Genomic DNA, 57,671 nt, shown 5'->3' with positions numbered 1-57,671 from the left:
AGCTGATGCAGCATGGCATTGCCACGCTCACAGACGGCCTGCTGGCATGCAAGCTGCAACTGGATGCCGCAGCCTCCTCTTCTTCCACCCCGCCACCTGCCAGTTGAACCACGACCTGCCGACGAGGAGAACGCCCATGAAGGCCCATTCACGACTCCAGCAAGCACAGAACATTCTGCACAGTGTGGTATCGGAGGCACAGCAAAAGGCCGCCGCACTGGCAGAGGACAGTGCCGACATCCTGCACGGCAGCGAGTTCCACGGTCATGGCATCCGCTTGTTGCCGCAACAGCGCACGGCCTTGCAAAACCGCATTCTGCATGGGCTGGAGCACATCGCCTGGTGCAATGGTGCCGGATTCGCCAGCTATGCCGCACCGACGGCACAGCACGATGGCTACTGGACGCTGGAGTGGTGGTTCAAGGAGGAAACCACGATTCGCCAGGCACAACTGGAGCGCAACCAGGAAACGCGCCAGCGTCTGGACTTCCGGGGGTTCGACTGGTTCGGGCAGCCCGCCAGGCTGCACCAGCCCTTTGTCGAGGGGCCGTATGTGGACTATGTCTGCAACGGTGCCTACACGATCACGGCAGCCCACCCGGTGCTGCTGGACGGAGCATTCGCCGGAGTGGCCGCCGTGGACATTCTCGTGGCCACACTGGAGCGGCTGCTGCACCCGGCACTGATTGCCATCGGCCAGCCTGCTCTGGTCGTCAATCGGGATTGCCGCGTCGTCATCTCTGCGGCACCACGCATCCGCGTGGGTTCCCTGTGGCGCGGGCCTGAATCTGGAGAGAACCCGCATGAGCAAGCCAGGCCGTTGCGCCTGCTGCTTCTGAATGCCTGAAGACGCCTTTCAGCTCCCGTGCACCAGCAGCCGCTGGCAGCCGGGCAGTTCAGCGGGCTGGTGATACATGCCTCCACACTGGCCCGCTTTCATCGCAATGGAGGCGGAGTCAGTCCAACATGAACGGATATTTACAGGCATTCAGGCAATACGCAGTATTCCGTGGCCGGGCCGATCGCGCAGCTTACTGGTGGTTCGCGCTTTTTCACCTGCTGGTCATTCTGGCCATCTCGTTTCTGGAGCGGCAGTTTGCCATTGCCAACCCGGAAATCTATTTCGGCAAGATCACCGGCCTGTACCTGCTGCTGAGCTTTCTGCCCGTGCAAGCCCTGAGCGTGCGCCGCCTGCACGACATAGGCCGCAGCGGCTGGTGGGTGCTGCTCAAACTCATCCCACTGCTGGGCTGGCTGCTGGTGCAGGTGCTGGCCCTGCTGCCCGGTCATGCCACAGCCAACCGCTACGGCCAAGCCCCCAGTCATTCGAGCGAAAGATAAAAACCATGTCCCTGAATCGCAGAAACTTCATTGGTGCCGGTGTGGCTGCGGCCCTGCCCGGCAGCCTGATCGCCCAGGTGGTGGGTGCAGATGCCCTGCCAGCAACTGCATTGCCACTGCCCGCCGTGCCGGGCCTGCCCAAACCCAGCCTGCTGACCGATGCCCGGCCAGTGGCATCCTCGCTGGGGCTGGACCCACGCATCTGGAACTGGCGCAGCGGTGCTGACCGCAACGGCCCGATGCCTGCCAACTATTACGAGGCTTCGCTGTCCGAATGGCCCGCCTTCGGCCCACTGCCGGGCGACCAGAGCTGTGACGTGGTGGTCATCGGCGGCGGTCTGCTGGGTGCGTCTGCGGCATTGCATCTGGCCGAAGCCGGGCTGGACGTGATCGTGCTGGAAAAAGACCACATCGGCTCCGGCGCGTCCGGACGCAACGGCGGCCAGCTCACCCCTGGCCTGGCGCGCTGGGAAGCAGGCACCATGGCCGCCAACCTGCCACCCGACGAAGCCCGACGCCTGTGGCGTTTTGCCTCGGTCGAAGCAATGGAGCTGATCGACTCCCTTTCAGCACGCTACGACTTCCAGTGCGACCGCAAGCGTGGCCACATCACCGCCGCGCTGCATCCGGGGCATATGGGCGCGCTGGTGGAGGGTGCCGATGCCCGCCGCCAACTGGGTGACCGTGCCGTGCGTGTGATCGGCCCGCACGAGGTGCAGGAATATGTGCGCTCACAGATCTACCACGGTGCCACGCTGGACTCCAGTGGCGGCCAGTTGCAACCACTGGCACTGCTGCGCGGCCTGGTGTATGGCTTCGTGCAACAGGGCGGACGGGTGTATGACGGCACGCCGGTTCAGGAAATCGAGGAAGGCGCGGGCGGCACCACCGTCATCACCGAGCGCGGCACCATCAAGGCGCGCCGTGGCGTGGTGCTGGCGGTGCACAGCTCGACCTTCAGGTTTCTGCCGGAAGGCTCGACCACCCTGCCCTTCGTCACCTATGTGGCGGTCACGCCCAAGCTGCCGATGCCAATCAGCGAGCTGCTGCCGGGCGACCTGCCGGTCTATGACACGCAGTTCCAGATCGACTACTACCGCGCCGTGCGCGACAACCGCCTGCTGTTCGGCGGCCAGGGCACCGGCAACTCCTGGTCGCCGCGCGATGTGAACAACTACCTGCTGGAGCGCATCCGCACCGTGTTCCCGCAATGGGAGCAGCCCGCGCTGGAATACTCCTGGGGCGGCATCAGCGATGTCACCATCAACGGAGCCACCGACAGCCGCAAAAGTGCAGGCAAGATACCCGTGTACATCGTGCATGGCTGGAGCGGCCACGGCGTGGCGCAGACGGTGCGCATCGGCAAGGCGATCAGCGACGACCTGACCGGTCGCAACGACGACTTCGCCATGCTCACACAGATCGAACACGGCCGGATTCCGCTGGGCAATTTCCTCGCACCACTGGTGATTCCCGTCGCCAAAGGCATGTTCGGCATCAAGGCCGCCTTGCAGCCCTCGGACATGGTGTCGTTCTGACAACCCGGCAGGGGCAGTGCTGCCCATGACGATGCCCCTGCACCCGACTCCATGACATGCCCTGTGCGCCAGCCTGGTGCCAAACAGCAGGCACTCCGGGTTTTCCCGTAATGGCATGTCCGCCTGCACAGTGCTGTGGCGGGCATGGGCCATTGTGCATGGACGCAATGGCACTGCCTTTCTATATTGGCAGCTTCCCAACCCGCACCGCTCCCTGGCCCATCTCCTATGAAAAGATACCTGGCATTCGTTTCCTGCGTCCTGCTGGCATTGCTGAGCTTTGTTCTCGCTCTGGCATGGCCGCTGTGGTGGGCGGTGTTTGTGCCGATGCTGGGTCTGTCCCTGCTGGGGCTGGCCGACATGCTGCAAACGCCCAGTACCTTGCGGCGCAACTACCCGGTGCTTGCGCACTTCCGCTATGGGCTGGAGTCCATCGGCCCGGAGATTCGCCAGTATTTCATCCAGTCCGACAAGGAGGAGGTGCCATTCTCGCGGCTGGAGCGCACGCTGGTCTATCAACGTGCCAAGAACCTCAACGACGTGGTGCCGTTTGGCACACAGATGAACGTGTACAGCACCGAATACGAGTGGATCAACCATTCGCTGGCTGCCGTGCACAACCCCTCGCACGATTTCCGGGTGCTGGTCGGCGGCACGCGCTGCACGCAGAAGTATTCGGCCAGCGTGTTCAACATCTCGGCCATGAGTTTTGGCGCACTGTCGGCCAACGCCATCCGTGCCCTCAATGCAGGCGCGAAGCTGGGCAACTTCTACCACGACACCGGCGAAGGCTCGATCTCCTCCTACCACCGCGAAGGCGGCGGCGATCTGGTGCTGCAAATCGGCTCCGGCTACTTTGGCTGCCGTGATGCACAGGGCCGCTTTGATGAAGCGCGCTTCGCCCACACCGCCGCGCTGGAACAAGTCAAGATGATCGAGGTCAAGCTCTCACAGGGAGCCAAACCAGGCCACGGTGGCATGTTGCCGGGCAGCAAGGTGAATGCGGAAATCGCCGCCACGCGCGGCATTCCCGAGGGCGTGGACTGCATTTCGCCACCCAACCACTCGGCCTTCAGCACCCCGGTCGGCCTGCTGGAGTTCATCGACAAACTGCGCACGCTTTCTGGTGGCAAGCCGGTCGGCTTCAAGCTGGCGGTGGGGCATCCGTGGGAATGGTTCGGCATTGCCAAGGCCATGCAGGAGACCGGGCTGCTGCCGGATTTCATCGTCGTCGATGGTGCCGAAGGCGGAACCGGGGCGGCACCACCCGAATTCAGCAACAGCATCGGCGTGCCGATGAACGAAGCCCTGCTGCTGGTACACAACACGCTGGTGGGCCTGAACCTGCGCGATCAGGTACGCATTGGCGCGGCCGGCAAGATCACCAGTGCCTTCGGCATTGCGCGCACCATCGCGCTGGGGGCCGACTGGGTGAATGCGGGGCGCGGCTTCATGTTCTCGCTGGGCTGCATCCAGGCCCTGTCCTGCCACACCGACAAATGCCCCACCGGCATCGCCACCCAGGATCACTCGCGCTGGAAGCACCTCGACCCGACGAACAAATCCCACCGTGTGTATTCCTACCACGAGAACACGCTGAAGGCATTGCGCGACCTGCTGGGCGCAGCGGGCCTGATGGACCCCAGCCAGCTCGGCCCCGAACACATCATCCGGCGCATCACACCTTACGAAGTGCGCTCATTCGCGGCACTCTATCCCTTCCTGAAGCCGGGCGATCTGGTCAATGGCCGGCATGTGCGCCATATTCTGTTTCGCACATTCTGGGACCTGGCCCGCAGCGACAGCTTCGCGCCCCCGCCCAATGTGGCAGAGTTGCAGAACCGCAAGTTCCTGCGCACAGCCCGCTTCGGACACGGCGAGAGCCTGTACCCCGCCCATCACTGAATCACGGCTTCGCCATGCCAGCGGCAATGCCGACACGCACCATCTCCGACAGCAGATTGGCCGCCCCCGACCAGAAAATCTGAATGCCCACACACAGCAGGATGAAGGCCGACAAGCGCAGGAACACGACTGTGCCGGTCTCCCCCAGCAGGCGCAGCAGGTACTGGGCATAGCGGTAGCACAGAAAGACCAGCGCGGCCAGCAATGCCAGCCCGGCAATCGCCCCGGCGGTGCGGGCCAGCGTCAGCGTCACTGCCTCCACGGGCGCGACCAGGCTGGCACCGATGGCAATGGTGGACGCAATGGTGCCGGGGCCACAGGTGATCGGGAACGACAGCGGAAAAAACGCCTTGGAGCGCAGCATCTCGGGCGTGAATGCCTCGGCAATCTTGGCGGCACGCTTGGACTCGCCGCTGTCGGCCGCCAGCAGCCGCCAGGCAATATTGACCACCAGCAGGCCACCGCCCACCCGCACGATGTCCAGCGAGATGCCAAAGAAGTCCAGCACCAGCGAACCCAGCAGAATCGCGCCCAGCAGCAGCATAAAGATATTGCGTGCAATGCGCCTGGCCAGTTCGCGCCGCGCAGCATCGGAAGCCCCTTCGGTCAGCGACAGAAAAATGGGGGCCACACTGGGCGGATTGACGATGGGCAGCAGCGTCGCCAGCACCACCAGCAAACTGCTGGCAAAAGCCGAAAAAAGAGAAGTGATCGACATGGTCAGAGAAAACAGAATGCAAAGATAGAGAGGTATCAACGCAGCAACCGTGCAAGCCGTTACAGCCAATCGGCACGATGAACCGCATGACCACGGCAGGCATCCTGCAAGGCCCGATGCACCATCTCAATATGGCGCAAGTCTGCCACGCCGGCATGGAGTGAGTACGGTAACAGACCGAATATACAGGGGTATTGCAAGATGGGGTTGCACACGAAAACACCACGATCTCCCGCAAACCCCACCAGCCTGATGACACGCCGTGCCGCATACGGCCTGCGGGACACATCTTCACGGTGTCCGGCAAATACCGCGTATCTGAAGGGGCAAAACCGCGCCACCGAATCAACCATACAATGGCCGCGATTGATCGCCTTTCCCAAAGCCAGCCAGACGACCCACCGGGATTTTCCGGATGAGAGCAGCCACGCTTGTCCTCGCCTCATCAACCCCAACGGAGCACTCCCATGGCCCCCATCCAAGGCCCACAAACTTCGGTCCGTCTCGTGTTGAACCTGAAGCCCCACACAGACTTCTACAGAGCGGTCCGGCTCAGCCACAAGGACACTGCTGCTCCGGGGCCGACCATTTTTTGGGCCACCAACAGCCAGATTGACCGCAGCCACACCGGCATCGGCATCGGCCGCACAGGTTCGGGGGATGGGGCACGAATATCTTCCATGCCAACCGCATGGCCCTGTGGCCATGCCTTCGCTCCATGAACAATTTCGACAAGATCGACCTCAATCAACTGCGCGTACTGGCCACACTGCTGGAGACACGCAACGTCACCCGCACCGCACTGCGACACAGCATCAGCCAGCCCACTGCCAGCCGCATCCTGGACGCACTGCGGCTTACCTTCAACGACCCGCTGCTTATCAAGACCAATGCGGGCATGACCTTGAGCCAGCGCGCCGAATCGCTGCGCCAGCCCTTGCAGCAATGGCTGGCAATGACCCGCGCATTTCTGCACCACCACGGCAGCGGCCCGGAACAGGCGATTGCCGGACACATCCGGGTCGCATCCACCGACTACGGCGTGCTGTCCGTGCTGGAGCCAGCCATGCCACAGATACTGCAAAAAGCCCCGGAACTCTATATAGACGTGCTCCCGCTGGAAGCCAATAACTTCAACCAACTGGCCATGGGCATGGTGGACCTGGTCATCAGCGGCTGGGAGCCAGAGCAAGGCAAGGGCTACGAGCAGCACCTCTTTGAGGAGCACTTCTGCGCAGCTTTTCACATGCAGCATCCGCTGGCACAGGCAGGCACCGACACCCCGCTGTCGGTACAGGAGCTGCTGGACTGGCCGCACCTGCTGCTGTCCGTACACTCCATCGACATCGACCCCATCCAGTCCTTTCTGAATGCCCATGGCTTGCAGCGCAAGGTTGCCGCCCGGCGGCCATACCTTCTGGCCACGCTGCGGCTGCTCACCCACACCGATGCGATTGGCGTGGTGCCCCGGCACTCGCTGCATGCACCGTTGCAGGAAATGGGCTTGACGGCCCGGCCGCTCCCGCCGGAAATCTCCGGATTCAACTATTGGCTGCACTGGCACGAACGCAGCCGGCGAGACCCCGTGGTGATGTGGTTTGTGGAAATGCTGGCGCAGTCACCGGCAGGCCAGCCACCTGCCAGCCCGGCACCATTCAAAAATGAATGAAGACCATTCACCCAGGCCAGAGCCTCCTCGGCATACTGCCAGTTCATTTTCAAACGCATCGCACCCACGCAACTGGTGAGTGTCGCAGCCTTCGGAAATGCTGACCAGCGTCCAGTAGCCACAGTCCACTTTTTCTGACTCAGCCAGCCATCCCTTGCCATGGCACCCTGCGCGGATACATCCCGGCATTTTTCGGCCGGGGCCAACTCCCGCAGGCTGGATTGAATATCGCGAACACGATCGATACCAGGAGTCCCCATGGCCAGACACCATCGGCTTGCCGAAGCCCGAATTTTCGTACCCTGCCTGATCGCAGCGGCCATCCAGGCCGCCCATGCGCAGGATTCATCCGCCACAGTCGAAGACATCCAGACCCTGCCCGAAGTCGAAGTGGTTGCCGCCAGTGAACAGGTCAAGCAGGCCCCCGGGGTCTCCACGGTCACGACCGAAGACATCGAGCGCACCCCCGTCACCAACGACATTTCCGAGATCGTGCGCCGCCAGCCCGGCGTGAACCTCACCGGCAACTCCTCTACCGGTGCGCGCGGCAACAACCGCCAGATCGACATCCGAGGCATGGGGCCGGAAAACACGCTGATCCTGATCGACGGCAAGCCGGTGCTCTCGCGCAACTCGGTGCGCATGAGCACGCAGGGCGAGCGCGATACGCGCGGCGATTCCAACTGGGTGCCGCCCGAGGCGATCGAGAGCATCGAGGTGCTGCGCGGCCCAGCAGCGGCACGCTATGGCTCCGGTGCAGCCGGTGGCGTGGTCAATATCCGCACCAAGGCCGCCACCCGCAAGGCTTTCACCGTCAGTGCCTATACCAATGTTCCCGAAAACTCGAAAGAAGGCGATACCCGTCGCATCAATGTGCTGGCCTCCGGCCCTGTCAATGAGGCACTGTCATACCGCCTGTACGGGAACTTCAACGTCACGGACCACGACAAGTTCGGGCTCAACCCTGTCGAAGTGACAACCGACCGCGGCACCAACTACAACTACAGCGGCGGCCGGGAAGGCGTGCAGAACCGCGACCTCAGCGCGCGCCTGAGCTACCGCCTCAACCCCGATCACCGCTTCGATCTGGATGCCGGCTGGAGCCGCCAGGGCAACAAGTTTGCAGGCGATACGCAGAACAACTTCTTCGATGGCGATACAGAAGGCAACCCCGATCCGAACTTCATGTCGCTGTTCGGCAAGGAGACCAACCGCGTCACCCGTACCACCGCCGCGCTGACGCATTTCGGCAACTACCGCTTCGGCACGTCCGAGAGCTACATCCAGTACGAGCGCAGCGACAACCGCCGCTATGCCGAATCGCTGGGCGGTGGCTACGAAGGTGCCATCGAGGCCGACGATCTGCGCTGGACCCGCATCCGCCTGAACAACATCAACGCCAAGTCGGAGTTCAACATTCCGCTGACGCTGGGCTACGAGCAAGTGCTGACGCTGGGTGCCGAGGTGCGGCGCGAATCGATGACCGATCCGGTCTCCATCACCAACAGCCTGACACCCGGCCTGGGCATCGGCACTACGCCGGAAGACGCTGCCAACCGTTCCAACAAGTCCGATGCCACGCTGATCGGCATTTATGTGGAAGACAACATCTATGTCGGTGATGCGGTGGTGCTCACGCCCGGCCTGCGCTTTGACCACCACAGCGAATTCGGCACCAACTGGAGCCCCAGCCTGAACGCCGCCTGGCAGCTCGACGGCCAGTTCTCCCTCAAGGGCGGCATCGCGCGTGCCTACAAGGCCCCCAACCTCTACCAGCTCAACCCGAACTACGTCTATCAAAGTGGCGGGCGCGGTTGCTGGAATCTGGTGGGCCCGTGCAGCATCATGGGCAACCCCGATCTGGACCCCGAGATCAGCCTGAACAAGGAAATCGGCCTGAGCTTCGAGAACGACACCGGCTGGGTGGCAGGCATCACCTATTTCCACAACCGTTTCAGGAACCGCATCGGCTCCGGGCGGCAGATACTGAATTCGGTAGATGTGGAAACACCCTGCTGGTGGGCCGGTTGCGCTGGATCGAGCATTTCGACGAACGTGCTCCAGCAGTGGGAAAACAGTGGCCCGGCCACGGTAGCCGGCGTTGAAGGCAACCTGACCGTGCCGGTGGCCCGCACACTGGAATGGTCGAGCAACTTCACCTATATGAGCAAGTCCGAGGATGACCGTGGCCAGCCGCTGTCACTGGTGCCCGAGTACACCATCAACAGTTGGCTGAACTGGCAAACCACATCCAGACTGGCCGTGAATCTGGGGCTGACCCACTACGGCAGGATCGATGCACGCGCCATCAATCTGACCACCAACGAACCGGAACTGGTGACCGACGCGCGCTCGGCATACACGCTGGTGAATCTGGGGCTGAACTACCAGATCAACAAAACCTTCCGCGTGAACGGTGGCGTGAAGAACCTGTTCGACAAACAGTTGCTGCGCACCTCACAGGGAGCCAACACCTTCAACGAACCAGGACGCAGCTACCACCTCAGTCTGACTGCGGCATTCTGACCCGCACACAGGGCGCATCCCCATGCACCTGTTTCAGCATCATCCACTCTCCGCATGTGCCCCCAGGAACAGGCACATGCCCTCACCCAGGAGCAAACCATGAGCAAAATCCTCATTCTTGGTGGCAACGGCTATGCCGGCAGCCACATTGCCCGCGAAGCGGCCAGCCGTGGCCATGCCACCGTTTCACTGAGCCGCTCGGCACCAGCCCAGGCCCTCGCAGGCGTGCAATACGAGCAAGGCTCGGCCGCCCACCTGGCCACACTGGAGCACCTGCTTGACGGTGTGGATGTGGTCGTCGGTGCCCTGTCGCCCTTTGGTGATCTGGCAGGCCAGTACGTGCCCATCTACCGCGCCGCACTGGCCCCCATTGCCAAGGCAGAAGCGCGTTTCGTGGTCATTGGTGGCTTCAGCGGGCTGCGCCCGGCTCCCGGTGCCGAGCGTTTCATTGACAGCGGCCAGGTGCCACCCGAGTATTACACCGGAGCACGCGAAACCGCTGATGCCCTCGAAATGCTGCTGGCCGATGCACCGCAGGAACTCGACTGGCTGTTCGTCAGTCCGGCCGCGCAGTTCGGGGCATTTGCACCTGGCGAACGCACCGGCCAGTACCGCAAAAGTGCAGACGTGGCATTGTTCGATGCAGCGGGCCATTCCGCGATTGGCGGCGCGGACTTCGCACTGGCGGTCGTCGATGAGATCGAACAGCCCAGCGTACACCGGGGGCAAATTTCGTTTGCCTATTGACCATGGGAAATCGCCTCTTGCACAGGCCATTGCAGGGATGCTGCGTAGGGCTGGGTGCCACAGAGTGGCCAGCCCTTCCCTAGTACATCTCTGTCCACAACCAACAGTAAAGGACGCCAGCCCATGAACCATGTGCCCAACCGACGGGACTTTCTGCGCTCCACCACACTGGGCGCAGGTATCCTGGTGCTCTCGCCCTGGGTGCGCGCGCAGACGCCCGAATCGCTGCTGCGCACACCCGCACCCGATCCCGACCGGCTGATCGCCGTGGCCCGCCAGGCACTGGATGCCGCACGCAGTGCCGGTGCGAGTGATGTAGACGTACGCATCCTGACCGGCGCGCGCATGCGCTGGGACCCGGTGCCCGACGCGACCGCTTCCGTGAACGAAGCAGAAAGAAACCATCTGGTCGGCCAGCCGGTACTACAGCACGGTGCACGCATCGGTTTGCGCGTCTGGGTCGATGGCCACATGGGCTTCGCCGGCAATATGCTGTCCTTCAATGCCGACCAGACCGCCGCACTGGCCAAGCTGGCGGTGCAGCGCGCCAAGGCCTGGAAGGTGGCAGGCCAGGCGGCGAGCCACTTGGCCGCTGCGCCGGTGGTGGAGAACGGCCAATGGCAAACGCCGATCCAGATCGACCCGTTCACCGTGCCCATCGGCGAGCAGGAAGGCACCCTGCTGGAGGCGATGCAAGCCGTGCGCCACACGCCCACCACAGCCGCCATCTCGCTGTCGCTCTACATTGAATGGAAGCGCATCGACGAGCTGTTTGCCTCCAGCACCGGCTCGCTGCTGCGCCAGCGGCTGTATTCGGCCAACCACACCGGCGGCTTCTGGGCACGCGAGAAGGCGGGCGAATGGGGCTTTGTCTCCATCCAGACCGGCGACCTGGGCGGCTCGCGCGGCTACGAGGGCCTGAAGAACCTGAAACAAAAGCTGGCGGCAGCCACGCAGACTGCCGAGGAAGTGCGCAGCCTGCCCTGGCGTCCCATCGAGGCGGGCAGCTACGACGTGGTGCTCAGTCCGCGCGCGGCAGCGCAACTGGTGGCCAGCACCATCGGCTACCCGCTGGAGCTGGATCGCGCACTGCTGCGCACGTCCAGCTTCAAGGAATACGCCACCTCGTACGCCGTGCCGCCCAACGAGGCCATCGGCCGCTTCGAGATCGGCAATGAGTTGCTGAATGTGCGCGCCGACCGCTCACGCCCCGGTCTGGCGGCCACCGTCGGCTGGGATGCCGAGGGTGTCAAAGCCAGCGAGTTCGCGCTGGTGCAGGGCGGCGTATTGCAAAACTACCTGAGCGACCGCAGCACCGCCGCCGCATTGAAACCCGGCTATGAGCGGCTGGCACAGCCGGTGCAATCGACCGGCTGTGCCAGCGATGGTGGCGGCCTGTTGCCCAAGATCAAGTTGCCCAATCTGGCACTGTTGCCGGGCAGTGAAGCCATCTCGCAGAACGACTTGATCAAGGATGTCAAAAACGGCTACCTCATCGACGACCTGTACCCCAGTGCCGATCACACCGGCCTGAATGTGCAGGCCCGCGCCCAGCACGCGCGCCACATCCGCGATGGTGCATTGGGCGACGTGATCCAGCACGCCACGCTGCAATTCAACACACCCCGCTTCTGGCAGGGACTGGATGCACTGGGCGGGGCCGCCACGGTCGCCACGCACCACCACCAGCTCGATGAGCGGCATCTGGAAAAGCTCAGCCACGTCAGCATCACCGCACCGGCCATGCGGGTGCGCAAAGTCAATATGGTCAATACCGGCAGAAGGGGCAGAAGAAGTGACTGATACCCACCACACCAGCGATCCCATCGTGCAAAGCCTGCCCTCGCAGGCCGACGCGCAGAAGCTGGCCGAGCGCGTGTTCACACGCATCAAGGCCAAGGAAGCCTTCGTCGAGATCGAGGCCGAACAGCCCCGCAAGGCCGAATTCGCCCGCAACCAGTTGCTGCAACTGGAAGGCGAAACCGTCGTGAAGGTTTCACTGCAAGTGAACATCGAGGGCAGGCGTGCCCGCGTGGAAACACACGACCTCTCCCATCAGGGTCTGGCCGCGCTGGTCGATGAGGCCGAGGGCATTGCCAGCCAACGTGTGAAGGTGGGGCCGACCGGCCTGCTCCCACCGCCCGCCACCATCCAGACTCCCAAACACCTGTATGCCGAAGCCACTGCCAAGGGCGGTCTGCCCGAGGAGCAGGCCCGCCTGGTGCAACACATCCTGCAACAAAGCCAGGATGCCGACGTGCTGGCCGCAGGCTCGCTGCAACACGAAACCAGCGCGCGGCTGATCCGCAGCACCACCGGCTACGGCGGCTACACGCGCAGCAGCTACAGCGAATTCAGCCTGTCGGCCCGCACCGCCAAGCAAGGCGCAGGCTGGGCCTGGGGTGGCACCGAGGATGCCAGCAAGGTCAAGCCACAGGAGGTGGCCAGGCGTGCCATCGATCTGGCCAGGCGCAGCGAGAACCCGGTGGCCGTGGAGCCAGGCCGCTACACCGTGATCCTGGAGCCGGAGGCACTGGCGCAACTGCTGGATCTGACGGTGCGCTGGACCACCTTCTACATGAGCCTGGTAGCAGCCGAATCACGCGGCAACGTCTTCACCAAGCCCGGCGGCGGCAGTCGCATCGGCGAACAGATGACGGACAGGCGCGTACAGTTCTACTACGACCCGAGCGATGCGCTGCTGCCGTTCTCGCCGCTCAGCGGCGCGACACGAATCCAGCGCACCCACTGGCTGGAAAATGGCGTGCTGAAGAACCTCGCCGTCGATGCCGGACTGGCCAAGGAGCGTGGCATTGCCGCCGTCGTCAATCCACTGCGGGCCAGGCTGGACGTAAGCGGCCATACGCAAACCATCGAGCAGATGATTGCCAGCACCAAGCGCGGCATCTGGGTGCACCACTTCAGCGGCATCAACATGGTCGATTGGGAAACCCTGTTGCTCAGCGGCGTGACACGCAACGGCACCTTCCTGATCGAGAACGGCAAGGTCAGCCGCCCGGTGCGCAACCTGCGGTTTACCGAATCGCCGTTCTTCCTCCTGAACAAGCTTGATGCCGCAGGCCCGGCCGTGCGCGCCCACCGCATGATCGCCTGCCCGCGCCTGAAGATCCACGACTTCGAGTTCACCGCGCTGAGCGATGCGATCTGATGTGCGACATGGCCGCTGACCGGCCTTCTTCCCTCTCTCCCAGCGAGAGAGGGGCTTGCTGCCTGGCAATGCCCTATCCCGGTAAACTCCCTATGACTCTTTGCGCCCCCACCCCCAACGCCTCCCCCAATGACCCAAGCAGCCACCTGCTGCACGCGCTGCAACAGGTGCGCCAGCAGGTGCACAAGCGCATCGTCGGCCAGGAAGACGTGCTCGACGAAGTGCTGATGGCACTGGCCGCTGGCGGCCACGCGCTGCTGGTCGGTGTGCCGGGGCTGGCCAAGACGCTTTTGGTGCGCTCGCTGGCCGAAGCCATGCACCTGGACTTCCGCCGCATCCAGTTCACGCCCGACCTGGTGCCCAGCGACATCACCGGCACCGAAGTCATGGAAGAAGACAACGCCACCGGCCAGCGGGTCTTTCGCTTCGTGCAGGGGCCGATCTTTGCCAGCGTGGTGCTGGCCGACGAGATTAACCGCGCCCCGCCGCGCACCCAGGCCGCGCTGCTCGAAGCCATGCAGGAACACCGCGTCACGGCTGCCGGGCAAACCATGAACCTGCCCGCGCCCTTCTTCGTGCTGGCCACGCAAAACCCCATCGAGCAGGAAGGCACCTACCCGCTGCCCGAGGCGCAGCTCGACCGCTTCCTGTTCGACATCCGCGTCGGTTACCCCAGCATAGAGGAGGAAATCGGCATCCTGCGCGCCACCACCGCCATCGACCACCAGCGCATCGAACCGGTGCTGGATGCCGCACAGGCACTGGCACTGCAACGCCTGGTGCGCGAGATTCCCGCCACTGAGGCCGCGCTGCGCTACGCCACCGAACTGGTGCGTGCCACCCGCGCCGCAGATTCGCCGGTGGAACTGGTGCGCCAGTACGTGCGCTGGGGTGCCGGGCCACGCGCCGGCCAGGCACTGATCCTCGGTGCCAAGGCCCATGCGCTGCTGGATGGCCGCTTCACCGTCGCACCCGAGGACATCCGCCGCGTCGCGCACCCGGTACTGCGCCATCGCGTGCTACTGAATTTCGCCGCCGATGCCGAAGGCATCTCGGTCGAGCAGATCATCGACGCGCTGCTGGCCCAGGTGGCCGCGCCCGCCAGCACCATCGTCTGACCGCATCAAAGCCATCCGCCCATGCCCACACTGCACGCAGACGACAGCCGCCTGCTCGATGCCCTGCGCGGTCTGCGCTGGCCCGCGCAGCGGCAGGTGCACCATGCCGCCAATAGCGCACACCTGGCACGCAAGCTCGGCCCCGCCGCCGAACTGAGCGAATACCGCGCCTACCGCCAGGGCGACGACCCCCGTCGCATCGACTGGAAGCTGCTGGCCCGTACCGACCGCGCCTACATCCGGCTGGCGCAGGAGCACAGCCAACTCAGCACCGTGCTGCTGCTCGATGCCTCGGCCTCGCTGGCCTGGCCGACCGACACGCAGGCCAAGTGGCAGCAGGCACGCCGACTGGCACTCGGGCTGGCCGCTGCGACCCATCAGGCAGGCGACCCGGTCGGCCTGCTGGTGGCGCAAGGTTTGGCCACCGAAGGCACGGAAGCAGATGCCACGCCATCCCAGCAACTGCACCAGTTGCCCGCCCGCACCCAGGCCGGCGTGGTGCAGCAAATCGCGCACCTGCTGCGCGGCATCCAGCCACAAGGCAGCGTCGCGCTGGCACCGGCCATGCAACCACTCAAGGCCCAGCGGCTGGTCGTCATCAGCGACTTCCTCGGCAGCGATGCCGATAACGAACACCTGCTGGCCGCCGCCGTGCAGTTCTGCGCACGCGGGCGCGAAGTCTTCGCACTGCACCTCATCGATGCCGCCGAACTGAACCCGCCGCGCCAACTCGACGTGCTGCACGACAGCGAAGCACCGCACCTGCGCCGCAACCTCAATGCAAGGGTTCGCCTGCAATACCAGCAAAACTTCACGCAATGGCGCGAGCAACTGGCCCTGCGCTGGCGGCAACGCGGTGCGCAGTTCAGCACCGTTCTGAGTGACGAAGCCAGCGTGCAGGCGGTGCGCCGCATCGTCAAGGGCATCACCCCATGAACCTGCTCTACCCCGCCTTTGCCTGGGCCGGTGGTGCGCTGGCCGCCGCCGTGTTCGCGCTGCACTGGCTGACCACGCGGCAACGCCAGCCCGTGGCCTTCCCGACGTTGCGCTTCATCCCCGCCGGGGCACTGCAAACCACCGCGCTGCAACTGCGCCTGAGCGACCGCCGCCTGCTGCTGCTGCGCCTGCTGATCGTGCTGCTGCTGGGGTTCGCTTTTGCCCAGCCGCAGTGGCAACCGCCCGGCAGCGTGGCCCGGCTGCTGCTGGTCGATGGCTCGGCCAGCGTGGCGCGCAGCGATGCATGGCGCGAACAGGTGCTGGCCGCCGCCAATGCTGCCGACCGCGTGCTGGTCTATGACGGCACGGTGCACACACTCGATGAGGCCGCAGACGTGCAAGCCTTCGTGCAGCAGCCCGCACCCGCGCAGGCCATCGGCCCATTGTCGCCCGCGCTGCTGGCCGCACTGCAACACGGTCAGGCTCTGCGCGAGCGGGCACGGCGCGTGGACGTGAGCATCATCTCGCCCTTCCTCGCCGCCTCGTTCGATGCCGCCACACCCGAAATCCGTGCCCTGTGGCCGGGTGAACTCGAGCTGCAAACCGTGGCCGCCGAAACCGATGCACAGACGCTGGCCAGTGCCTTCCTGCCCGTCGAAGTGCATTGGGCCGACCGCGCCGCCGCCCATCCCGACAACCCCTGGCAGGCACGCCCACAACCAGAGCCGCACAACGGCGTATACACCGAGGCCGCCACCCTGCTGGCACCCTTTCAGCGTCGCTGGCAACTGGCCGAGCCGCTGCCAACCGACAGCCGCGTGATCGCCTGGTGGATCGATGGCGAACCCGCCGCCATCGAGCGCACCCGCCACGGCGTGCGCCAACGCTGGCTGGCCTTCAGCCTGCCCGAACAGGGCGATGCCACGCTGCGCCCGGCCTTCGTGCGCTTCAATGAATGGCTGGAATCGCCCGCCGATCTGCCTTTCGGCCAGGTGCCGCTGACCGCCCAGGAACTGCAAGCGTTCGTGCAGGCTCCCGCCAATCCACCTGAACCCGATCCCTCCATGCAAACCCGCCCGCTGGCACTGTGGCTGCTGGGCCTGGCGTTGCTGCTGGTGCTGCTGGAGCCGCTGCTGCGTCGCTGGCTGGCCGAGGCACGCCAGAGTGCTGCCGTGACTGAAGCCGGGGAGACACGCCAATGAGGGAGCACCCCATTCCAGGCAACCCCGCACACGCGCTGCTGCAACGCACCCGCCGCAGCCTGTTGATACAGCTCCTGCTGCGTGCCCTGCTGTGGGCACTGGCCGCTGCCCTGCTGGTGCTGGCACTGGGCCGCATCGGCCAGCCCTGGCTGAGCTTCAACACCCAGGCCGGGTTCGCGCTGGCCGCATTGCTGGCCGCTGCCGTGGTGCTGTGGCACGGCCGCGCCATCCGCCAGCCCACGCAAGTCGCGCTGTGGCTGGAGCACCGCCTGCCCACGATGCGCTACGCGCTGCTGGCCCTGCTGGAGCCACAGGCACAGACCACGACCCTGCAACGCCAGTTGCACACCGCGCTGAGCACCCCCATCACCACGCCAGACGGCCAACTGCAAACCCCGCAGCAACACCTGCGTCGCCAGCTAGGGCAACGCCTGCGCCAGCAACTGGCCGTGCCGCTGCTGGTATTGCTGCTGGCCACCTTGCTGCACGCCATCGCCACAGCAGGCTGGCACCAGGCACTGGCCGCACGCTGGCAAGCCGCCACCACCTTGACAGGCAGCCATGCCGCCACCGACCGCTTTGCCCCACTGGAAGGCGAACTCACCCCGCCCGCCTACACCGGCTGGCCGATGCAGACGCTGGAGCAGGTGGACACCATCGGCGGCCTGACCGGCTCCCAGATCGTGCTGCGCGGTGCAGGACATGCCGAAGGCATCACCGCCACCATCGAGCAAGCAGGTGCAGCCTCAGAATACGATGCCGATGCGGATAACGACACCGCTGCCACCCCACCACCCGTAGAACTCACCACCGACGCCAACCACTGGCAGGCCCGCTTCAGCCTGCCCCAGCAGCCCGCCACGCTCACGCTGACCGACGGCCACAGCCGCCGCCTGATCGTGCTGGCCCCGCAGGCCGATGCCGTGCCGCAAGTGCGCCTGCACCTGCCCGCGCAAGACGCCACCGTCACCGACATCAGTGGCACGCTGGAGTTAGCCGCCAGCCTGAGCGACGACATCGCGCTGGCGCGCGGCTGGTTCGAGATCATCGTCGCCAACGGCGAGACCGAAGGCAACTTCACCTTCGAGACCCGCACGCTGCTGGAAACCGACTTCCACACCAACCGGGGCGAGCTGCGCACCCAGATGCCGCTCACCGACTTCGGCCTGAAGCCGGGCGGCCAGTTGTCGATCCGCGCCATCGGCACCGATGGCAACACCCTCACCGGCCCCGGCATCGGCTATTCGGAAACCCGCACCATCCGCTTGGCCCGTGCCGAGGCCGAAGACGAAGTGGACATCACCCCCGCACCGCCCGCGCTGGAGCAATCGATGATGTCGCTGCGCATGCTGATCCGCTCCACCGAGCGGCTCGACGCCCGGCAAGAGGAGCTGACGCGCGAAGCCTTCGTCGCCGAGGCCACGCCGCTGGCCCGCCATGCCGACGACATCCGCGACAAGGTACAGGGCTTCGTCGATGACGCCAGCCAGGGCGGTGCCTTCGAGGTGCCGCCACTGCTCAACGTCGCACTGGAGGCGATGTGGGAAGGCGCGCGCCACCTCTCCATTGCCGACACCGGCGCGGCCCTGCCCGAGTTGCGCCGCGCCTACGATGCCTTGCAGGTGCTGGCCAACCTGACGCGCTACTACTTCCGTGGCGAGGCCATGCCTGCGCATGCCGACGTCGAGGGCGTGCGCATGACCGGTGAGGAATACGTCGCTGCCACACCGCGCAGCCAGCGCGAACGTCAGGACACGCCACGCCAACGCCTGGCTGCCCGCCTGCCGCAGTTGCAACAACTGCTGGCCGAGCAGCCCGAGGCTGCGCAGGAGCCACTGGCACTGTTGCACGCCAGCACGCTGCACGAACTGCCCGAGGCCGCGCCGCTGCTGGCCCAGGCCCTGCAAGCCCTGCGCAGCCAGCAGGATGCCAGCGCGCCACTGCAACAGTTGCGCCAACAACTCGAAGGCACACCCCAGCCCGTGCCCGGCCTGCCGCTGTGGGCACCGCCATTGGAGGCCACGCCATGACCTTTACCTTTGCCACCGCCAAGTACGATTCGGGCGACTGGGAAAGCGCGCCCAACCTGCCCGCCGCGCTGATTGATGCGCTGGCCAAGTACACCACCATCCCGGTCGCGCCCAGCGGCGTGATCGTCGAGCTGGGCAGCGAGGAGCTGTTCGAATACCCGTTCGTCTGGATGGCCGGCCACCTGCCGGTGCGCCTGAGCGACCGCAAGCGCGCCAACCTCAAACACTACGTCGAGCGCGGCGGCTTCATCGTCATCGACGACCACAACCACGACATCGAAGGCGTGTTCCACCTCACCGCCACCGAGGAAATCACCCGCACCTTCGGCCCGCTGCAGGCACTGCCGAATGACCACGAAATCTACCGCTGCTTCTTCCGCTTCGAGGACGGCCCGCCGACCACCAGCCACGAACTCAACGGCTGGGGCGATCAGTTGATCCACGAGGAACTGCACGCCGTGCTGCGCAACGGCCGCATCGGCCTGCTCTACAGCAACAAGGACTATTCGTCGGAATGGGACATGCGGCCCGAAACCAAACGCTTCATGGCCGTCGATCCGACGCGCTTTGGCGTCAATCTGATCGTCTATGCGCTCACCCGATGATGTTCTTCCATCGCCCCATCAAAGGATGCCGTCATGCGTGCTGATGCCCTGACCGCCACCATCCCCGCACCAACCGCCAGCACCGCACGCCTGTGGCTGGAGCGCGGCCTGTACGCCATCGCCGTGCTCGCATTGGCCGCTGCCTTCTGGCTGATGGTGTGGCTGCTGCGCGGTACCGCACCCGAACCCAGCAGTGCCAGCAGCAGCCAACTTGCCCACCTGCTGCCACAGTGGAGCCAGCACCCACCCGCCGCAGCCCGGTTACAACTCGACGGGCAGCCCGATGCCACCCAGCGTGCCTGGCTGGCTGCACTGCGCCAGCACGGCACCGCCATCCACTGGCAGATCCACCAGAACTGGCAGTGGCAGCCGCTGGGCCTGCACGTCGAGCCCCTGGCCGACCCACACCAGCCAGTGCGCATCTGGGCCACCACGCCCGCCGATGCGACCCAAGCCACACTGCATGAACAAACCGGCACCGCACCCAATCCCATTGTCAGCCTGAGCGCAAATGCCGCAGGTGCGACCGTACTCAACCACGGCAGGCTGGCCGGTGCGGTGGTGCTGCAACACGGCGCACAGCAGGCCAGCGCAGTGCTGCAAGATGCACTGAAACTGCGCCCGGTGCTGCTGCTGGGTCAGGCTTCATGGGAAGCGCGCTTCGTCGCTAGCGCGCTGGAAGAACACGGCTGGCGGATCGATGCCCGCCTGCAACTCGCGCCCACGCAGATCGTCGGCCAGACCCCGCCACCGCGCCCCCAGCGCAATGCCGAGCACAGTGCACGCGGCGGACGCGGCGGACGCGGAGGGGGCGGCCCTGGTGGTGGCCGAAGTGGAAGTGGCCCGGGCGGCCCCACTGCGGCCAGCGGCCCTGACAGTGCAGCACCCGAGGCCGCAGCAGCAGAGCCTGTGATCGGCCCACCGGACATCAGCACCGCGCATTACGCTGCCGTCGTCGTGCTCGACGAAACCAGTGCCGCGCCACATGCCGCCGCGCTGCATGCCTATGTGCGTGCCGGGGGCGGCCTGCTGGTGCTGGGCCACGCCAACCGCAGCAGCGCGCTGCAAGGCCTGCTGCCCGCCACCGCGCTGGGTGAGGTGCAGGAGGCACGCAGCTTCCCCCCCGCATCCGATGCCCTGGCCGAAGCTGCCGAAACCGAAGCCCATGCAAGTGCCACCCCACGCGAGCACCTGGAACTGCTGCCACTGCAACCACTGCAAACCCAGGCCCATGTACTGGAGCAACGTGGCGATGCCATCGCCGTCGCCCTGCACCGGCTGGAACAAGGCCGCGTGCTGCAAATCGGCTACGCCGACACCTGGCGCTGGCCGATTGCCGTGCGCGACGAACACGCGCCGCAAGCCCATCGCCAATGGCTGGCCAGCCTGCTGACGCTGGTGGCGCACGCCCCCCGCAGCGACCAGCCACCTACGCTGGAGCAACTGGCCCGGCACGACCCGGCACCGCTGGCCGCCTGGCACGCTGCCTTGGGCCACAGTGCCCGCACTGCCATGCCCAGCACGCCCGTTGCCGCTGCCTCAGCAGCAAGCACACCATCGCCGCACTGGCTGGCCTGGCTGTTCGCACTGGCCGCGCTATCACTGCTGCTGCAATGGCTCTCGCGCCGCCTGCGCAGTGCGAGCTGACAAGACGAGAACAACAAGAAACATGAATGACACCCCATGAAAAAGCCATTCGCCTGCCTGTTTTTACAGATGTTTTTAACTTGAATGGAGTGCACCATCATGAAAAATAAAAATCCAACTCATCCACCTTCCGTGCCATTTCGCCGTCAGTTAATTGTGTTGGCCGCAGCATCCAGCATCGGCATGCTGGCAACCTGTCGTTTCGTCTCTATGGCAATGCTGCCAGAACTGGCAGCGACACGCCCTACATCAATGGCGAGCGGCTCAACTCAACAACCGGCGCAGTGGAGCCTGCCTGGGTGGCGGGCCACGAAGGCCGCCGCAACCGAGACATCAACGGCCTGTTGCGCTGGGATCTGACACCCGATCAAGTGATGGAACTGGAGGGCGGCTTCAGCCGCCAGGGCAATATGTATGCAGGCGAGCATAGAGGCGGCGCGCCATCGGCAGTGATGCAGGAATGGGCAGGCAGGGGTTCCGAGACGCGCCGCGTCTATCGCCAGAATCTGGCCCTGACGCACCGTGGCAACTGGGGCGATCTGGGCGACTCGCGCGTGGTATTCCAGTACGAAAATTCACGCACCCAAAACTGCCGACAATCTTCTGGCGGCAGGGGTGCTGGTGCCTGCAACGATGTTAATGAAACCCAGTTCTCCGAGTTGGAGAGCGTTTTTGTCAATGGTGAATTGAACACCCCCTTCACCCTCAGTGGCCTGAACCACATGATGACTTCAGGCATCGAGTACCGCAAACAGGACCTGCGCGATAACAACGAAGCACTGACTCGGCCGGAGGACAGGCTTCCCGATGTACGGGATCACGTGGACATGACAAATACCACCTGGGCCGCCTACCTGGAGGACAACATCGCCCTCACCGATACCTTGATCCTCACCCCTGGCATCCGCTTTGATCACCACAGCCAGTTCGGCAACAACTGGAGCCCCAGCCTCAACGCCATGTACGAACTGGCCGGCGGCTTCAGCCTCAAGGGCGGTATTGCACGCACCTTCAAGGCTCCCACGCCTTATCAGACCAGCGAGTTCTACCAGTCCCGACTGGGAAGGCCCTGCCCCTACCTGGACGCCTCGGGTGATGATCTTTGCACGGTGCGCGGCAACCCAAACCTCAAACCCGAGATCAGCATGAACAAGGAAATCGGCATTGCCTGGGACAGCCTCCGCGGCTGGGATTCCAGCCTGACCTACTTCCGCAACGACTACAAGAACCGCATCACGGCCGAGGCTACCGGAGCCGTGCTCAACCCTAATGGCACGATCAACCTCGCCAATCCCATCGACTACACCTGGGCCAACACCGGCAAGGCCGTCATCCACGGACTGGAAGGCAACCTGAACGTGCCCCTGCTGGGCACCAACGGCAACCAGCTCCGGCTGCTGAACAACTTCACCTGGATGTTCAGGAACGAGCGCAAGGACACGCGCCAGCCACTATCCATCGTGCCGCTCTACACCCTCAACACCACGCTGGACTGGCGGCCGATGCGGGAATTTTCGTTGCAATTGACCTCGACGCTCTACGGCCGCCGCAAGCCACGCTCGTTGAACTACGTCGGCTATCAAATGGTTGATGATGCCGCCCGCATTCGCGGCTCGTATGCCATCTTCGGCCTGAACGGCAGCTACCAGTTCAACAAGAACCACCGCCTAGGGAAGGTCTGCAAAACCCATTGCGCCGCCCGCATCCCGCCACTGGGCGCATCGCTGCGTTGGCTTTTGCGGTCAATAGCCCCGCTATTGACCGCAAAAGCCGCCTTGCGCTGCATCCCACTGGCGGGCGCAGGCTTACCGCAAGAGTTTTGCAGACCTTCCCTAGCCTTCGGCGTGAGCAACCTGTTCGATCGCCAGATCAGGCGCGCCGCAGCCAACGCAGCAGACGACCAGCTTGACCGTGGCGAGACCGAGTTCATCCGAAACGGTGCGGGCGCGCTGACCTACAACGAACGTGGCCGCACCTACTTCGTCACCTACACGGCCTCGTTCTGATTGTTGTGGCTTGAGTGACCTGAAATTTCCAGTTCCACCGGTCATCAAACCGGTAATTTGTTTGCGATACAAATCGCGTGAAAGGATTGAAACATGACCATTCTCCGTTTGAACCTCACCCCCTTGACCCGCGCGCTGTGCGCCGTTGGTATTGGCCTTGCCATGAACAGCCCTGCCTTGGCCACACCCACCATCCAGCAGACCGCCCGAGTCGCCAAGGAGCCCTATGAAATTGTCGTGAATCCGGTAACCGACCGGCTCTACGTCGCCGCCTACGGCGCGGGACGGGGCGAGCAGCCACAGGGCCAAGGCATCGTGGTGATTCACCCCGAGACGCTGGAAGTCGATCACACCATCGCCGTGCCGGAAGCCGCCTTCGGCCTGGGCATCAACACCGCCACGCAGCGGCTCTACAGCAGCAATGCGTTGTCGGGCAAAATCACCGTGTTCGACCTGAAGACCGGCTCGGCAATTGCCACCATCCAGGATGGAGACAAGAAAGCCCACCTGCGGCAGGTGGTGGTCGATGAGGCCAGCAATACCATCTACGTGACCACGGTTGGCGGCTTCACGCGCGATCCGAGTGCCACGCCGCCGGATAGCCAGGTCTGGGTAATCGACGGTGCCACGAACACGCTGGCGCACATCATCAATGCACCGGTCACGATGGCCACCGGCCTCGCACTGGATGCTGGCGCAGGCAGGCTGTATGTCACCGACATGCTCGACCAGCAGGTCGCGGTGATCGACACAAAGAGCCGTGAGGTGGTGCAACGCTTTGCCTCTGGCGGCGAAAAGACCAAGGACGGTGGCGACAGCACCAATGTGGACGTGGACCCGAGCGGTGGCCGCCTGTTCGTGACCCACCAGATGAGCGGCACGCTGACGGTGCTCGAGAGTGCCAGCGGCAAGTTGCTGAAGACCATTCCGACCGGCAAGGGTGCGCTGGCAGTCAGGTACATTGCACCGGCCCAACAGATCTACGTGACCAACCGCAACGCGCAAACCACCACGGTGATCGACAGCGAGAGTTACGAAGTCCTGGCGCAACTGGAAACCGGCTCGTTCCCCCAATCGCTGGCCTATGATGCCAAACGCGGCCTGGTGTACGTGACCAACAAGCCCAAATCGCTGCCACGCAATGCACCAGCAGATGCCCACCCCATCGACGACCCGCGCGGCGACAGCGTAAGCATCATCAAACCCTGAAAAATCGCATCATGGGGCACGATCGCCTCGCCTATTTCAACAGGCATCATGCCCATACAAGGGGGGAAATGTCAAAATCAGGCGGTAATCTCCGCCACTTTCCCCTTTCCATTGCCCATGCACACCATTCCCAGCAGTGCCGATACAGACAGAGACAATGACGGCCACGCCTCCGATCCCGGTAGGCACTGGCAGTTGCGCTACTGGAGTATCTTCAGCGGCCAGGCACTGTCACTGATAGGCTCGGCACTGACCCAGTTTGTGCTGCTGTGGTGGATTACCGACACCACTGGCAGCGTCGCTTCGCTGGCCACCGCCGGATTGGCCGCCCTGTTGCCGCAGGCCCTGCTGGGGCCGATAGGCGGCATCTGCGCCGATCGCTACAGCCGTCGCCTGTTGATGATTGGAGCCGATCTCATCAGCGCCCTGTGCATGCTGGTGCTCATCACCCTGTTCCTCACCGACAGCGTGCAACTCTGGCATCTCTACGTGATGATGGCCGTGCGCAGTGCCATGCAGGCATTTCAGACTCCGGCGGCATCGGCCAGCACGGTGATGCTGGTGCCGCGCAGTTTCCTGCCCCGTGCAGCAGGGCTGAACCAGACGCTGATGGGGCTGATGACGGTCGTGGCAGCACCATTGGGCGCACTGGCCATCGGCATCATGCCCATCGGCTGGGCACTGGGCATCGATGTGGCCACCGCCATCCTGGGCATCGTGCCACTGCTGCTGTTTCGCATTCCGCAACCCAAAGTGCCACAGGAACAGCGTGGCAGCTTTCTGATGGAATTGCGTGCAGGTGTTCGATTCATCTCGGACGACCGTGGCTTGTTGCGCCTGTATGGTCTGCTGGGGATGGTCATCCTGATTATCATGCCCAGCTTCACCCTGTTGCCCCTGCTGGTGAAAGCACATTTTGGTGGCGGCCCCACGCAAGTGGCCATCATCGAGGGACTGGGTGGCGCGGGCATGATTGCAGGTGGCATGCTGGTAGCCGCGCTCGCACCACGCCGCCAGATGCGCTGGGTGCTGTGGGGCTTTGCGCTGTCGTGCCTGACACTGGCATTCTCTGCATGGGCACCTGCCCACATGTTCTGGCTGGCGGTACTCTGGTGGAGCATCAGTTGCGTGGCCTTCATCATGGGCAACGCCCCACTGACCGCACTGCTGCAAACCATTGTGCCGCCCCATCTGCAAGGGCGGGTGCTGTCACTGCTCGGCACCATCATGGGCTTGGCAGCCCCGATTGGACTGGCACTGGCCACGCCACTGGGAGAATGGATAGGGATACGCTGGCTGTTCGTGCTGATGGGTGTGCTGGGCGGTATCGTCAGCCTGCTGGGTTTGTGGTCCCCCACCATGATGGGGCTGGACGAACGCGCCAGACATGCTGCGCCGCCTGTCCGATAACCAAGAAACAGCCAATAAAAAAGGACCATTGACTGGTCCTTTCTGGAAGCACTGCACAAATCTTTTGATGATATCTGCAATGCTTTTGTTTGGAGCGGGAAATCGGTCTCGAACCGACGACCTCAACCTTGGCAAGGTTGCGCTCTACCAACTGAGCTATTCCCGCGAAAGACGTTATTCTAGCATCATAAATTTTCAGTTTTCCGAAAAAATCCAGGAAAGTGAAAATTAGTTCCAATCAGTGGGGCAATCCTTCGTTGGACGGGGTGTCCGCCGCAGGAGAGGCACCTCCCAAAGTCAGGGTCGGTTGGGAAAAAGGCAAGACTTCTTCATCGCCCAAGGCCACAGGAGGCCGCTCCAGGGCGTGTTCCAGCACCTGCTCCAGCCATTGCACGGGAATGATTTCCAGGCCATCGCGTACATTGGCCGGGATTTCCTGCAAGTCCTTGACGTTTTCCTTGGGAATCAGCACCTTGCGGATGCCGCCGCGCAAGGCCGCCAGCAGTTTTTCCTTCAGGCCACCGATGGCGGTGACTTCACCACGCAAGGTGATTTCGCCCGTCATGGCGACATCGGCCCGCACGGGAATGCCCGTCAGGGTGGAGACAAACGCCGTGGCCATCGCCGCCCCTGCGCTGGGGCCATCCTTGGGGGTCGCGCCATCGGGAACGTGAATGTGAATGTCGCGCCGCTCGAAGACGTTGGGCTGGATGCCCAGCTTCTGCGCCCGGCTGCGCACCACGGTGCGGGCCGCTTCCACCGATTCCTTCATGACATCGCCCAGCGAACCGGTGCGGATGATATTGCCCTTGCCGGGCATGGTGGCCGCTTCGATGGTGAGCAGATCGCCCCCAACTTCCGTCCAGGCCAGTCCGACGACCTGGCCAATCTGGTTCTGCTCTTCTGCACGGCCATAGGTGAATTTGCGCACCCCCAGAAACTCGGCCAGATTCTCCGAGGTGACCTGCACCGGCGCGGTGGCCTGGCGCAACTGGATGGCCTTGACGGCCTTGCGGCAGATGCGCGAGATTTCACGCTCCAGCGAACGCACACCGGCCTCGCGGGTGTAGTAGCGCACGATGTCGCGGATGGCTTCTTCGGCCAGCACCAACTCGTCCGGTTTGACACCGTTGTTCTTGATCTGCTTGGGCAGCAGATACCGGAGAGCGATATGGGTTTTCTCGTCCTCGGTGTAGCCCGAGAGGCGGATGACTTCCATGCGGTCGAGCAGCGGCGATGGAATGTTCATGCTGTTGGAGGTGGCCACGAACATCACGTCGCTGAGGTCGAAATCGACTTCGGCATAGTGATCCGAGAAGGTACTGTTCTGCTCGGGGTCCAGCACTTCCAGCAACGCGCTGGAGGGGTCGCCCCGGAAGTCTGCGCCCAGTTTGTCGATTTCATCCAGCAGGAACAACGGATTGCGGGTTCCCACCTTGCTGAGGTTTTGCAGAATCTTGCCCGGCATGGCCCCGATGTAGGTGCGGCGATGCCCTCGGATTTCCGCCTCGTCGCGCATACCACCCAAGGCCATGCGCACATATTTGCGCCCGGTGGCCTTGGCGATGGACTGGCCCAGCGAGGTTTTGCCCACGCCCGGTGGGCCGACCAGACAGAGAATCGGCGACTTGACCTTGTCCACCCGCTGCTGCACCGCCAGGTATTCCAGAATGCGCTCCTTGACCTTGTCCAGACCGTAATGGTCTTCGTTGAGGATTTTCTCGGCGGCTTCGAGGTTTTTCTTGATCTTGGTTTTCTTGCTCCAGGGCAAGTCCGCCAGCACATCCAGGTAGTTGCGCACCACGGAAGCCTCTGCCGACATGGGCGACATGAGCTTGAGTTTTTTCAGTTCGGAATCGGCCTTCTTGCTGGCCTCCTCGGTCATGCGGGCATCCTTGAGGCGTTTTTCCAGCTCCTCGATGTCTGCACCGTCTTCACCCTCGCCCAGTTCCTTCTGGATGGCCTTGACCTGTTCGTTGAGGTAGAAGTCGCGCTGGTTTTTCTCCATCTGGCGTTTCACTCGGCCCCGGATGCGCTTGTCAATTTGCAGGATATCGACTTCTGCGGTGAGCTGTTCGAGCAGCATTTCCAGCCGCCGCCCTACATCCAGCACTTGCAGCAACTCCTGTTTGTCTTCGAGCTTGGTGGGCAGGTGGGCGGTGATGGTGTCGGCCAGCCGGCCTGCGTCTTCAATGCCGCCGATGGAGGTGGCAATGTCCTGCGGGATTTTCTTGTTGAGCTTGGCGTACTGGTCGAACTGCTGCATGACGGCACGGCGCAGTGCCTCGATCTCGCCCTGCTCCAGCTCGGACTCAGGGACGGCCAGCAGGGTGACGCTGGCCTCGAAGTGCGTGTCGGTTTCCACCACGCGCTCCAGCAGCACACGCTCCTGCCCTTCCACCAACACCTTGACGGTGTCATCGGGCAGCTTGAGCAATTGCACGATCTGCGCGACGCAACCGACTTCGAACAGGTCGTCAGTCTTGGGATCATCCTGTGTGGCGGTTTTCTGTGCCACCAGGGCAATGCGCCGGTCGCCCTGCATGGCCAGCTCCAGTGCCTTGATGCTCTTGGCGCGCCCGACGAACAGGGGAATCACCATGCTGGGAAAGACGACGACATCGCGCAAGGGCAACAGGGGCAAATCCTGTGGCTGGGCTTCGGGAATGGGATTTTTCAGGGTCATTGGCTTGTTCGGTTGGTTCAGTCGCAGATCGGGGCTGGCCGTATTTTTTCAAGCGGTCAGAAGCCGCACGGGTCAGCAAGAGGCACACAGGCCATGTGACCGTATGATGAAGCAACTCGCGGTATCCGGGGCGTTGTGTGGTTTTTGCGACCAGTGCCGCTGGCATCCTCTGTCGGCACGCGACTGAAACAGGTCGCGCCGGCAGGCGAGGATGCAGGTGCTCAGGCTTTCTTGGCCTCGTCGCGGTACACCAGCAGCGGCGGTTTGTCTTCGGTGATGGTGCTCTCTTCGATCACCACTTTCTGCACATTCGGGGTGGAAGGCAGATCGAACATGGTGCTCAGCAGCGATTGCTCCAGAATGGAGCGCAGGCCCCGCGCGCCGGTCTTGCGGGCAATGGCCTTGCGGGCAATGGCGGTGAGGGCTTCCGGGCGGATTTCCAGCTCCACGCCTTCCATGCCCAGCAGCTTGCTGTACTGCTTGGTCAGGGCGTTGCGCGGCTCGGTCAGGATTTGCACCAGCGCGGCTTCGTCCAGCTCCATCAGGGCGGTGACGACCGGCAGGCGTCCCACCAGTTCGGGAATGATGCCGAACTTGATGAGGTCTTCCGGCTCGATTTCGCTGAACAGCTCCGAGAGGTCGCGCTGTTTCTTGCTGCGCACCGCTGCCCCAAAGCCGATGCCTGAGGCCTCGGTGCGGTTTTCGATGACTTTTTCCAGACCGGCAAAAGCCCCGCCGCAAATGAACAGGATGTTGGTGGTATCGACTTGCAGGAAATCCTGATTCGGGTGCTTGCGCCCGCCCTGGGGGGGAACGCTGGCCATCGTGCCCTCGATCAGCTTGAGCAGGGCCTGCTGCACGCCTTCGCCCGATACGTCGCGGGTAATGGATGGGTTGTCGGATTTGCGGGAAATCTTGTCGATTTCGTCGATATAGACGATGCCACGCTGCGCTTCCTCGATCTTGTACTCACAGCTCTGCAACAGCTTCTGAATGATGTTTTCCACGTCCTCGCCGACATACCCGGCTTCGGTCAAGGTGGTGGCATCGGCCATCACGAAGGGGACGTTCAGCATGCGTGCCATGGTCTGCGCCAACAAGGTCTTGCCGGAGCCGGTGGGGCCGATGAGCAGGATGTTGCTCTTGGTCAGTTCCACCTCATCCTTGCCGGCATTGCCTTTGTGCCACAGGCGTTTGTAGTGGTTGTACACCGCGACCGACAGGGACTTCTTGGCATGCTCCTGGCCTATGACGTACTTGTCCAGATTGGCCTTGATTTCCACGGGCGTGGGCAGGTCGGGGCGGGCGGCCTTGTCATCTGCCTTGGCCGGTTCCTCGTCGCGCACGATCTCGTTGCACAGGTCAATGCACTCGTCGCAGATGAACACGGACGGGCCGGCGATCAGTTTCTTGACTTCGTGCTGGCTTTTTCCGCAAAACGAGCAATACAGGGTTTTTTCGCTTGAAGTGCCTTTTTTCTCGGCCATATATCCCACTACCTTATTCTGAACGTCGCGTTGTCAAACCCGCAGGCCACCTGCCGACGGGTGCAGGCTTGCCGGTGGCTTGCAGGAAGCCACCGGGCGGCATGGTGGGCGAGGAAACTCAACCGCCACGCTTTTCGACCACCTGATCGACCAGGCCGTATTCCTGGGCTTCCGTGGCCGTCATGAAGTAGTCACGCTCGGTGTCGTGCGCAATTTTTTCATAGCTCTGGCCCGTGCGTTCGGCCAGGATGCGGTTCATCTGTTCCTTGGTGCGCAGAATGTCGCGGGCGTGGATTTCGATGTCGGTCGCCTGTCCGCGCGCGCCGCCCAGCACCTGGTGGATCATGATCTTGGAATTGGGCAGCGAATAACGCTTGCCCTTTTCACCGGCTGCCAGCAGGAACGCGCCCATGCTGGCGGCAAAGCCCAAACACATGGTGGAGACCTGCGGGCGAATGAACTGCATGGTGTCGTAGATGGACATGCCGGCCGTCACACTGCCACCGGGCGAGTTGATGTAGAAGTGGATGTCCTTTTCCGGATTCTCGCTCTCCAGGAACAACATCTGCGCCACCACCAGATTGGCGGTCTGGTCATTGACTTCGCCGACGAGAAAAATGATGCGTTCCTTGAGCAGGCGCGAGTAAATGTCAAAGGCACGTTCACCACGTCCCGATTGTTCGATCACCGTGGGAATCAGTCCCAGGTTGCGGGTTTCCAGAATATTCATTGTCAGCTTCCTTCGCGTTGCGAAAAATCAGGCCCTGTCAAAACGTGCGCGTTGTGTGCCTTTGCCAGAAACAAATATGGGCTTGTACCGTCAGCACAAGCCCATGTTGGAGGTAAATGGCCATGTCAGCCGCTTGTTGCGCCGATCTTACCCATTTACTGCATCCCATGCGGTGAGGCCATGTCTTTTTCAGTCAGGGTTCCCTGTAACCGGTGACATGACCCAGCAGCGGCTTATGCGACCACGCCACCGCCCTGGCTGGACATCAGTTCCTCGAAGGAAATGGTCTTCTCCACGGTCTTGGCCTGGCCGAGCACGAATTCGGTGACATTGTTTTCGATCACCACGGCTTCCACATCCTGGAGGCGTTGGGGATCGCTGAAGTACCACTTCACCACATCCTCCGGTTGCTCGTAGCTGGATGCCAGTTCCTGCACATGGGTACGCACCTGTTCGGGCTTGGCCTGGAGTTCGTTGGCACGCACCAGTTCAGCTACAACCAGACCCAGACGCACACGACGCTCGGCCTGCGGACGGAAAATTTCGGCAGGAATTGGGCTGTTGCCCACGTCCTTGATGCCGCGCTGGCGCAGTTCCTCGCGCGCGCCCTCTTCCAAGCGGGCGATTTCACTCTGCACGCTGGCCTTGGGCAGGTCGAGTTCGGACTTGTCCAGCAGGCCATTGAGCACAGCCTGCTTGTTGCGGGCCTGCACACGGAACTTGACCTCGCGCTCCAGGTTGTTGCGGATGTCCTCGCGCAGACCTTCGACGGTAGCGGCATCCACGCCCAGCGACTTGGCAAACTCGTCGGTGATTTCCGGCAGGTTGGCGGCTTCGATTTTCTTGACGGTGACGAGGAAATCGGCGGTCTTGCCAGCCACTTCCTTGCCGTGGTAGTCCTCGGGGAAAGCCAGAGGGAAGGTCTTGCTCTCGTCCAGCTTCAGGCCGCGCACGGCATCCTCGAATTCCTTGAGCATCTGGCCTTCGCCCACCAGGAAGGCGAAGTCCTCGGCCTTGCCGCCTTCAAAGGGGTCGCCATCGATCTTGCCTTCAAAGTCCACGGTGACGCGGTCGCCATCCTGCACCGGCTCGTCCTTGCCACGCAGGGCAAAGGTGCGACGCTGCTTGCGCAGAATGTCCAGGGTGCGGTCGATGGCGGCATCGTCCACATCCACGCTGACGCGCTCGATTTCCAGATCGGACAGATCGGCGATCTGCACTTGCGGGAACACTTCGAAGACGGCTTCAAAGTCCAGGAAGCCTTCTGCCGCACCGTCTTTCTCGGAGATGCTGGGCTGGCCTGCCACGCGCAGTTCGGCTTCATTCACGGCCTGATTGAAGGCCTCGCCCACGCGCTCATTCAACACTTCGTACTGTACGGAGCTGCCATAACGCTGTGCCACCACCGAGAGCGGCACCTTGCCTGGGCGGAAGCCGTCCATCTTGACGCTCTTGGCCAGACGCTTGAGGCGTTTTTCGATTTCGCCCTGAATATCGCTGACCGCCACGTTCAGGGTGATCTTGCGTTCCAGCTTCTCCAGCACTTCTACATTGACTGCCATGAAAAATCCTACTGTCTATTCTTTTTGAATGGCCAGCCCGCCCGCAGGGGCTGGCACGAAAACGGTTCGGTGGTGCGCGGGGGGGGACTCGAACCCCCACACCATTGCTGGCGTCAGGACCTAAACCTGGTGCGTCTACCAATTTCGCCACCCGCGCAATGAATCTACAACCGAAGGCCGGAAATCCGGCGGCTCCTGCACCTCACACACAGAAAGCCGCTCCCGGCAACGGTAGAACCGGGTGATTCTACCGATATTTGATTACCCCCACAGAAAATCACACGGCGGTACCCGTCATTTCTGCGGCGGCCTGCCCTGCTCCAAGGGAAAACACCCAGAGAGCAACAACAGGCCATCAGGGCGTTGCCAGACGGTATTCAGACCGCAGGCTGGCTGTTGCGCAGGCGAATGTGCAGCTCGCGCAACTGTTTCTCGTCCACCGCCGACGGGGCCTGGGTGAGCAGGTCCTGGGCACGCTGGGTCTTGGGGAAGGCGATCACGTCGCGGATGGAGTCGGCCTTGGTCATCAATGTGATGAGGCGATCCAGCCCGAATGCCAGGCCGCCGTGCGGGGGTGCGCCGTATTGCAGTGCGTCCAGCAGATAGCCAAACTTGGCGCGGGCTTCTTCTTCATTGATGTTCAATGCGCCGAAAACCTTGCTTTGCACGTCGGCGCGGTGGATACGCACCGAGCCACCGCCCAGCTCCCAGCCGTTGAGCACCATGTCGTAGGCCTTGGCAATGCACTTCTCGGGGGCGGATTCCAACCATTCCTCGTGGCCGTCCTTGGGCGCGGTGAACGGGTGGTGTACGGCCACCCAGCGTTTGTCTTCGTCGTCGTACTCGAACACGGGGAAGTCCACCACCCACAGCGGTGCCCAGCGGTCTTCAAACAGGCCGTGACTCTTGCCGAATGCACTGTGGCCGATCTTGATGCGCAGGCCACCGATGGCATCATTGACGATTTTTTCCTTATCTGCGCCGAAGAAAAGCAGGTCGCCATCCTGTGCGCCAGTGCGTGCCAGGGTTTCGGCAATCGCCTTGTCGTGCAGGTTCTTGACGATGGGGCTTTGCAGGCCATCGCGGCCCTTGGCCACTTCATTGACCTTGATCCAGGCCAGACCCTTGGCTCCGTAGATTTTGACGAATTCGGTATAGGCATCGATTTCGCTGCGCGACAGGGCGGCACCACCGGGAACGCGCAGGGCCACGACACGGCCACCAGGGGCAGTGGCCGGGCCGGAGAAGACCTTGAAGTCCACGTCGGCCATCACGTCCTTCAAGTCGGTGAATTGCAGCTTGACGCGCAGATCGGGCTTGTCGGAACCGTACAGGCGTGCGGCTTCCTGATAGCTCATGACCGGGAACTCGCCCAGTTCGACGTTCATGGTGTTGCGGAACACCTCGGTAATCATCTGCTGGAACAGTGCGCGGATTTCTTCCTCGTTCAGGAACGAGGTTTCGATATCGATCTGGGTGAATTCCGGCTGGCGGTCGGCACGCAGGTCTTCGTCGCGGAAGCACTTGGTGATCTGGTAGTAGCGGTCGTAGCCGGCGACCATCAGCATCTGCTTGTAGAGCTGGGGGGACTGGGGCAGCGCGTAGAAATGGCCATCGTGCACGCGGCTGGGCACGAGGTAATCGCGCGCACCTTCGGGCGTGGACTTGCCCAGCATGGGCGTTTCGATGTCGATGAAGCCGTGGGAGTCCAGGAACTTGCGCACTTCCATGCTGACGCGGTAGCGCAGCATCAGGTTCTTTTGCATGTAAGGGCGACGCAGATCCATGACGCGGTGCGTCAGGCGTGTGGTCTCGCTGAGCGTATCGTCGTCCATCTGGAATGGCGGGGTGACGGAAGCGTTCAGGATGGTCAGTTCATGGCACAGCACTTCGATCTTGCCGCTGGTGAGGCTGTCGTTGCTGGTGCCTTCCGGGCGCAGGCGCACCAGCCCCTTGATCTGGATGCAGAATTCGTTGCGCAGGCTCTCGGCAGCGGAGAACATCTCGGGACGGTCGGGGTCGCAGACCACCTGCACATAGCCTTCGCGGTCGCGCAGGTCGATGAAAATCACACCGCCGTGGTCACGACGGCGGTTCACCCAGCCGACCAGTGTGACGGTTTGTCCGGCCAGTGCTTCTGTGACCAGGCCACAGTATTCAGTACGCATCACCATAAAAGGTTTCCATTTCTGCCTTGCGGCGGGTTGATTCGGAGGGGAATGGGGTGTTGTGGAGCGGGCAGGCTCACTGCGTGCCAGCCCCCTATCAGGCCGCCGTGGCAGGCGTATGGCTGGATGAGGGGGGGCTGCTTTGTGTCTTTTCGACAGCCGTGCCGCTGTTGCTGGACTGGGAGTCGGCATCGGGAGCCTCGGTGCTGGCGGCAGCCGGTGGTGCCTTGGCTGCGCCACCAGAGCCGTGCTTGAAGTCGGTGGCATACCAGCCCGTACCCTTGAGCTGAAAACCCGCTGCCGTCACTTGCTTGACCAGGGCTTCTGCGCCGCAGGCAGGGCAGGTTGTCAGGGGCGCGTCGGAGATTTTTTGCAGTGCATCCTTGGCATGGCCGCAGACGCTGCATCGATAGGCATAAATCGGCATAAAACCAGCAATCGTTCAAAAAGAAACGCAAACAGCCGCGCATTATAAATCCGGCTCATGCCTGCACCGCAGCATGTGATGGTGCGGATCATGCGCTTGAAATCCAGGCCACCGCTTCCCGGTTCAGGGGGAGGCGATGACCAGGCCGGATTTACGGCTGCTTCACGGCATTGTCTGGGGCCGTGGCTGGGTTTGCGTCTTTCTCTTTCTCGTTGCCAGCGTCATTGTCAGGGGTGGTGGTCTTGGCAGTGTCGCGGCTCTCGCGCTCGGCGGGTTCCTCACTGACCTTGACTGGCAGACCCTTGAGGTGATTGAGTGCCTGCTGAAGCTGGAAGTCCTCGGGCGAGCCGAATGTGGGCAGGCGGCGTGGCGACTGTCCGCCGTTGGCGTTGGATTCCTGCTCCAGCCGCTTGATGGCTTCCTCGCGCTCCTGCTCCTTGCGGGCGGCTTCCTCGGGGGTGTAGTCCGTGCCCAGGTGTTTGACGAGATCGGCTTCGCGGATGCGCAGCGAGGCGTAGAGGTTGCCTTCGGCGGTTTCATCCAGCGCAATGTCCGGCACGATGCCCTTGGCCTGAATGGAGCGGCCTGACGGCGTGTAGTACAGCGCGGTGGTCAGTTTGATGCCCGATTCCGGCCCCAACTGGCGCACGGTCTGCACCGACCCCTTGCCAAAGGTCTGGCTGCCCATGACGATGGCGCGCTGGTGATCCTGCAAGGCCCCGGCGACGATTTCGCTGGCCGATGCCGATCCTTCATTGACCAGCACCACCATCGGCACCTTCTTCAGGCCAGCGGGCAGGTTGCGCAGCGGGTTGGTGCTGCCCAGGCCAAAGCTTCTGCGCACATAGTCGCTTGGGTGGGTGGTGAACTTGGCCTTGCTTTCCGGCAACTGGCCATCGGTGGTGACCACGGTGACGTTTTCCGGCAGGAACGCAGCCGAGATGGCCACCGCCGCATCCAGCAGCCCACCGGGGTCGTTGCGCAAGTCCAGCACCAGCCCCTTGAGCTGGGGTTCCTTGGCATAGATTTCAGCGGCCTTGGTGACGAAGTCATCCACGGTGCGATCCTGGAACTGCGAAAGGCGAATCCAGGCGTAGCCAGGCTCCACCACTTCGCCCTTGACGGAGCGGGTCTTGATTTCCTCGCGCACGATGGTAACCGTGAAGGTGCGGTTCTCGTCCTTGCGGAACACCGTCAGCAGCACCTTGGTATTGGGTTCGCCGCGCATGCGCTTGACCGCATCGGTCAGGGTCAGGCCGCGCACGGCGGTATCGTCGATGCGGGTGATGAGGTCGTTGGTCTGCAAGCCGGCGCGGTCGGCGGGCGAGCCTTCAATGGGCGAGACCACGCGAATCAGGCCATCTTCCTGGGTGATTTCAATGCCCACGCCGACGAACCGCCCGGTCGTGCCTTCGCGGAATTCCTTGAAGCTGTTCTTGTCGAAATACTGCGAATGGGGGTCGAGGCTGGAGACCATGCCGGAGATGGCATCGACGATCAGCTTGCTGTCGTCCACCGGCTCCACATAGTCCGTCTTGATAAGGCTGTACACGGCGGCAAGCTGCTGGATTTCTTCCAGCGGCAGCGGGGCAATCGCATTGCGTGCCGTGGTTTGCAGGGAAAACGTGGCCAGTGCGCCGGTCAGTACACCGACACTGACCCATCCCACGATGGATAGTTTGGAACTCATAGATTCTTTGGCTCGTGCATTGCGTGCATGGGGCAGGCACAGTGGCATCCGATGGGCCACGCGCCTGTGGGTGAGTGCCCTTATACCACCCGCACACCGGAAAGAAAAGGCACGGGGGCAAACGACTTGTGCCGGGCAGGCGATTCGCGCCTTGCCCACCGTGCATCAGAGCAGCGCGACCGCATTCGGTTCCGGCCCCGTGCGCGCCCCCGGCCGGGAGATCAGTCTTCCAGGTAGCTGCGGCTGATGGGCTTGAGCTGCTCGTCGAGTTCATAGACCAGCGGCACCCCATTGGGGATGTTCAGGCCCACGATGTCGTCATCGGAGATGCCATCGAGGTATTTGACGAGGGCGCGCAGGGAATTGCCGTGCGCGGCAATCAGCAGACGCTTGCCCGCGCGGATGTCGGGTGCAATGTCGGATTCCCAGAAGGGCAGCACACGCGCCACGGTGTCCTTCAGGCATTCGGTCAGCGGCACCTGGGCAGAATCCAGCGCGGCATAGCGGCGGTCGCCACGTTCGCTGCGGGGATCGCTCTCTTCCAGTGCGGGCGGTGGCGTGGTGTAGCTGCGCCGCCAGACGAGCACCTGATCGTCGCCATACTTGGCGGCGGTGTCGGCCTTGTTCAGCCCTTGCAGTCCGCCATAGTGGCGTTCGTTGAGTTGCCAGGCATTCTGCACGGGCAGCCAGGTGCGATCCATCGCATCCAGGCTGTGCCAGAGAGTGTGAATGGCACGCTTGAGCACGCTGGTGTAGGCCTTGTCGAAGTCGAAGCCGCGTGCCTTGAGGATGCGCCCGGCATTCTGCGCCTGGGCCACGCCGGTGGCGGTCAGTTCCACATCGGTCCAGCCAGTGAAGCGGTTTTCGAGGTTCCAGGTGGATTCGCCGTGGCGAATCAGTACGAGCTTGTGCATTCAATCAACCTTATCGGGTGGGTCATCATCAGATCGGCGGGCACGGGCATGCAAGACACCGCGCGCCTGCCAGGCGCAGTGCGACATTTTAGGGCAAGGCCACGAGGCGAAATGCCTGCGGTACACGCTATAGACCGCACACGGGCCGGACAGCACCTGCCTTGCCGTAGAATCCGGGGCTTGTTCCTGCGGAGAGTAAAGCTGTGAATTTCATTCTGGACAACTGGTATCTTTTTCTGGCCGTCATCGGCTCTGGCGCGTTGCTGTTCGTTCCGGCACTGAGCAAGGGTACGCTGGCCGGGCTGAGTCCCAATGAAACCGTGCAACTCATCAACCGCGAAAAAGCCGTGGTGGTGGACGTGCGCAGCACCGACGACTTCATCCAGAGCCACATCAAAGGTGCCAAGAATGTGCCACTGGAGCAGTTCGAGCAGCACCTGGGAGCCAGCGTCAAGAACAAGGCCCTGCCACTGGTGATCGTCTGCGCCAGCGGTGGCCGCGCCCAGCGCGCCGTGCTGTCGGCCAAGAAGCTGGGTTACGAGAACACCCAGATTCTGGCAGGCGGCATGAAGGCCTGGAAGGATGCCAGCCTGCCCGTCGTGCAGGGAAAAGCCTGAAACGCCCCAAGAGGAGGAACACCCCATGCAGCCCGTGAAGATGTACACCACCGCCGTCTGCCCCTACTGCATTCGTGCCAAGCAGTTTCTGCACAGCAAGGGCGTGACCGAGATCGAGGAGATCCGGGTGGACAGCAACCCCGATGAACGCCAGAAAATGATGTCCGCCACCGGACGGCGCACCGTGCCGCAAATCTACATCGGCAGCACCCATGTGGGCGGACACGACGACCTGATCGCGCTGGATGCGCGTGGCGGGCTGGATGCGCTGCTGCACCAGTCCTGAGAACGTGTTCACGATCCCCATTCTTCAACCCGAGTTTCACACCAAAGGTAAATCACCATGACCGAGCAAGCCAATCCGGTATTCCAGATCCAGCGCATGTACCTCAAGGACCTGTCGCTGGAGCAGCCCAATTCCCCGGCCATCCTGCTGGAGCAACAGCAGCCCAACGTCGATATCCAGTTGGCCGTCACCGCCAACCCGGTGGCCGAAGGCATTTTTGAAGTAGCCGTGACCGCCACCGTGCACACCAAGGTGGAAGACAAGACCCTGTTCCTGGTCGAGGCCAAGCAAGCCGGCATCTTTGAAATCCGCCATATTCCCGAAGACCAGATGGGAGCCGTGGTTGGCGTGGCCTGCCCGCAGATCATCTACCCGTACCTGCGCGGCAACGTGGCCGACGTCATCAACCGCGCCGGCTTCCCGCCTGTGCATCTGGCCGAAATCAACTTCCAGGCCATGTACGAGCAGCAACAAGCCCAACAGGCCGCCAACGGCAGTGCCCCAACGGCTCCGTCCACCGAGACAGCACAGTAATTCCCGCCGTGCTTTTGCACAGAGCCGCCGCCAGGCGGCTTTTTTGCGCGCTATGCTATGGGCCATGAATGCCATAGCCCCATCCCCCACCCCTCCCTCTCCCATGCAGGTTCTCGTCCTCGGCGCAGGCGCGTGGGGCACTGCCGTGGCACTGGCGGCCTGTCGCCACCCAGCGGCTCACCAGGTCACGCTCTGGGCGCGCAACCCGGCGCAGGCCGATGCCATGCGCCAGCAGCGCAGCAACACCCAGTACCTGCCGGGCATTGCCCTGCCCGATACCCTGCATCTGGTCAGCGGTGCCATCGCCCCATTGCTGAGCACGGCCGATCTGGTCATCCTCGCCACCCCGGTCAGTGCACTGCGTGCCATGCTCACCACCTTGCGAACCGCCCCGACCCTGCCACCGCACTGCCCGGTGGTCTGGCTGTGCAAGGGCGTGGAGCCGCCTGCGGGCGATCATCCCGTCATCACCGGTCTGTTGCCGCACGAGGTGCAGGCACAGGTCGCACCCGGACTGCGCACCGGCGTGCTCAGCGGCCCCAGCTTCGCGCTGGAAGTGGCGCAGGACAAACCCACCGCGCTGGTGGCCGCCTCGCCACACCCTGCCGTGCAGCAGGCATTGCTGGCAGCCTTCCACAGCGGCACGGTGCGCATCTATGCGAACGAAGACAGCATCGGCGTGGAACTGGGCGGTGCGGTGAAGAATGTGCTGGCGATCGCCACCGGCTTCTGCGATGGGCTGGAACTGGGGCTGAACGCACGCGCCGCGCTGGTGACACGTGGTCTGGCCGAAATGACCCGGCTGGGCGTGGCCTTGGGTGCGAAGCCAGAGACCTTCATGGGCATGGCCGGTGTGGGCGATCTGGTGCTCACCGCCACCGGCAACCTCTCACGCAACCGCAAGGTGGGACTGCTGCTGGCGCAGGGGCTGACGCTGCCGCAAATCCTGTCCTCGCTGGGCCATGTGGCCGAAGGCGTGTACTGCGCCCGGGCCGTGCTGCAACGTGCCACCCAGGCGGGCGTGGAAATGCCCATCACCCAGGGCGTGGTGCAACTGCTGGACGGACAGGCCAGCCCCGCCCGCATCGTGCAGGAGCTGCTGGCACGCGAACCGGCGCAGGAGTGAGGACAGTGGAGCAGTAAAATGCCCAGCGGCCTTTTCGGGCCTGTTCCTGTTCAACCCAGCCTTTCAGACATCCAGACGGAGAACCCTTCATGCCTGCCATTCCTTCCTTTGCCGCCATGCCCGATGAAAACGGTTTCTTCGGGGCGTATGGCGGGCAGTTCGTGCCACCGCACCTGAAGCAGATCATGGATGGCATCAATGCGGCCTATGACGAAATCCGCCAGCGCGAGGACTTTCAGCAGGAGCTGGCCAGCCTGTTTGCCGATTATGTGGGGCGACCCAGCCCGATCTTCCATGCGCGGCGGCTGTCCGAGCAACTGGGCGGTGCGCAAATCCACCTCAAGCGCGAAGACCTGAATCACACCGGCGCGCACAAGATCAACCACTGCCTGGGCGAGGCATTGCTGGCACGCTTCATGGGCAAGAAGCGGGTGATTGCCGAAACCGGCGCGGGCCAGCACGGCGTGGCACTGGCCACGGCCTGCGCGCTGGTGGGCATTCCCTGCGAAATTCACATGGGGCAGGTGGACATCGAGAAAGAACACCCCAACGTCACGAAGATGAAAATCCTCGGCTGCAAGCTGGTGGCCGTCACGCGCGGCGCGGCCACGCTGAAGGAAGCCGTGGACAGCGCGTTCGAGGAATACCTGAAAGACCCCGAAGGCACCATCTACGCAATCGGCTCGGTGGTCGGGCCACACCCTTTCCCACGCATGGTGCGCGACTTCCAGTCCATCATCGGACGCGAGGCGCGGGCGCAGTTCCAGCAGAAGCACCAGCGTCTGCCCGACTATGTGACCGCCTGCGTGGGCGGTGGCTCCAATGCCATCGGCATGTTCACCGCCTTCCTGGAAGACGAAGCCGTGCATCTGGTCGGCGTGGAGCCTGCTGGCGAAGGGCTGGAGAAGCCTGGCCGCCACTCGGCAACCCTCAGCAAGGGCCATCCCGGCCAGTTGCACGGCATGGCTTGCTATGTGCTGGAAGATGCGCAGGGCCAGCCCGCTGCCGTGCACTCCATCGCCTCCGGGCTGGACTACCCCGGCGTGGGGCCGCAACACAGCTACCTGAAGGACACGGGCCGCGTGCAGTACGACGTGGCCAGCGATGCGGAAACCCTCGATGCTTTCATTACCCTCTCGCGCGTGGAAGGCATCATCCCGGCATTGGAAAGTGCCCACGCCGTGGCCTGGGCCATCCGCACCGCGCCTACCCTGTCGGCCAACCAGCACATTCTGGTGAACCTCTCTGGGCGCGGTGACAAGGATGCCGATTATGTGGCCGCCCGGCTGGGGCTTTGAGCCAGTCCCGCACCCCCTTGAGCGGCCATGCTGAACTACACGTTCCCGATTCTGCTGATCGTGCTGCTGGGGGTCTGGGCGCGCCACTCGCCGCGCACCCCGCCCGGTTTCTTTGCAGCCATCGAGTGGTTCGCGTTCTACATTGCCTTCCCGGCCCTGCTGTTCGCCAGCACCGCGCAACTGACCTTCGCCGCCGGGGATTTGCAGTTGCTGGTGCAGGCCACCCTGCTGCCCACGCTGGGCATGGTGGCCCTGTTGTTGCTGGGCCTGCGCCTGGCCACGCGCCTGCCCGACCCCAGCCGCTCCTCGCTGATTCAAGGTTGCGTGCGTCCCAGCACCTACTTCGGGCTGGCGGTGGCCACCTTGCTGTTTCCGCCCGACATCGCCGCCCTGGTCATGCTGGCATTGGCCATCTGCCTGCCGCTGGTGAATGTGGTGGCGGTAGTGGCACTGGCATGGTGGGGCGGCCAGTCGCTGGGAGCCTGGCAGGTGCTGCGCAAGGTGCTGGAGAACCCCATCATTCTGGCCACCGCCGCCGGTGCGCTGGTGAATGTGCTGGACTGGCCGCTGCCGCTGTTTCTGCTCAACACCCTGCACATCGTGGGAGATGCCGCGCTGGTGCTGGGCCTGATGAGCGTGGGCGGCGGGCTGGTGTTCAACCTGGCGCAATCCCCTCCCCGGCTACTGGCTCTGACGGCCACACTCAAGCTGCTGGCCCTGCCACTGCTCACGCTGCTGCTGTGCCGCTGGCTGGATGCCAGTCCAGCCGTCACGCTGGCTGCCTGTTTCTACAGCGGGCTGCCTACCGCGCCCAATGGCTACATCATGGCGCGGCAAATGGGCGGTGACGCACCGCTGATGGCCGCCCAGATCACCCTGCAAACACTGCTGGCCATGCTGACCGTGCCGCTGCTTCAGTGGGTCTTGCAGGCGGTGTGGCCCGCCTGACCATCACCACGGCGGGCTGTCGTTATCCGCCTCGGCAACAGGCTCTTGCTGCGGGCGGGAAGCGGGTGCTGATACTGGTGCAGGCGGAGCCTTCGCCGCTGCCCCTGGCCCGCCCACACCGTCCATGTAGCCCCCCAGACTTTCCACCAGTTCCGGCAGCAGCAGGGCCAGCTCGCCGGTGGTGATGGCGACATCGGCATCGAACTGTTCGTCGGTTTCGGTTTTTTCGGAGAAAACCGCTTCGGCGAATGTCAGTTTCTTGATCTGCAAGGCTTCGCTCAGCACAAAAAAGGCACGGTCGCCCCAGGCCAGTGCCAGCCGCGTGGGCCGCTTGCCTTTCTCGATGTGCTGACGGATTTCGTCGATCTCCAGCGCGTGGCGGGCATAGCGCACCACCGCACGGGTGTCGTCAGTGGCCTTGAGTTCGCACTCGTCGCCCAGTGCAAACCCCGCCGGAGCCTGTTGCTCGGCCAGCCACTGCGCCATGGCCGTGCCGGGGGCTTCCTGGGTTTGCAGCAGGCGCGGAGCCAGACCGGGCAGATGCTCGACCAGCGCGGTGATGATCTCGTCACCACGCCCCTGGGCACTGGCATCGATCACCAGCCAGCCATTGAGCCGATCCAGCCACACCCAGTTGCCCTGGGTCTTGGTGAAGGCCAGCGGCAGCAGGTCGAGGCGGGCCTCGTCCTTCAGGCTCTGGCGTTCCTTCTTGCCGGGCTTGCGGCCCGTCTCCTGCTCAATGGCCTGCACCTTCTCATCGACATGCGCCTGCACCACCGAGGCGGGCAGAATCTTGCTCTGCGTGACAAAACGCAGCATCCACTGGCCATGGATCGATTCGACCAACGGGCCATGCTCCTGTCCGCGCGGGGCAACCCAGCCGGACGATTTGTCCTGGGTCTTGCCACAGGGCGCAAAAGGCATCTGCGCCAGGGCCTGCTCGGCAGCGGTCAGGTCGGCGGCGAAATCATCATTCAATCGGTAAATCAGCAGGTTCTTGAACAAGGCAAATCCTTTGGGGCATCGTGCAAAGCAGCCGATTCTATGCCGCAGCCACTGCCACCGACAGCGGAATGTTTGCGCACGTTGGGGCAGAACACGCACAGGCCTGGGCACAGCGCATTCTAAAATCGGCCATCCCCAACAACCTGAACCCACTCTGCCATGTCCGAATCCACACCATCTACCCTGCACGTCATCGAGCATCCGCTGGTGCAGCACAAGCTGACCCTGATGCGCAACAAGAACACCAGCACCAACGGCTTTCGCCGCCTGCTCAACGAGTTGAGCACGCTGATGGCCTATGAAGTGACCCGCGACATGCCGGTGCAACTGGTGGAAATCGAAACCCCGATGGAAACCATGCAGGCCCCGATGATCGACGGCAAGAAGCTCGTGCTGGTATCGATTCTGCGCGCCGGTGGCGGCATTCTGGACGGCGTGCTGAACATCGTGCCCGGCGCACGGGTCGGCCACATCGGCCTGTACCGCGACCCGGACACACTGCAAGCCGTGGAATACTATTTCAAGATGCCATCCGAAGTGGCCGAACGCGACCTCATCGTCGTCGATCCCATGCTGGCCACCGGCAACTCGGCCGTGGCCGCCCTCACCAAGCTCAAGCAGTTGCAGCCACGCTCCATCAAGTTCCTGTGCCTGCTGGCCGCCCCGCAGGGCGTGGCCACCCTGCAACAGGCACACCCGGACGTACACATCTACACCGCCGCACTGGATCGGGAACTGGACAACCACGGCTACATCCTGCCCGGTCTGGGCGATGCAGGCGACCGCATTTTCGGCACGAAATAACGCTGTACCACTGACAGTAGAAAAGTACGACGTGAATACGGCGGGAGATATTCTCACAGCAATACATTGCCATCGCGCTGGAAAAATCTCCCGCCTTTGGGCAAAGATGAGACAGCAATCCTGCACACCGGCATTCAACGGCAGGCAATCAAGGTGCAGCACCTGAATCGGCAAATCGCCCAGAAAAATACAGAGCCGAATATTTCTAAATATCGCATTAAGAAAAATTAATTCACATTAAAAAATATCAGAAAGGCATGCGTTCCTTCATCCATCGTCAATATCCGATTGCGATTGCGAGCTGAATCCACCGCAAACCAACCAATAAGAACGTGTTCACGATCTTAGGAGCATGCGGTTCAGTCAAAAAAAAGCACCCGTCATTCCGGCGAAAGCGGCAATCCAGTAGCGAGCTATCCCATTGAGAGACGGGGTGTTCTTTTGATACGTCATCACTGGATTGCGGGTCAAGCCCGCAATGACGGTGCTACTTGTACGGCATCGCCATGAGATCGTAAACACGCTCCAAGGCATTCCGGTTTTTGCGCATCACCTGATGGCGGACATACCGCCACGCACCATCAGGTGTAGCAGGAAGCCAGGCGCAGTTCTTCCAGTGCGTCGGCATCCAGTTCCAGCCGGGCTGCCGCCACCAGATCGGGCAGTTGGGCGGTGCGGCTGGCACTGACGATGGGCGAGGTTACGCCCGGCTGTGCCATCAGCCAGGCCAGCGCGACAGTCGCCGGGGTGCTGGCATAGCGTTCGGCAACAATATCGAGTTTGTCCAGAATGAGCAGGCCACGCGGGTTGAGGTATTTTTCCACCACGCTGGCCCCGCGTGTGCTCTGCCCCACGTCTTCGGGCTTGCGGTATTTGCCAGTCAGGAAACCCGCCGCCAGTGCGTAGTAACTGCTCACGCCCAACTGGTGCTGCTGCACCACCGGCAACAGTTCCTGCTCGAATTCGGCGCGGTCGTACAGGTTGTAGAGGGGTTGCAGCACCTCGTAGCGGGCCAGGCCGTTGTCGGTACTGATGCGCAATGCCTCCTGCAAACGCGCCGCGCTGTAGTTGGAAGCCCCGATGGCACGCACCTTGCCGGCCTTGACCAGCGCATCGAACGCACCCAACGTATCTTCCAGCGGGGTTTCGGCATCGTCCAGGTGGGCGTAGTAAAGGTCGATGTAGTCGGTTTGCAGGCGTTGCAGCGAAGCATCCACGGCCTCGCGGATGTACTCGGGACGCAAGCCCTTGCGGCCCTCGCCCATGCTCATGCCCACCTTGGTGGCGATGACGACCTGTTCACGCTTGCCGCTTTGCTGCAACCAGCGGCCCAGCAGGGTTTCGGACTCGCCACCGCTGTTGCCGTCTGCCCAGCGGGAATACACATCGGCGGTGTCGATGAAGTTGAAGCCCTCTGCCACCCAGGCATCCAGCAGGGCCAGTGAATGGGCTTCATCGGCAGTCCAGCCCAGGACATTGCCGCCAAATGACAGCGGCGAAACCTGTAGTCCGGAGCGTCCGAGTTCGCGGTAATGGATCGTCATGAAAGTCCTCCAGCAGTGGTGGTAATGGGATTGCGGAACCCGGATAGTAGGGGAAATCAGTGGTTTTGCGCAATCGCAGCATCAAGACCATGGAGCAGGTGCGTGGCCATCGAGGCCCGGGCCAGACTGGCATCGTGCTGCTCCAGTGCCTGCATGATCTGGCGGTGCTCGACCAGGGACTCCTCAATGCGCCCCTTGCGAAACAAGGAGTTATGGCGATTGAGCTTCATGACCTTGCGCAGATCGGTGACGATCTGCTGCCGCCAGCGATTGCCGGCCATCTCCACCAGCCGCCGGTGAAACAGCTCATTGGCACGAAAGTAATGCTCGCGGTCGGCGGTGGACTGCTCCAGCATGTCGTGAATGCCCTTCAACTCCGCCCATTCTTCGGGCGTGGCCGTTTCCGCCACCTGGGCAGCCGCATCGGCTTCCAGCAGGCTCAGCATCTGGTACACGCCGCGCAGATCGTCCTCGTCCACCTCGGTGACATAGGCTCCCCGGCGCACCTTCATGGTCACCAGCCCTTCGGCGGCAAGCACCTTGAGGGCTTCGCGCAGGGGCGTGCGGCTGATGCCCAGCTCCTGGGCAATGGCCACCTCGTCGATCCAGTCTCCCGGCTGGAGCTGGTTGGCAAAAATGCGCTGGCGCAATGACTCTGCCACATCTTCGTAAAGAGCGCGACGCGAAAAGGAAACCGATGCAGCAGGCATGAAACACAATCCTCAGGAGAAAACAAGAGCAGATTAATAATGCAGGATTATTAATCCATAATTATAAATAAGGTAAACTTTCGGGAGACGGACGGTCAGGCACTGTGCCCTGTCCAGACTGGCCACGAGACAGTCCGGCATCATTTTGCGTGAAAGAACCCAACCCATGAGCCAAGCACCCGAATTCAAGTCCTCCACCCTGGCCGACTGGCAAAAGGCCGCCAACAAGACCGCTCCCGGCAACGATGTCGATAATCTGAACTGGCTCACGCCCGACGGCATTGTCGTAAAGCCCCTTTACACCGCAGAAGATATTCAGGGTTTACCCTATACCAATACCCTTCCCGGACTGGAACCCTTTATCCGTGGCCCACAGGCCACCATGTACGCAGGCCGTCCGTGGACCATTCGCCAGTATGCCGGTTTTTCCACTGCGGAAGAATCGAATGCCTTCTACCGCAAGGCCTTGGCGGCAGGCGGTCAGGGCGTTTCCGTGGCCTTCGATCTGGCCACGCACCGAGGCTATGACAGCGACCATCCGCGCGTGACCGGCGACGTGGGCAAGGCCGGTGTGGCCATCGATTCCGTGGAAGACATGAAAATCCTGTTCGACGGCATCCCGCTGGACAAGGTATCGGTTTCCATGACCATGAACGGCGCAGTGCTGCCGATTCTGGCCGGTTACGTCATTGCCGCCGAAGAACAGGGCGTGAGCCAGGACAAGCTGGCCGGAACCATTCAGAACGATATTCTGAAGGAGTTCATGGTGCGCAATACCTATATCTATCCGCCCAAGCCATCGATGCGCATCATTGGCGACATCATCGAGTACACCTCGCAGCACATGCCGAAGTTCAACTCGATTTCCATCTCCGGCTACCACATCCAGGAAGCGGGCGCGAACCAGTCGCTCGAACTCGCATTCACGCTGGCCGACGGCAAGGAATACGTCAAGACCGCGCTGGCCAAGGGCATGGACGTGGATGCCTTCGCCGGTCGCCTGTCGTTCTTCTGGGCGATTGGCATGAACTTCTACCTGGAAATCGCCAAGATGCGCGCAGGCCGCCTGCTGTGGACACGCATCATGAAAGAGTTCAACCCCAAGAACCCCAAGAGCCTGATGCTGCGCACACACTGTCAGACTTCCGGCTGGTCGCTGACCGAGCAAGACCCATACAACAACGTGGTGCGCACCACCATCGAAGCGATGGCTGCCGTGTTCGGCGGCACGCAGTCGCTGCACACCAACGCGCTGGACGAAGCGATTGCCCTGCCCACCGAGTTCTCGGCGCGCATTGCCCGCAACACCCAGCTCATCATTCAGGAAGAAACGCACATTACCAGCGTGGTCGATCCCTGGGCCGGCAGCTACCTGATCGAAAAGCTCACACAGGACATGGCCGATACCGCCTGGAAGCTGATTCAGGAAGTCGAGGAAATGGGCGGCATGACCCAGGCCGTCGATTCCGGCTGGGCCAAGCTGAAGATCGAAGCCGCTGCGGCCGAGAAGCAGGCACGCATCGACTCCGGCAAGGATGTGATCGTCGGCGTGAACAAGTACAAGCTCGCCAAGGAAGACCCCATCGACATCCTGGACGTGGACAACGTCAAGGTGCGCGATGGCCAGATCGCCCGCCTGAACAAGATCAAGGCCACCCGTGACGCAGCAGCCGTGCAGGCTGCACTGGATGCCTTGACGGCTGCCGCAGAAAGCGGTGAAGGCAACCTGCTCGACCTGTCCATCAAGGCCATCCGCCTGCGCGCGACAGTGGGCGAAGTTTCCGATGCACTGGAGAAGATTTTCGGCCGCCACCGCGCCGATGTACAGAAGGTGACTGGTGTGTACGCTGCTGCTTACGATTCCGCCGAAGGCTGGGAAAAACTCAAACAGGAAATCGGCCAGTTCGCCGAAGAACAGGGCCGCCGCCCACGCGTGATGATCGCCAAGCTCGGTCAGGACGGCCACGACCGGGGCGCGAAGGTCGTCGCCACCGCCTTTGCCGACCTGGGCTACGACGTGGACATGGGGCCACTGTTCCAGACTCCGGAAGAATGTGCCCGCCAGGCCATCGAGAACGACGTGCATGCCGTGGGCGTTTCCACACTGGCCGCCGGCCACAAGACGCTGATTCCCGCCATCATTCAGGAACTGCGCAAACAGGGCGCAGACGACATCATCGTCTTCGCCGGTGGCGTGATTCCGGCCCAGGACTACGACTTCCTCTACGAAGCCGGAGTGAAAGGCGTGTACGGCCCCGGCACCCCGATTCCGGCCAGTGCCAAGGACGTGCTGGAGCAGATTCGCAAGGCGGTGCAGGCCTGAGTGGTGGAAGGTACGTTGCGCATGACGAACCTTCTGCAAGGCATTGTCGAAGGCAACCCGCTGGTACAGCGGCGTGCCATTGCCAAGGCCATCACCCTGCTGGAATCCACCCGCACCGACCACCGTGCCCAGGGCGACGAACTGCTCACGCAGTTGCTGCCACACAGCGGCAAGTCATTCCGGCTGGGCATCAGCGGAGTGCCGGGCGTGGGCAAATCCACGTTCATCGAGACGCTGGGCCTGTATCTGCTCGAACAGGGCCACCGCGTGGCGGTGCTGACCATCGACCCTTCGTCCAGCGTCACGGGCGGCTCCATCCTGGGCGACAAGACCCGCATGGAGCAGCTTTCCGTGCAGGAAAACGCCTACATCCGCCCCAGCCCATCGGGTGGCAACCTGGGCGGCGTGGCCGAAAAAACCCGCGAGGCCATGCTGGTGTGCGAAGCCGCTGGCTATGACGTGGTCATCGTCGAGACCGTGGGCGTGGGCCAGAGCGAAACTGCCGCCTGGGGCATGACCGACATGTTCGTGCTGCTGCAACTGCCCAATGCGGGCGACGACTTGCAGGCCATCAAGAAAGGCGTGATGGAGCTGGCCGATCTGGTGGTCATCAACAAGGCCGACATCGACCCCCGCGCCGCCACCCGTGCGCAGGCCCAGATCACCTCCTCGCTGCGCCTGCTGGCCATGCACGGCACCGCCGAGCAGCACGACGGGCGGCACTGGTTGCCCCAGGTCATCCAGATCAGCGCGCTGGAAGGCACGGGCGTGGACGAATTCTGGAACACCGTTCTGGCCTACCGGCAACTGCAAAGCGGCAACGGGCAACTGGACAAACGCCGCCAGCGGCAGGCCATGACCTGGATGTGGGAACGCATCGAGGCCGGGCTGAAGCAGGCGTTTCGCCAGCAGCCCGTGGTGCAGACGCTGCTGCCGCACATCCAGCAGCAGGTGTTGCAGGGGCAACTGGCGGCTTCCACGGCCGCACGGCAACTGCTGCAAGCCTATGCCGACAGCGGCACACCGCCAGCCACGGCACAGCCCGGGAGCCACGGGCAGGCCTGAGAGAACCAAGCACCGGCTACAGCCACACCGTCACAGGATGGCCGAGCCGAAACCCATTTCGATTTTTCAAAAAAGGTGGAGCAATGCAAGACATCGTTGAGCAACTGAGAGCAAAACGCGCACTGGCGCGACTGGGTGGTGGGCAAAAGCGCATCGACTCACAGCATTCCAAGGGCAAGCTGACCGCGCGCGAGCGCATCGAACTGCTGCTGGATGAAGGCACGTTCGAGGAATGGGACATGTTCGTCGAGCACCGCTGTGCGGACTTCGGCATGCAGGACAACAAGATTCCCGGCGACGGCGTGGTGACAGGCTACGGCATGATCAATGGCCGTCTGGTATTCGTGTTCAGCCAGGACTTCACCGTCTTCGGCGGCGCGCTGTCCGAAGCCCATGCCGAGAAAATCGTCAAGGTCATGGAACAGGCCATGAAGGTCGGTGCCCCCGTGATCGGCCTGAACGACTCCGGCGGTGCCCGCATTCAGGAAGGCGTGGCCTCCCTGGGTGGCTATGCCGATGTGTTCCAGCAGAACGTGCTGGCCTCCGGCGTGATTCCGCAGATCAGCGTCATCATGGGGCCTTGTGCCGGTGGTGCGGTGTACTCGCCCGCCATGACCGATTTCATCTTCATGGTCAAGGATTCGAGCTACATGTTCGTGACCGGCCCTGAAGTGGTCAAGACCGTCACCCACGAAGAAGTGACCGCCGAGGAACTGGGCGGAGCCGTGACCCACAGCAGTCGCAGTGGCGTGTCCGATCTGGCTTTCGAGAACGATGTCGAAGCCCTGATGATGGTGCGCCGCCTGTATAACTACCTGCCGCTCTCCAACCGCGAGAAGCCACCGGTGCGCCCCACCAACGACCCGGCCGACCGTCAGGATTACAGTCTGGATACATTGGTTCCGTCCAACCCCAACCAGCCTTACGACATCAAGGAACTGATTCTGAAGGTCGTGGACAACGACGACTTCTTCGAGCTGCAACCCGAGTACGCCAAGAACATCGTCATCGGTCTGGCCCGCATGAACGGCGAAACCGTGGGCATCGTGGCCAACCAGCCGCTGGTGCTGGCCGGTTGCCTGGACATCAAAAGCTCCATCAAGGCAGCGCGTTTCGTGCGCTTCTGCGATGCGTTCAACATCCCGATCGTCACCTTTGTGGACGTGCCCGGCTTCATGCCCGGCACAGCACAGGAATACGGCGGCATCATCAAGCACGGTGCCAAGCTGCTGTACGCCTACGCCGAAGCCACTGTGCCGAAAATCACCGTCATCACCCGCAAGGCCTACGGCGGCGCGTATGACGTGATGGCCTCCAAGCACCTGCGCGGCGACGTGAACCTGTCGTGGCCCAATGCGGAAATCGCCGTGATGGGAGCCAAGGGCGCGGTGGAAATCATCTTCCGCCAGGACAAGAACGACCCGGAAAAACTCTCTGCCCGCGAAGCCGAATACAAGGAGCGTTTCGCCAATCCGTTCGTGGCCGGTGCACGCGGCTTCATCGACGATGTCATCCATCCGCACGAAACCCGCAAGCGCATCACCCGCAGCCTGACCATGCTGAAACAGAAGAAGCTGGAAAACCCCTGGCGCAAGCACGGAAACATCCCACTCTGATCGGCCAAGGAGAACCAGAAAATGACACTGTTTACCAAAATCCTGATTGCCAACCGTGGCGAAATCGCCTGCCGCGTCATCGCCACCGCCAAGAAGCTGGGCATTGCCACCGTGGCCGTACACTCCGAAGCCGACAAGGAAGCGCGCTTCGTCAAGCTCGCCGACGAGGCCGTGCTGATTGGCCCCGCGCCTTCGCGTGAATCCTACCTGGTGGCCGACAAGATCATTGCCGCTGCCAAGCAGACCGGCGCGCAGGCCATCCACCCTGGCTATGGCTTCCTCTCCGAAAACGAGGACTTCGCCCGCCGCGTGGAAGAAGAAGGCCTGGTCTTCATCGGCCCGAAATTCGAAGCCATCTCCAAGATGGGCGACAAGATCGCCTCCAAGAAGCTGGCCGCCGAAGCCCAGGTCAATACCATCCCCGGTTACAACGACCCGATCGACACGCCCGAACAGGCCGTGGAGATTGCCAAGGGCATTGGCTACCCGGTCATGATCAAGGCCTCCGCCGGTGGTGGTGGCAAGGGTCTGCGCGTGGCCTTCAACGACAAGGAAGCGCACGAAGGCTTTGCCTCCTGCCGCAACGAAGCGCGCAACAGCTTTGGCGACGACCGCGTGTTCATCGAGAAATTCGTCGAGCAACCACGCCACATTGAGATTCAAGTGCTGGGCGATGCGCACGGCAACGTCCTTTACCTGAACGAACGCGAATGCTCCATCCAGCGTCGCCACCAGAAGGTCATCGAGGAAGCACCATCGCCCTTCATCAGCGATGCCACCCGCAAGGCCATGGGCGAGCAGGCCGTGGCACTGGCCAAGGCCGTGGGCTACCAGTCCGCCGGTACCGTGGAATTCGTGGTCGGCAAGGACCAGGACTTCTACTTCCTCGAAATGAACACCCGCCTGCAAGTGGAGCACCCGGTCACCGAGTGCATCACCGGCCTTGATCTGGTCGAACAGATGATTCGCGTGGCCGCTGGCGAGAAGCTCACCTTCACCCAGGCCGACGTGAAGAAGGAAGGCTGGTCGATCGAGTGCCGCATCAACGCGGAAGACCCATTCCGCAACTTCCTGCCATCCACTGGCCGTCTGGTGCACTTCCAGACCCCGCAGGAAAGCATGTGGCAGGCCGACACCGAGCACCGCTATGGCGTGCGCGTCGATACCGGCGTGTATGAAGGCGGCGAAATCCCGATGTTCTACGACTCGATGATCGCCAAGCTCATCGTGCACGGCACCGACCGCAACGACGCGATTGCCAAGATGCGCGAAGCCCTCAACGGCTTCGTGATTCGCGGCATCAGCAGCAACATCCCATTCCAGGCCGCGCTGCTGTCGCACCCGGATTTTGTCTCCGGCAACTTCAACACCGGCTTCATCGCCCAGCACTACCCCGAAGGCTTCCATGCCAGCGACGTGCAGCACGACGACCCGGAATTCCTGATCGCGCTGGCTGCCTACACCACCCGCCGTTTCCGTGACCGCGCCAGCCGCATCTCCGGCCAGTTTGCCGGTCAGGAAGTGCGCGTGGGCAAGGACTTCGTGGTCATCCAGCTCGACGCAGTGGCCGGTGAACACGAGTATGTACCCGTCACCATCGAGAGCTTCGACCCGAATGGCAGCCGCAGCACCATCGTGGCCGGTGGCAAGCGGTACGAAATCAGCACCGATGTGCCACTGGGGCCGATTGCACTGACCGGCATCGTCAATGGCCAGCCCTTCACGGCACAGATCGAGCGCGGCGTGGACAAGAACCCGCTGTCGCACCGCATCCAGCACAACGGCAAGCAGATCGATGCCATGGTGCTGTCCAAGCGCGGCGCGGAACTGTACCGCCACATGCCCTTCAAGGCCCCGCCAGACCTCTCCAAGTTCCTGCTCTCGCCCATGCCCGGCCTGCTGGTGCAAGTGGCCGTGCAGGAAGGCCAGAAGGTACAGGCCGGTGAACGCCTGGCCGTGATCGAAGCCATGAAGATGGAGAACGTGCTGTTCGCCGCCCAGGATGGCGTGGTCGCCAAGGTCGTGGCGGCCAAGGGTGAATCGCTGGCCGTCGATCAGGTCATCATCGAATTCGCCTGACGAACTGCCACCGTGCCGCCGCGTTGATTCTGACAACAGCGGCGCACCATGCAAAAAATCTCAGAGTTTCAAGCTTCCTTGCTTTTACCACTGGCAGACCAGGCCCGCTCTTTGGCGGAAATGGTATCCAGTGGTTTTTTTCTGGCCTCTGCGCACGGCCCTCCCCTGTTCCATAATCAGTCATCCGATTGAAAAGAACCACCACATGACACTCGACATTCTCTCCCCCACTTTCACGGCCTCCGATGACCGTGCCACCACCGCGCAACCCCTGACCTTCCACCGCCCGGCTCGCAAACCCGCTCCACCGCCCAAGCCCCAGGCATGGACGATAGAGGCCATCCAGCAACTGCTGGACATGCCCTTCATGGACCTGCTCTACAAGGCACAGACCGTACACCGCCAGCACTGGCCCGAAGGCGACGTGGAACTGGCCACGCTGCTGTCCGTCAAGACCGGCGGCTGCCCGGAAAACTGTGGCTACTGCCCGCAATCGGCAGAATTCGACACCGGCGTGAAGGCGCAGAAACTCATGGCCGTGGACGAAGTTGTGGAAGCCGCCCAGGCTGCCAAGGATGCCGGGGCCACACGCTTTTGCATGGGTGCGGCATGGCGTGCACCCAAGGACCGCGACATCGAGAAAATGTCCGTGCTCATCGAAGCCGTCAAAGGGCTGGGCATGCAAACCTGCGCCACGCTGGGCATGTTGCAGCCGCACCAGGCCATGGCCCTGCGCGAAGCCGGGCTGGACTACTACAACCACAATCTGGACACCGCGCCGGAATACTACGAATCCGTGGTCGATACCCGCAACTACCAGGATCGCCTCGACACCCTCGCCAATGTGCGTGCGGCGGGCATCAGCGTCTGCTGCGGCGGCATCATCGGCATGGGCGAAGCTCCCGTGCACCGCGCCGGGCTGATTGCCCAGCTCGCCAACCTCGACCCCTACCCGGAATCCGTGCCCATCAACAGCCTCGTGCGCGTGCCCGGCACCCCGCTGGCCGACTCCGACCCGGTGGACCCGCTGGACTTCGTGCGCGTCATTGCCGTCGCCCGCATCACCATGCCCAGGGCGCGGGTGCGCCTGTCAGCCGGTCGCCAGCAAATGGGCGAAGCCGTGCAGACCCTGTGCTTCCTCGCCGGGGCCAACTCCATCTTCTACGGCGACAAACTGCTGGTCACCGGCAACCCCGAAGCCAACGACGATGCCACCCTGCTGGCCAAGCTCGGCATCAATGGCCGCCACACCACCGAAGTCCACACCGGCGACCACTCGCACCATTCGCACCACGGCTGACACCCCGCGCGCCACAAAAGGGCACACCCTGCCTTGAAACGGTGCCTTGCGGCCCGTCATGCCCGGCATCACGCTGTGACGGAATGGATGCTTGGCTCGCCTGAATGCAAGTGGTTTGACAGCCTTTCCACACAAAAAACCGGGTTTTTACGGATTGCCATATGAAATAAAATCAGGCACAGATATTGCTAAAGCTCATTTACTCATGATTTTTTCTTGGTCAGTGTGTAAAAAGGAGCTGAAATCCATGTCTGACGCAATCCACAGTATCGGCGAGGCCGTACCTACCCGCCGTGACTTTCTCTACCGTGTGGCCGCTCTGGGCGGCCTGGGGCTGGCCATGGCCACCATGGATGCCTGGGGCATGGGCAGTGCCTCGGGTGCAGACAGCCCGCCCCTGCTCAAGGGCAGTGGCAAAGGCAAGAAAGTGCTGATACTGGGCGCAGGCATTGCCGGCATGACCAGTGCCTACGAACTGCGCAAGATCGGCTACGAATGCGTGGTACTCGAAGCCCGCGACATTGCGGGGGGCCGCGCCCGCACCGCCCGCCGGGGCACCCGCAGCGAGGAAATCGGCAGTGGCAATGCCACCTGTGCCTTCGACGACCAGGACTTCTTCAACCTCGGGCCGATGCGCATCCCCTACCACCATCGTTCCACCCTGCACTACACCCGCGAATTCCAGATTCCCCTGGGCATCTTCGTCAATGACAACGACGCGGCCTACGTCTATCACGAGAACGCCGGAGCCTTGTCGGGCAAACGCTTCCGCCAGGGGGAAATCAAGGCCGATATGCGCGGCCACGTCAATGAACTCATCGCCAAGAGCATCCACACGGGCAAACTCGACGAAACACTCACCGCCGAAGACAAGGTGCTGCTGCTGGACTACCTCACCCACGAAGGCTATCTGCGTGCCGACGACCTGAAATACGTCGGCACCAATGGCCGGGGCTACAAGGTCAATCCCGGCGCAGGCATGGAACCCGGCCCCGGCGAAGCCTCCGACCCGCTGGGCTTCCAGGAAGTGCTCCAGTCCAAGCTGGGCAAGGTGTACCAGTCCGTGCAGAACTTCAACCAGCAGGTGACCATGTTCCACCCGCTCAAGGGCATGGACCAGATCGGCAATGCCTTCGTACAGCGGCTGGGCAACACCATCCGCTTCCACACCGAAGTGACCAAACTGCGCCAGGATGCCAACGGCGTGACCGCCACCATCAAGGACACCCACAACGGAACCACCGACACCGTGCAGGCCGACTTCTGCATCTGCACGATCCCGCTGTCGGTGCTGCGCCACATCGACACCGACTTTTCCGAACCGGTCAAGGCCGCCATCGCCTCGGTGGAATACGCCTCGGCCGGCAAGATCGGCATTCAGATGAAACGCCGCTTCTGGGAAGAAGACGATGCCATCTACGGCGGCCATGTGCGCACCGACATCAAAGGCATCGGCACCATCACCCTGCCCTCCAACAACTGGCAAGCCAAGAAAGGCGTGGTGCTGGGCTACTACAACTTCAGCAAGACAGCGGCGGAAGTAGGCGACAGCTCGCACCAGGAACGCACCGAACTGGCCGTCTCGGGCGGTCAGAAAATCTTCCCGCAGTACCGCGAAAACGTCGAAAGCAGCTTCTCGATTGCCTGGCAGAAAGTGCCCTACAGCCGGGGCGGCTGGGCCAACTGGACACCGGAAACCCGCAAAAGTGCCTACCCGCTGCTGCTGGAGCCGCAAGGCCGCGTCTTCCTGGCTGGCGAACACCTGAGCTACCAGACCGGCTGGATTTCCGGGGCCATCGAATCGGCCTGGCAACAAATCGGTAAACTGCACCAGCGCGCCACTGCCTCCTGAAGCACCCTCCATGAAGCCTGGGGCCGCCAGCCATCGCGCTCCTGCCCCGGTCTTCTCTCTCCCTTCGCAACAAAGGAACCACACCATGAGCAAAACCACCCCATTTTCAGGCCGCGTCTGGCTGGCCTCGGGCCTGCTGCTGCTGGCAGCCACCCAGGTACACGCCAGCGGCGTGGTGCGCCACGCATCGGCCAACGCCAACTCGCCCATCGCCGCAGCCACCCAGGTCGCCCCCGGCACCACCACCTTCTACCTGAGCGGCCAGGTTCCCGCCGTACAGAACGACAAGGCCGACCCCAACAGCGCAGAAGCGTTTGGTGACACCAAAACCCAGACCATCAGCGTCCTCAATAAGATCAAGGCCCAACTGGAATCCCACGGTCTGGCCCTGAACGACGTGGTGAAGGTACAGGTCTATCTGGTAGCCGACCCCAAGACCGGCAAAATGGACTTTGCCGGTTTCAGCGAAGGCTACGCCCAGTTCTTCGGTGGCGACCCACGCATCCTGAACGCACGCTCCACCATGCAGGTAGCCGGATTGGTCAATCCCGGCTGGCTGGTGGAAATCGAGGTGACTGCCGCCAAGGCATTGAAATAACCCCAACTGGCTCTTTCGGTCGGGAATTGGCCACAACAGCGTATGCCATGCTTGATCGTGAGGGCCAGCAACCCCATCTTATTTTGAAAAACTTTGACCATTGATCGGAAAGCGCGTCAAACCCCGTCCTTCAGGGCGGGGAAGGATAGCGCGTTACTGTCGGCGGCTCGATGCCGCAGACAGTGACTATAGATCCGGCCCATAAATAAAAAGAACTTATAGTCATCCACGTTGTCCTATGAGCATGGACAAAGATGACGCACGCCGACTCAGCCCGGCAGAGCAACATGAACGTCGCCGGCAGGTGATTCGTAGCTTCAAACGTGGCACCAACAAACGGCAAATTGGTCGAGATATTGGCCTGAGCTACTCGGCCGTGTGCACCACCATTGAACGCTACGAAACCGGTGGCGCAAAGTCCCTGGCCCCGCGCCAACGCGGGCGCAAGGTCGGCGAGCAGCGCAGCTTGAGTGCCCAGCAAGAGGCGCACCTCCAACGGCTGATTTGCGAGCGTCGGCCCGAGCAG

46 protein-coding genes and 2 tRNA genes (1 of these 48 running past the window's edge) are annotated in these 57,671 nt (G+C 62.7%); 34 read left to right on the top strand and 14 right to left on the bottom strand.

Going from position 1 to position 57,671, the window contains the following annotated elements; translation table 11 throughout:
• The 5 genes from BUE21_RS07310 to BUE21_RS07290 all read left to right on the top strand — a co-directional run.
• On the top strand, positions 1-107 hold the 3' portion of the coding sequence (locus BUE21_RS07310) for a FadR/GntR family transcriptional regulator (protein WP_234971078.1). 682 nt of this gene lie to the left of the window's left edge; 107 of the gene's 789 nt are visible here — the last part of the coding sequence; its start codon lies off the left edge, out of view; its stop codon occupies positions 105-107.
• A 29-nt stretch (positions 108-136) separates the two neighbouring features.
• Positions 137-847, top strand: a complete 711-nt coding sequence (locus BUE21_RS07305) for a cache domain-containing protein (protein WP_073356034.1) — start codon at positions 137-139, stop codon at positions 845-847.
• A 119-nt stretch (positions 848-966) separates the two neighbouring features.
• Positions 967-1,341, top strand: coding sequence for a DUF805 domain-containing protein (locus tag BUE21_RS07300; protein ID WP_073356033.1), 375 nt, complete (start codon positions 967-969; stop codon positions 1,339-1,341).
• 125 nt (positions 1,342-1,466) lie between these two features.
• Entirely contained in the window at positions 1,467-2,879 is a 1,413-nt protein-coding gene (locus BUE21_RS07295) for an NAD(P)/FAD-dependent oxidoreductase (RefSeq protein WP_407656056.1), read from the top strand.
• A gap of 228 nt (positions 2,880-3,107) precedes the next feature.
• Complete coding sequence (locus BUE21_RS07290; RefSeq protein ID WP_073356031.1) at positions 3,108-4,784, top strand: FMN-binding glutamate synthase family protein; 1,677 nt, start codon at positions 3,108-3,110, stop codon at positions 4,782-4,784.
• Position 4,785: 1 nt separating this feature from the next.
• On the opposite strand, the gene BUE21_RS07285 is transcribed toward BUE21_RS07290, so the two are convergent.
• On the bottom strand, positions 4,786-5,502 hold the full coding sequence (locus tag BUE21_RS07285; protein WP_073356030.1) for a MarC family protein: 717 nt from the start codon (positions 5,500-5,502) through the stop codon (positions 4,786-4,788).
• Positions 5,503-6,220: 718 nt separating this feature from the next.
• Between BUE21_RS07285 and BUE21_RS07280 the strand changes: the two genes are divergently transcribed.
• The 14 genes from BUE21_RS07280 to BUE21_RS07215 all read left to right on the top strand — a co-directional run bounded on the left by BUE21_RS07280 (position 6,221) and on the right by BUE21_RS07215 (position 25,776).
• The gene (locus BUE21_RS07280; protein ID WP_073356029.1) at positions 6,221-7,171 is read left to right on the top strand and encodes a LysR family transcriptional regulator; all 951 of its coding nucleotides are present in this window, start codon (positions 6,221-6,223) and stop codon (positions 7,169-7,171) included.
• Between the two features lie 258 nt (positions 7,172-7,429).
• Positions 7,430-9,697, top strand: a complete 2,268-nt coding sequence (locus BUE21_RS07275) for a FepA family TonB-dependent siderophore receptor (protein ID WP_073356028.1) — start codon at positions 7,430-7,432, stop codon at positions 9,695-9,697.
• Positions 9,698-9,796: 99 nt separating this feature from the next.
• Positions 9,797-10,444: an NAD(P)-dependent oxidoreductase gene (locus BUE21_RS07270; protein WP_073356053.1), complete on the top strand. Its 648-nt coding sequence runs from the start codon at positions 9,797-9,799 to the stop codon at positions 10,442-10,444.
• Positions 10,445-10,567: 123 nt separating this feature from the next.
• The gene (locus BUE21_RS07265) at positions 10,568-12,247 is read left to right on the top strand and encodes a TldD/PmbA family protein (protein WP_073356027.1); all 1,680 of its coding nucleotides are present in this window, start codon (positions 10,568-10,570) and stop codon (positions 12,245-12,247) included.
• A complete protein-coding gene (locus BUE21_RS07260) occupies positions 12,240-13,613 on the top strand; it encodes a metallopeptidase TldD-related protein (protein ID WP_073356026.1) in 1,374 nt (457 codons plus the stop codon). Before BUE21_RS07265 ends, BUE21_RS07260 begins: the two co-directional genes overlap by 8 nt.
• Before the next feature lie 92 nt (positions 13,614-13,705).
• The gene (locus BUE21_RS07255) at positions 13,706-14,731 is read left to right on the top strand and encodes an AAA family ATPase (protein ID WP_073356025.1); all 1,026 of its coding nucleotides are present in this window, start codon (positions 13,706-13,708) and stop codon (positions 14,729-14,731) included.
• A 21-nt stretch (positions 14,732-14,752) separates the two neighbouring features.
• Positions 14,753-15,667, top strand: coding sequence for a DUF58 domain-containing protein (locus BUE21_RS07250; RefSeq protein ID WP_073356024.1), 915 nt, complete (start codon positions 14,753-14,755; stop codon positions 15,665-15,667).
• A complete protein-coding gene (locus tag BUE21_RS07245; RefSeq protein WP_073356023.1) occupies positions 15,664-16,869 on the top strand; it encodes a BatA domain-containing protein in 1,206 nt (401 codons plus the stop codon). The genes BUE21_RS07250 and BUE21_RS07245 overlap by 4 nt, the downstream gene beginning before the upstream one ends.
• The gene (locus BUE21_RS07240) at positions 16,866-18,899 is read left to right on the top strand and encodes a hypothetical protein (RefSeq protein ID WP_073356022.1); all 2,034 of its coding nucleotides are present in this window, start codon (positions 16,866-16,868) and stop codon (positions 18,897-18,899) included. Before BUE21_RS07245 ends, BUE21_RS07240 begins: the two co-directional genes overlap by 4 nt.
• Positions 18,896-19,504 (top strand): DUF4159 domain-containing protein, encoded by a 609-nt coding sequence (locus BUE21_RS07235; RefSeq protein ID WP_073356021.1) that lies wholly within the window; start codon positions 18,896-18,898, stop codon positions 19,502-19,504. The genes BUE21_RS07240 and BUE21_RS07235 overlap by 4 nt, the downstream gene beginning before the upstream one ends.
• Before the next feature lie 33 nt (positions 19,505-19,537).
• Positions 19,538-21,151: a hypothetical protein gene (locus BUE21_RS07230; RefSeq protein WP_073356020.1), complete on the top strand. Its 1,614-nt coding sequence runs from the start codon at positions 19,538-19,540 to the stop codon at positions 21,149-21,151.
• Between the two features lie 284 nt (positions 21,152-21,435).
• Positions 21,436-23,157: a TonB-dependent receptor domain-containing protein gene (locus BUE21_RS07225; protein WP_073356019.1), complete on the top strand. Its 1,722-nt coding sequence runs from the start codon at positions 21,436-21,438 to the stop codon at positions 23,155-23,157.
• Between the two features lie 93 nt (positions 23,158-23,250).
• Entirely contained in the window at positions 23,251-24,366 is a 1,116-nt protein-coding gene (locus BUE21_RS07220; protein WP_073356018.1) for a YncE family protein, read from the top strand.
• Between the two features lie 117 nt (positions 24,367-24,483).
• Complete coding sequence (locus BUE21_RS07215) at positions 24,484-25,776, top strand: MFS transporter (RefSeq protein ID WP_084523014.1); 1,293 nt, start codon at positions 24,484-24,486, stop codon at positions 25,774-25,776.
• 90 nt (positions 25,777-25,866) lie between these two features.
• On the opposite strand, the gene BUE21_RS07210 is transcribed toward BUE21_RS07215, so the two are convergent.
• The 10 genes from BUE21_RS07210 to gpmA form a co-directional block, all read right to left on the bottom strand.
• Positions 25,867-25,942, bottom strand: a tRNA-Gly gene (locus BUE21_RS07210).
• Between the two features lie 72 nt (positions 25,943-26,014).
• Entirely contained in the window at positions 26,015-28,462 is a 2,448-nt protein-coding gene (lon, locus tag BUE21_RS07205; RefSeq protein WP_073356017.1) for an endopeptidase La, read from the bottom strand.
• A 221-nt stretch (positions 28,463-28,683) separates the two neighbouring features.
• Positions 28,684-29,949, bottom strand: coding sequence for an ATP-dependent Clp protease ATP-binding subunit ClpX (gene clpX, locus BUE21_RS07200; RefSeq protein WP_073356016.1), 1,266 nt, complete (start codon positions 29,947-29,949; stop codon positions 28,684-28,686).
• 118 nt (positions 29,950-30,067) lie between these two features.
• On the bottom strand, positions 30,068-30,679 hold the full coding sequence (gene clpP, locus BUE21_RS07195; RefSeq protein WP_073356015.1) for an ATP-dependent Clp endopeptidase proteolytic subunit ClpP: 612 nt from the start codon (positions 30,677-30,679) through the stop codon (positions 30,068-30,070).
• Positions 30,680-30,912: 233 nt separating this feature from the next.
• On the bottom strand, positions 30,913-32,241 hold the full coding sequence (gene tig, locus BUE21_RS07190; protein WP_073356014.1) for a trigger factor: 1,329 nt from the start codon (positions 32,239-32,241) through the stop codon (positions 30,913-30,915).
• 70 nt (positions 32,242-32,311) lie between these two features.
• Positions 32,312-32,398 (bottom strand) — tRNA-Leu (locus BUE21_RS07185).
• A gap of 220 nt (positions 32,399-32,618) precedes the next feature.
• Positions 32,619-34,415 carry an aspartate--tRNA ligase gene (gene aspS, locus BUE21_RS07180; protein ID WP_073356013.1) on the bottom strand — a complete coding sequence of 599 codons (1,797 nt, stop codon included), beginning with the start codon at positions 34,413-34,415 and terminating at the stop codon, positions 32,619-32,621.
• A gap of 91 nt (positions 34,416-34,506) precedes the next feature.
• On the bottom strand, positions 34,507-34,836 hold the full coding sequence (locus BUE21_RS07175; protein ID WP_073356012.1) for an FmdB family zinc ribbon protein: 330 nt from the start codon (positions 34,834-34,836) through the stop codon (positions 34,507-34,509).
• A 151-nt stretch (positions 34,837-34,987) separates the two neighbouring features.
• The gene (locus BUE21_RS07170) at positions 34,988-36,526 is read right to left on the bottom strand and encodes a S41 family peptidase (protein WP_084523013.1); all 1,539 of its coding nucleotides are present in this window, start codon (positions 36,524-36,526) and stop codon (positions 34,988-34,990) included.
• Between the two features lie 221 nt (positions 36,527-36,747).
• Positions 36,748-37,440, bottom strand: a complete 693-nt coding sequence (gene gpmA, locus BUE21_RS07165; RefSeq protein WP_073356011.1) for a 2,3-diphosphoglycerate-dependent phosphoglycerate mutase — start codon at positions 37,438-37,440, stop codon at positions 36,748-36,750.
• 203 nt (positions 37,441-37,643) lie between these two features.
• On the opposite strand from gpmA, the gene BUE21_RS07160 reads away from it, so the two are divergent.
• The 6 genes from BUE21_RS07160 (at position 37,644) to BUE21_RS07135 (ending at position 42,249) form a co-directional block, all read left to right on the top strand.
• Complete coding sequence (locus BUE21_RS07160) at positions 37,644-38,057, top strand: rhodanese-like domain-containing protein (RefSeq protein ID WP_073356010.1); 414 nt, start codon at positions 37,644-37,646, stop codon at positions 38,055-38,057.
• A gap of 25 nt (positions 38,058-38,082) precedes the next feature.
• Positions 38,083-38,343 (top strand): glutaredoxin 3, encoded by a 261-nt coding sequence (grxC, locus tag BUE21_RS07155; protein ID WP_073356009.1) that lies wholly within the window; start codon positions 38,083-38,085, stop codon positions 38,341-38,343.
• A 57-nt stretch (positions 38,344-38,400) separates the two neighbouring features.
• Positions 38,401-38,877, top strand: coding sequence for a protein-export chaperone SecB (secB, locus tag BUE21_RS07150; RefSeq protein ID WP_073356008.1), 477 nt, complete (start codon positions 38,401-38,403; stop codon positions 38,875-38,877).
• Between the two features lie 103 nt (positions 38,878-38,980).
• Positions 38,981-40,003 (top strand): NAD(P)H-dependent glycerol-3-phosphate dehydrogenase, encoded by a 1,023-nt coding sequence (locus BUE21_RS07145; protein ID WP_073356007.1) that lies wholly within the window; start codon positions 38,981-38,983, stop codon positions 40,001-40,003.
• 89 nt (positions 40,004-40,092) lie between these two features.
• Positions 40,093-41,301: a tryptophan synthase subunit beta gene (gene trpB, locus BUE21_RS07140; protein ID WP_073356006.1), complete on the top strand. Its 1,209-nt coding sequence runs from the start codon at positions 40,093-40,095 to the stop codon at positions 41,299-41,301.
• A gap of 27 nt (positions 41,302-41,328) precedes the next feature.
• Entirely contained in the window at positions 41,329-42,249 is a 921-nt protein-coding gene (locus tag BUE21_RS07135; protein ID WP_073356005.1) for an AEC family transporter, read from the top strand.
• Positions 42,250-42,252: 3 nt separating this feature from the next.
• Here BUE21_RS07135 and BUE21_RS07130 read toward each other — a convergent pair whose 3' ends face one another.
• On the bottom strand, positions 42,253-43,254 hold the full coding sequence (locus tag BUE21_RS07130; RefSeq protein WP_073356004.1) for a recombination-associated protein RdgC: 1,002 nt from the start codon (positions 43,252-43,254) through the stop codon (positions 42,253-42,255).
• 159 nt (positions 43,255-43,413) lie between these two features.
• Here BUE21_RS07130 and upp point away from each other — a divergent pair, with 159 nt between their 5' ends.
• A complete protein-coding gene (gene upp, locus BUE21_RS07125) occupies positions 43,414-44,058 on the top strand; it encodes a uracil phosphoribosyltransferase (RefSeq protein WP_073356003.1) in 645 nt (214 codons plus the stop codon).
• A 581-nt stretch (positions 44,059-44,639) separates the two neighbouring features.
• Here upp and BUE21_RS07120 read toward each other — a convergent pair.
• Both BUE21_RS07120 and BUE21_RS07115 read right to left on the bottom strand, forming a co-directional pair.
• Positions 44,640-45,602, bottom strand: coding sequence for an aldo/keto reductase (locus tag BUE21_RS07120; protein ID WP_073356002.1), 963 nt, complete (start codon positions 45,600-45,602; stop codon positions 44,640-44,642).
• A 56-nt stretch (positions 45,603-45,658) separates the two neighbouring features.
• The gene (locus BUE21_RS07115; RefSeq protein ID WP_073356001.1) at positions 45,659-46,312 is read right to left on the bottom strand and encodes a GntR family transcriptional regulator; all 654 of its coding nucleotides are present in this window, start codon (positions 46,310-46,312) and stop codon (positions 45,659-45,661) included.
• A 166-nt stretch (positions 46,313-46,478) separates the two neighbouring features.
• Between BUE21_RS07115 and scpA the strand changes: the two genes are divergently transcribed.
• From scpA to BUE21_RS07075, 8 genes are all read left to right on the top strand, one after another.
• Positions 46,479-48,635: a methylmalonyl-CoA mutase gene (gene scpA / locus BUE21_RS07110; protein ID WP_073356000.1), complete on the top strand. Its 2,157-nt coding sequence runs from the start codon at positions 46,479-46,481 to the stop codon at positions 48,633-48,635.
• A 21-nt stretch (positions 48,636-48,656) separates the two neighbouring features.
• Complete coding sequence (gene meaB / locus BUE21_RS07105) at positions 48,657-49,700, top strand: methylmalonyl Co-A mutase-associated GTPase MeaB (protein ID WP_073356051.1); 1,044 nt, start codon at positions 48,657-48,659, stop codon at positions 49,698-49,700.
• An 83-nt stretch (positions 49,701-49,783) separates the two neighbouring features.
• On the top strand, positions 49,784-51,316 hold the full coding sequence (locus BUE21_RS07100; protein ID WP_073355999.1) for an acyl-CoA carboxylase subunit beta: 1,533 nt from the start codon (positions 49,784-49,786) through the stop codon (positions 51,314-51,316).
• Positions 51,317-51,343: 27 nt separating this feature from the next.
• Positions 51,344-53,395, top strand: coding sequence for an acetyl-CoA carboxylase biotin carboxylase subunit (locus tag BUE21_RS07095; protein ID WP_073356050.1), 2,052 nt, complete (start codon positions 51,344-51,346; stop codon positions 53,393-53,395).
• 205 nt (positions 53,396-53,600) lie between these two features.
• Complete coding sequence (gene bioB, locus BUE21_RS07090) at positions 53,601-54,695, top strand: biotin synthase BioB (RefSeq protein ID WP_073355998.1); 1,095 nt, start codon at positions 53,601-53,603, stop codon at positions 54,693-54,695.
• Between the two features lie 247 nt (positions 54,696-54,942).
• Positions 54,943-56,547 carry a flavin monoamine oxidase family protein gene (locus BUE21_RS07085; protein WP_073355997.1) on the top strand — a complete coding sequence of 535 codons (1,605 nt, stop codon included), beginning with the start codon at positions 54,943-54,945 and terminating at the stop codon, positions 56,545-56,547.
• Between the two features lie 85 nt (positions 56,548-56,632).
• The gene (locus BUE21_RS07080; RefSeq protein WP_200796707.1) at positions 56,633-57,145 is read left to right on the top strand and encodes a RidA family protein; all 513 of its coding nucleotides are present in this window, start codon (positions 56,633-56,635) and stop codon (positions 57,143-57,145) included.
• Positions 57,146-57,389: 244 nt separating this feature from the next.
• On the top strand, positions 57,390-57,671 hold a 282-nt coding region (locus BUE21_RS07075), incomplete at its 3' end, for a helix-turn-helix domain-containing protein (protein ID WP_234971080.1).

It is taken from the genome of Lampropedia hyalina DSM 16112 (genome assembly GCF_900129055.1).
Lineage (GTDB): Bacteria > Pseudomonadota > Gammaproteobacteria > Burkholderiales > Burkholderiaceae_C > Lampropedia > Lampropedia hyalina.
This window is presented reverse-complemented; position numbering and strand designations above follow the sequence as displayed.

Excerpts from the sequence above, each read along its gene's own strand:
- BUE21_RS07085 (WP_073355997.1), top strand. The coding sequence starts at position 54,943 with ATGTCTGACGCAATCCACAGTATCGGCGAGGCCGTACCTACCCGCCGT.
- BUE21_RS07290 (WP_073356031.1), top strand. The coding sequence starts at position 3,108 with ATGAAAAGATACCTGGCATTCGTTTCCTGCGTCCTGCTGGCATTGCTG.
- BUE21_RS07240 (WP_073356022.1), top strand. The coding sequence starts at position 16,866 with ATGAGGGAGCACCCCATTCCAGGCAACCCCGCACACGCGCTGCTGCAA.
- BUE21_RS07235 (WP_073356021.1), top strand. The coding sequence starts at position 18,896 with ATGACCTTTACCTTTGCCACCGCCAAGTACGATTCGGGCGACTGGGAA.
- clpX (WP_073356016.1), bottom strand. The coding sequence starts at position 29,949 with ATGGCCGAGAAAAAAGGCACTTCAAGCGAAAAAACCCTGTATTGCTCG.
- BUE21_RS07170 (WP_084523013.1), bottom strand. The coding sequence starts at position 36,526 with ATGAGTTCCAAACTATCCATCGTGGGATGGGTCAGTGTCGGTGTACTG.
- BUE21_RS07245 (WP_073356023.1), top strand. The coding sequence starts at position 15,664 with ATGAACCTGCTCTACCCCGCCTTTGCCTGGGCCGGTGGTGCGCTGGCC.
- aspS (WP_073356013.1), bottom strand. The coding sequence starts at position 34,415 with ATGGTGATGCGTACTGAATACTGTGGCCTGGTCACAGAAGCACTGGCC.
- BUE21_RS07100 (WP_073355999.1), top strand. The coding sequence starts at position 49,784 with ATGCAAGACATCGTTGAGCAACTGAGAGCAAAACGCGCACTGGCGCGA.
- meaB (WP_073356051.1), top strand. The coding sequence starts at position 48,657 with ATGACGAACCTTCTGCAAGGCATTGTCGAAGGCAACCCGCTGGTACAG.
- scpA (WP_073356000.1), top strand. The coding sequence starts at position 46,479 with ATGAGCCAAGCACCCGAATTCAAGTCCTCCACCCTGGCCGACTGGCAA.
- BUE21_RS07270 (WP_073356053.1), top strand. The coding sequence starts at position 9,797 with ATGAGCAAAATCCTCATTCTTGGTGGCAACGGCTATGCCGGCAGCCAC.
- BUE21_RS07145 (WP_073356007.1), top strand. The coding sequence starts at position 38,981 with ATGCAGGTTCTCGTCCTCGGCGCAGGCGCGTGGGGCACTGCCGTGGCA.
- BUE21_RS07275 (WP_073356028.1), top strand. The coding sequence starts at position 7,430 with ATGGCCAGACACCATCGGCTTGCCGAAGCCCGAATTTTCGTACCCTGC.
- BUE21_RS07080 (WP_200796707.1), top strand. The coding sequence starts at position 56,633 with ATGAGCAAAACCACCCCATTTTCAGGCCGCGTCTGGCTGGCCTCGGGC.
- BUE21_RS07120 (WP_073356002.1), bottom strand. The coding sequence starts at position 45,602 with ATGACGATCCATTACCGCGAACTCGGACGCTCCGGACTACAGGTTTCG.
- BUE21_RS07215 (WP_084523014.1), top strand. The coding sequence starts at position 24,484 with ATGCACACCATTCCCAGCAGTGCCGATACAGACAGAGACAATGACGGC.
- BUE21_RS07220 (WP_073356018.1), top strand. The coding sequence starts at position 23,251 with ATGACCATTCTCCGTTTGAACCTCACCCCCTTGACCCGCGCGCTGTGC.
- BUE21_RS07230 (WP_073356020.1), top strand. The coding sequence starts at position 19,538 with ATGCGTGCTGATGCCCTGACCGCCACCATCCCCGCACCAACCGCCAGC.
- BUE21_RS07305 (WP_073356034.1), top strand. The coding sequence starts at position 137 with ATGAAGGCCCATTCACGACTCCAGCAAGCACAGAACATTCTGCACAGT.
- trpB (WP_073356006.1), top strand. The coding sequence starts at position 40,093 with ATGCCTGCCATTCCTTCCTTTGCCGCCATGCCCGATGAAAACGGTTTC.
- clpP (WP_073356015.1), bottom strand. The coding sequence starts at position 30,679 with ATGAATATTCTGGAAACCCGCAACCTGGGACTGATTCCCACGGTGATC.
- tig (WP_073356014.1), bottom strand. The coding sequence starts at position 32,241 with ATGGCAGTCAATGTAGAAGTGCTGGAGAAGCTGGAACGCAAGATCACC.
- BUE21_RS07115 (WP_073356001.1), bottom strand. The coding sequence starts at position 46,312 with ATGCCTGCTGCATCGGTTTCCTTTTCGCGTCGCGCTCTTTACGAAGAT.
- BUE21_RS07265 (WP_073356027.1), top strand. The coding sequence starts at position 10,568 with ATGAACCATGTGCCCAACCGACGGGACTTTCTGCGCTCCACCACACTG.
- lon (WP_073356017.1), bottom strand. The coding sequence starts at position 28,462 with ATGACCCTGAAAAATCCCATTCCCGAAGCCCAGCCACAGGATTTGCCC.
- upp (WP_073356003.1), top strand. The coding sequence starts at position 43,414 with ATGTCCGAATCCACACCATCTACCCTGCACGTCATCGAGCATCCGCTG.
- BUE21_RS07250 (WP_073356024.1), top strand. The coding sequence starts at position 14,753 with ATGCCCACACTGCACGCAGACGACAGCCGCCTGCTCGATGCCCTGCGC.
- bioB (WP_073355998.1), top strand. The coding sequence starts at position 53,601 with ATGACACTCGACATTCTCTCCCCCACTTTCACGGCCTCCGATGACCGT.
- BUE21_RS07285 (WP_073356030.1), bottom strand. The coding sequence starts at position 5,502 with ATGTCGATCACTTCTCTTTTTTCGGCTTTTGCCAGCAGTTTGCTGGTG.
- secB (WP_073356008.1), top strand. The coding sequence starts at position 38,401 with ATGACCGAGCAAGCCAATCCGGTATTCCAGATCCAGCGCATGTACCTC.
- BUE21_RS07135 (WP_073356005.1), top strand. The coding sequence starts at position 41,329 with ATGCTGAACTACACGTTCCCGATTCTGCTGATCGTGCTGCTGGGGGTC.
- BUE21_RS07255 (WP_073356025.1), top strand. The coding sequence starts at position 13,706 with ATGACTCTTTGCGCCCCCACCCCCAACGCCTCCCCCAATGACCCAAGC.
- BUE21_RS07175 (WP_073356012.1), bottom strand. The coding sequence starts at position 34,836 with ATGCCGATTTATGCCTATCGATGCAGCGTCTGCGGCCATGCCAAGGAT.
- gpmA (WP_073356011.1), bottom strand. The coding sequence starts at position 37,440 with ATGCACAAGCTCGTACTGATTCGCCACGGCGAATCCACCTGGAACCTC.
- BUE21_RS07300 (WP_073356033.1), top strand. The coding sequence starts at position 967 with ATGAACGGATATTTACAGGCATTCAGGCAATACGCAGTATTCCGTGGC.
- grxC (WP_073356009.1), top strand. The coding sequence starts at position 38,083 with ATGCAGCCCGTGAAGATGTACACCACCGCCGTCTGCCCCTACTGCATT.
- BUE21_RS07280 (WP_073356029.1), top strand. The coding sequence starts at position 6,221 with ATGAACAATTTCGACAAGATCGACCTCAATCAACTGCGCGTACTGGCC.